Annotated in this window: 46 protein-coding genes and 4 tRNA genes (2 of these 50 cut by a window edge); 26 read left to right on the plus strand and 24 right to left on the minus strand. The window is 65.9% G+C overall.

What is annotated here, in order from left to right; genetic code table 11:
• From C1O66_RS20660 to C1O66_RS20695, 8 genes are all read left to right on the plus strand, one after another.
• Positions 1 to 225, plus strand: the 3' end of a protein-coding gene (locus C1O66_RS20660) for a Maf family protein (RefSeq protein WP_102769919.1). Its footprint begins 387 nt before the window's first position; the window shows 225 of its 612 coding nt (coding positions 388-612); the start codon falls outside the window, past its left edge; its stop codon occupies positions 223 to 225.
• Between the two features lie 139 nt (positions 226 to 364).
• Positions 365 to 1849 (plus strand): ribonuclease G, encoded by a 1485-nt coding sequence (gene rng, locus C1O66_RS20665; RefSeq protein ID WP_102769920.1) that lies wholly within the window; start codon positions 365 to 367, stop codon positions 1847 to 1849.
• A 150-nt stretch (positions 1850 to 1999) separates the two neighbouring features.
• Positions 2000 to 3286: a Tol-Pal system beta propeller repeat protein TolB gene (gene tolB / locus C1O66_RS20670; RefSeq protein ID WP_243392900.1), complete on the plus strand. Its 1287-nt coding sequence runs from the start codon at positions 2000 to 2002 to the stop codon at positions 3284 to 3286.
• A 136-nt stretch (positions 3287 to 3422) separates the two neighbouring features.
• Positions 3423 to 3959 carry a peptidoglycan-associated lipoprotein Pal gene (pal, locus tag C1O66_RS20675; protein ID WP_102769922.1) on the plus strand — a complete coding sequence of 179 codons (537 nt, stop codon included), beginning with the start codon at positions 3423 to 3425 and terminating at the stop codon, positions 3957 to 3959.
• A 1-nt stretch (position 3960) separates the two neighbouring features.
• Positions 3961 to 4743, plus strand: a complete 783-nt coding sequence (gene ybgF / locus C1O66_RS20680) for a tol-pal system protein YbgF (protein WP_102769923.1) — start codon at positions 3961 to 3963, stop codon at positions 4741 to 4743.
• Between the two features lie 160 nt (positions 4744 to 4903).
• The gene (locus C1O66_RS20685) at positions 4904 to 5740 is read left to right on the plus strand and encodes a tRNA threonylcarbamoyladenosine dehydratase (RefSeq protein WP_102769924.1); all 837 of its coding nucleotides are present in this window, start codon (positions 4904 to 4906) and stop codon (positions 5738 to 5740) included.
• Between the two features lie 169 nt (positions 5741 to 5909).
• Positions 5910 to 5985 (plus strand) — tRNA-Lys (locus tag C1O66_RS20690).
• A 183-nt stretch (positions 5986 to 6168) separates the two neighbouring features.
• A tRNA-Lys gene (locus C1O66_RS20695) sits at positions 6169 to 6244 on the plus strand.
• Between the two features lie 214 nt (positions 6245 to 6458).
• Here C1O66_RS20695 and fabR read toward each other — a convergent pair.
• Positions 6459 to 7193 carry an HTH-type transcriptional repressor FabR gene (gene fabR, locus C1O66_RS20700; protein WP_102769925.1) on the minus strand — a complete coding sequence of 245 codons (735 nt, stop codon included), beginning with the start codon at positions 7191 to 7193 and terminating at the stop codon, positions 6459 to 6461.
• 126 nt (positions 7194 to 7319) lie between these two features.
• Between fabR and C1O66_RS20705 the strand changes: the two genes are divergently transcribed.
• Together C1O66_RS20705 and C1O66_RS20710 are read left to right on the plus strand one after the other, a co-directional pair.
• On the plus strand, positions 7320 to 8432 hold the full coding sequence (locus C1O66_RS20705; RefSeq protein WP_207796047.1) for a ferredoxin reductase: 1113 nt from the start codon (positions 7320 to 7322) through the stop codon (positions 8430 to 8432).
• A gap of 8 nt (positions 8433 to 8440) precedes the next feature.
• Positions 8441 to 9550, plus strand: coding sequence for a fatty acid desaturase family protein (locus tag C1O66_RS20710; RefSeq protein WP_102769927.1), 1110 nt, complete (start codon positions 8441 to 8443; stop codon positions 9548 to 9550).
• Positions 9551 to 9646: 96 nt separating this feature from the next.
• Here C1O66_RS20710 and C1O66_RS20715 read toward each other — a convergent pair whose 3' ends face one another.
• The 10 genes from C1O66_RS20715 to C1O66_RS20760 form a co-directional block, all read right to left on the minus strand.
• Positions 9647 to 11695: a M13 family metallopeptidase gene (locus C1O66_RS20715; protein ID WP_243392901.1), complete on the minus strand. Its 2049-nt coding sequence runs from the start codon at positions 11693 to 11695 to the stop codon at positions 9647 to 9649.
• Positions 11696 to 11739: 44 nt separating this feature from the next.
• Positions 11740 to 13791: a M13 family metallopeptidase gene (locus C1O66_RS20720; RefSeq protein ID WP_165794718.1), complete on the minus strand. Its 2052-nt coding sequence runs from the start codon at positions 13789 to 13791 to the stop codon at positions 11740 to 11742.
• A gap of 187 nt (positions 13792 to 13978) precedes the next feature.
• Positions 13979 to 15088 carry an N-acetylglucosamine-6-phosphate deacetylase gene (gene nagA, locus C1O66_RS20725; protein WP_102769929.1) on the minus strand — a complete coding sequence of 370 codons (1110 nt, stop codon included), beginning with the start codon at positions 15086 to 15088 and terminating at the stop codon, positions 13979 to 13981.
• A gap of 35 nt (positions 15089 to 15123) precedes the next feature.
• Positions 15124 to 15900 (minus strand): DeoR family transcriptional regulator, encoded by a 777-nt coding sequence (locus C1O66_RS20730; RefSeq protein ID WP_102769930.1) that lies wholly within the window; start codon positions 15898 to 15900, stop codon positions 15124 to 15126.
• Between the two features lie 155 nt (positions 15901 to 16055).
• Entirely contained in the window at positions 16056 to 17345 is a 1290-nt protein-coding gene (locus C1O66_RS20735; protein ID WP_102769931.1) for a D-tagatose-bisphosphate aldolase, class II, non-catalytic subunit, read from the minus strand.
• Positions 17346 to 17379: 34 nt separating this feature from the next.
• Positions 17380 to 18342: an ROK family protein gene (locus C1O66_RS20740; RefSeq protein WP_243392902.1), complete on the minus strand. Its 963-nt coding sequence runs from the start codon at positions 18340 to 18342 to the stop codon at positions 17380 to 17382.
• Positions 18326 to 19528: an SIS domain-containing protein gene (locus C1O66_RS20745; protein WP_102769933.1), complete on the minus strand. Its 1203-nt coding sequence runs from the start codon at positions 19526 to 19528 to the stop codon at positions 18326 to 18328. Before C1O66_RS20745 ends, C1O66_RS20740 begins: the two co-directional genes overlap by 17 nt.
• A gap of 171 nt (positions 19529 to 19699) precedes the next feature.
• The gene (araH, locus tag C1O66_RS20750) at positions 19700 to 20659 is read right to left on the minus strand and encodes an L-arabinose ABC transporter permease AraH (RefSeq protein WP_243392903.1); all 960 of its coding nucleotides are present in this window, start codon (positions 20657 to 20659) and stop codon (positions 19700 to 19702) included.
• Between the two features lie 89 nt (positions 20660 to 20748).
• Entirely contained in the window at positions 20749 to 22290 is a 1542-nt protein-coding gene (gene araG / locus C1O66_RS20755) for an L-arabinose ABC transporter ATP-binding protein AraG (RefSeq protein WP_102769935.1), read from the minus strand.
• Between the two features lie 4 nt (positions 22291 to 22294).
• Positions 22295 to 23296: an arabinose ABC transporter substrate-binding protein gene (locus C1O66_RS20760; protein ID WP_165794753.1), complete on the minus strand. Its 1002-nt coding sequence runs from the start codon at positions 23294 to 23296 to the stop codon at positions 22295 to 22297.
• Between the two features lie 643 nt (positions 23297 to 23939).
• Here C1O66_RS20760 and C1O66_RS20765 point away from each other — a divergent pair.
• From C1O66_RS20765 to C1O66_RS20785, 5 genes are all read left to right on the plus strand, one after another.
• Positions 23940 to 27410, plus strand: coding sequence for a TIM-barrel domain-containing protein (locus C1O66_RS20765; RefSeq protein ID WP_243392904.1), 3471 nt, complete (start codon positions 23940 to 23942; stop codon positions 27408 to 27410).
• 103 nt (positions 27411 to 27513) lie between these two features.
• On the plus strand, positions 27514 to 30471 hold the full coding sequence (locus C1O66_RS20770; protein WP_102769937.1) for a TonB-dependent receptor domain-containing protein: 2958 nt from the start codon (positions 27514 to 27516) through the stop codon (positions 30469 to 30471).
• An 89-nt stretch (positions 30472 to 30560) separates the two neighbouring features.
• The gene (locus C1O66_RS20775) at positions 30561 to 31874 is read left to right on the plus strand and encodes a DUF3472 domain-containing protein (protein ID WP_102769938.1); all 1314 of its coding nucleotides are present in this window, start codon (positions 30561 to 30563) and stop codon (positions 31872 to 31874) included.
• Between the two features lie 87 nt (positions 31875 to 31961).
• A complete protein-coding gene (locus C1O66_RS20780) occupies positions 31962 to 33341 on the plus strand; it encodes a Gfo/Idh/MocA family protein (protein ID WP_223696835.1) in 1380 nt (459 codons plus the stop codon).
• An 8-nt stretch (positions 33342 to 33349) separates the two neighbouring features.
• Complete coding sequence (locus C1O66_RS20785; protein WP_102769939.1) at positions 33350 to 35197, plus strand: beta-galactosidase; 1848 nt, start codon at positions 33350 to 33352, stop codon at positions 35195 to 35197.
• 52 nt (positions 35198 to 35249) lie between these two features.
• Here C1O66_RS20785 and C1O66_RS20790 read toward each other — a convergent pair whose 3' ends face one another.
• Positions 35250 to 35468: a hypothetical protein gene (locus C1O66_RS20790; protein WP_102769940.1), complete on the minus strand. Its 219-nt coding sequence runs from the start codon at positions 35466 to 35468 to the stop codon at positions 35250 to 35252.
• 468 nt (positions 35469 to 35936) lie between these two features.
• Complete coding sequence (locus C1O66_RS20795) at positions 35937 to 36143, minus strand: cold-shock protein (RefSeq protein WP_058720877.1); 207 nt, start codon at positions 36141 to 36143, stop codon at positions 35937 to 35939.
• A gap of 369 nt (positions 36144 to 36512) precedes the next feature.
• Here C1O66_RS20795 and C1O66_RS20800 point away from each other — a divergent pair, with 369 nt between their 5' ends.
• Positions 36513 to 37730: a serine hydrolase domain-containing protein gene (locus tag C1O66_RS20800; RefSeq protein ID WP_102769941.1), complete on the plus strand. Its 1218-nt coding sequence runs from the start codon at positions 36513 to 36515 to the stop codon at positions 37728 to 37730.
• Positions 37731 to 37866: 136 nt separating this feature from the next.
• Positions 37867 to 38643, plus strand: a complete 777-nt coding sequence (locus C1O66_RS20805) for an alpha/beta fold hydrolase (protein WP_243392905.1) — start codon at positions 37867 to 37869, stop codon at positions 38641 to 38643.
• Between the two features lie 24 nt (positions 38644 to 38667).
• Here the strand turns inward: C1O66_RS20805 and C1O66_RS20810 are convergent, their stop codons facing one another.
• The gene (locus C1O66_RS20810) at positions 38668 to 39051 is read right to left on the minus strand and encodes a PilZ domain-containing protein (RefSeq protein WP_223696834.1); all 384 of its coding nucleotides are present in this window, start codon (positions 39049 to 39051) and stop codon (positions 38668 to 38670) included.
• Positions 39052 to 39179: 128 nt separating this feature from the next.
• Positions 39180 to 39626, minus strand: coding sequence for a hypothetical protein (locus tag C1O66_RS20815; RefSeq protein WP_102769943.1), 447 nt, complete (start codon positions 39624 to 39626; stop codon positions 39180 to 39182).
• Positions 39627 to 39787: 161 nt separating this feature from the next.
• Between C1O66_RS20815 and C1O66_RS20820 the strand changes: the two genes are divergently transcribed.
• Positions 39788 to 40405: a DUF1134 domain-containing protein gene (locus C1O66_RS20820; protein WP_207796048.1), complete on the plus strand. Its 618-nt coding sequence runs from the start codon at positions 39788 to 39790 to the stop codon at positions 40403 to 40405.
• 215 nt (positions 40406 to 40620) lie between these two features.
• Complete coding sequence (locus C1O66_RS20825) at positions 40621 to 41076, plus strand: hypothetical protein (protein WP_133155317.1); 456 nt, start codon at positions 40621 to 40623, stop codon at positions 41074 to 41076.
• Between the two features lie 53 nt (positions 41077 to 41129).
• Here C1O66_RS20825 and C1O66_RS20830 read toward each other — a convergent pair whose 3' ends face one another.
• From C1O66_RS20830 to ppc, 4 genes are all read right to left on the minus strand, one after another.
• Positions 41130 to 41753: a sensor histidine kinase gene (locus C1O66_RS20830; RefSeq protein WP_102769945.1), complete on the minus strand. Its 624-nt coding sequence runs from the start codon at positions 41751 to 41753 to the stop codon at positions 41130 to 41132.
• On the minus strand, positions 41750 to 43441 hold the full coding sequence (locus C1O66_RS20835; protein ID WP_165794720.1) for a response regulator: 1692 nt from the start codon (positions 43439 to 43441) through the stop codon (positions 41750 to 41752). The genes C1O66_RS20830 and C1O66_RS20835 overlap by 4 nt, the downstream gene beginning before the upstream one ends.
• A 186-nt stretch (positions 43442 to 43627) precedes the next feature.
• On the minus strand, positions 43628 to 43831 hold the full coding sequence (locus tag C1O66_RS20840) for a YjfB family protein (protein ID WP_102769947.1): 204 nt from the start codon (positions 43829 to 43831) through the stop codon (positions 43628 to 43630).
• 72 nt (positions 43832 to 43903) lie between these two features.
• Positions 43904 to 46747 (minus strand): phosphoenolpyruvate carboxylase, encoded by a 2844-nt coding sequence (gene ppc / locus C1O66_RS20845; protein WP_102769948.1) that lies wholly within the window; start codon positions 46745 to 46747, stop codon positions 43904 to 43906.
• A gap of 117 nt (positions 46748 to 46864) precedes the next feature.
• Here ppc and hemC point away from each other — a divergent pair, with 117 nt between their 5' ends.
• The 6 genes from hemC (at position 46865) to C1O66_RS20875 (ending at position 51685) form a co-directional block, all read left to right on the plus strand.
• The gene (hemC, locus tag C1O66_RS20850; protein ID WP_243392906.1) at positions 46865 to 47794 is read left to right on the plus strand and encodes a hydroxymethylbilane synthase; all 930 of its coding nucleotides are present in this window, start codon (positions 46865 to 46867) and stop codon (positions 47792 to 47794) included.
• Positions 47795 to 47807: 13 nt separating this feature from the next.
• Positions 47808 to 48620 (plus strand): uroporphyrinogen-III synthase, encoded by an 813-nt coding sequence (locus C1O66_RS20855; protein WP_165794721.1) that lies wholly within the window; start codon positions 47808 to 47810, stop codon positions 48618 to 48620.
• Positions 48621 to 48699: 79 nt separating this feature from the next.
• Positions 48700 to 49809: a uroporphyrinogen-III C-methyltransferase gene (locus C1O66_RS20860; RefSeq protein ID WP_243392907.1), complete on the plus strand. Its 1110-nt coding sequence runs from the start codon at positions 48700 to 48702 to the stop codon at positions 49807 to 49809.
• Between the two features lie 65 nt (positions 49810 to 49874).
• A complete protein-coding gene (locus tag C1O66_RS20865) occupies positions 49875 to 51122 on the plus strand; it encodes a heme biosynthesis HemY N-terminal domain-containing protein (protein ID WP_102769950.1) in 1248 nt (415 codons plus the stop codon).
• A gap of 59 nt (positions 51123 to 51181) precedes the next feature.
• Positions 51182 to 51258: transfer RNA gene (locus C1O66_RS20870), tRNA-Arg, on the plus strand.
• 350 nt (positions 51259 to 51608) lie between these two features.
• Positions 51609 to 51685, plus strand: a tRNA-Arg gene (locus C1O66_RS20875).
• 134 nt (positions 51686 to 51819) lie between these two features.
• Here C1O66_RS20875 and C1O66_RS20880 read toward each other — a convergent pair.
• Positions 51820 to 52992, minus strand: coding sequence for a CaiB/BaiF CoA transferase family protein (locus C1O66_RS20880; RefSeq protein ID WP_102769951.1), 1173 nt, complete (start codon positions 52990 to 52992; stop codon positions 51820 to 51822).
• 48 nt (positions 52993 to 53040) lie between these two features.
• Here C1O66_RS20880 and greB point away from each other — a divergent pair, with 48 nt between their 5' ends.
• Positions 53041 to 53607, plus strand: a complete 567-nt coding sequence (greB, locus tag C1O66_RS20885) for a transcription elongation factor GreB (RefSeq protein WP_102769952.1) — start codon at positions 53041 to 53043, stop codon at positions 53605 to 53607.
• A 3-nt stretch (positions 53608 to 53610) separates the two neighbouring features.
• On the opposite strand, the gene C1O66_RS20890 is transcribed toward greB, so the two are convergent.
• The 4 genes from C1O66_RS20890 to C1O66_RS20905 form a co-directional block, all read right to left on the minus strand.
• Entirely contained in the window at positions 53611 to 55896 is a 2286-nt protein-coding gene (locus C1O66_RS20890) for a RelA/SpoT family protein (protein ID WP_102769953.1), read from the minus strand.
• A 153-nt stretch (positions 55897 to 56049) separates the two neighbouring features.
• Positions 56050 to 56253 (minus strand): DNA-directed RNA polymerase subunit omega, encoded by a 204-nt coding sequence (gene rpoZ, locus C1O66_RS20895; protein WP_102769954.1) that lies wholly within the window; start codon positions 56251 to 56253, stop codon positions 56050 to 56052.
• A 66-nt stretch (positions 56254 to 56319) separates the two neighbouring features.
• Entirely contained in the window at positions 56320 to 56940 is a 621-nt protein-coding gene (gene gmk, locus C1O66_RS20900; protein WP_102769955.1) for a guanylate kinase, read from the minus strand.
• 84 nt (positions 56941 to 57024) lie between these two features.
• Positions 57025 to 57671, minus strand: partial view of a YicC/YloC family endoribonuclease gene (locus C1O66_RS20905; RefSeq protein ID WP_102769956.1) — the 3' portion only. Its footprint extends 301 nt past the window's final position; 647 of the gene's 948 nt are visible here — the last part of the coding sequence; its start codon lies beyond the right edge, outside the window; the stop codon is at positions 57025 to 57027.

Raw genomic sequence — 57671 nt, forward strand, 5'->3', positions numbered from 1 at the left:
GAGGCGGCGCTCAATGTCTCCGAAGTCGAGTTCGCGCAGGTCGGCGAGGAGGCCCTGCGCCGCTATGTGGACAGCCGCGAGCCCTTCGGCAAGGCGGGCGCGTATGCGATACAAAGCCAGGCGGCGGCCTGGATTTCGCGCATCGAGGGCAGCTATTCAGGCATCATGGGTCTGCCCCTGTTTGAGACCGCGCAATTGCTGAGCGCCTGGGGCTGGCGCTTCTGAAGTTCGCTCCCCGCGAGCCGCGGCGCCGACGACCACAAGACGAGTCTTGTTGCATGAAGGCCCCAACGTTTCACGGCCCTCATGCAACAGCACTTGCAACTGCATTTGCGACAGCATTCGAGGATTGAGACGAGACGCCATGGAAGACATCCTGATCAATTGGTCGCCGCAAGAGACGCGCGTGGCCGTGGTGGAAAACGGTTCGGTGCAAGAGCTCCATGTCGAGCGCACGCTGGAGCGGGGCCTGGTGGGCAATGTCTACTCGGGCAAGGTGGCCCGGGTTCTGCCGGGCATGCAATCGGCCTTCATCGACATCGGTCTGGAGCGCGCGGCCTTTTTGCATGTCGCCGATCTTCATCTGACCGGCACCCAGGCCGGGCGCAACCATCACGGCGAGGCCGGCGTGGCCACGCCGATCGAGCGCCTGGTCTTCGAGGGTCAGACCTTGACCGTGCAGGTCATCAAGGACCCGATCGGCACCAAGGGTGCGCGCCTGTCCAGCCAGATCAGCATCGCCGGGCGCATGCTGGTGTTCCTGCCGCAGGACGATCACATCGGCATCTCGCAAAAGATCGGCTCGCACGAGGCGCGCGAGCAATTGCGCGCGCGCATGCAAGCCCTGGTCGGCAAGCCGGAGGAGGGCGGGGGTGGCGGCTTCATCCTGCGTACCAATGCCGAAGACGCCAGCGATGAAGAGCTGGCCTCGGACATTGCCTATCTGCGCAAGGCCTGGGCCGCCATCCGCGAGCGCGCCTTCAATTCCCCGCCGGGCACCTTGCTGCACCAGGATTTGAGCCTGGTCGAGCGTGTGCTGCGCGACCTGACCAGCGAGCGCACCGGCTCCATCCGCATCGACTCCAAGCTGCAGTACGACGTGCTGCATGCCTTTGGCGAGACCTTCATGCCGGCGGCCACGGCCAAGCTCGAGCATTACCGCGGTGAACGCCCCATTTTTGACCTCAACAACATCGATGCCGAGCTGAGCCGCGCGCTGGCCCGTCGCGTCGATCTGAAGTCGGGCGGTTATCTGATCTTTGACCAGACCGAGGCCATGACCACGGTCGATGTGAACACCGGCGGTTTTGTCGGTGCACGCAATTTCGACGACACCATTTTCAAGACCAACCTCGAGGCGGCCGGCGCCATCGCGCGCCAGCTGCGCCTGCGCAATCTGGGCGGCATCATCATCGTCGACTTCATCGACATGACGCGCGAAGAGCACAAGTCGGCCGTGCTGACCGAGTTCCGCAAGCAGCTCAGCCGTGACCGCACCAAGGTCACCCTGGGTGGCTTCACCCAGTTGGGCCTGGTCGAGATGACGCGCAAGCGCACCCGTGAGTCGCTCTCGCGCATGCTCTGCGAACCCTGCCCGACCTGCGAAGGCCGCGGCCAGGTCAAGACCGCGCGCACGGTGTGCTACGACATCATGCGCGAGATCCTGCGCGAGGCGCGCCAGTTCTCGCCCAAGGAGTTCCGCGTCGTGGCCGCTGCCAATGTGGTGGAGATGCTGCTCGATGAGGAAAGCCAGCATCTGGCCGGCCTGTCGGATTTCATCGGCAAGCCGATCTCGCTGACCGCCGAGCCGACCAACCAGACCGAGCATTACGACATCGTGCTGCTCTGAACGCTGCCTGTGGGCGCGCCGCGTGCTACATCGCCCTTGCCGGCCGTCCGGCCGCTTGCCCTCAGGCAAAATCCAGACCGTGTCTGCGACCCTGGGTCCCCCTGAGACGATGTCATGTTTCGAAACGCTAGCTTTTCCATGAGTTCTTCCATGTCCGATTTCCTCTCGCGTCGCAACCTTTTGCAAGCGGCGGCTGCGGCGTCCGCGCTGCTGGCCGGGCCGGCACTGGCCCAGTTCCGGGTGGAAATCTCCGGTGTCGGCGGCTCGCAGCTGCCCATCGCCTTGCCGGATTTCCGTGACGAGTCGGCCAGCGGCCAGGCCGTGGCCGCCATCATCCGCGCCGACCTGGAGCGCAGCGGCCAGTTCAAGATCATCGATGCCGGGCCGGGCCTGTTTGAAGGCAGCGCGCCGAATTGGAGCGAGTGGCGCAGCAAGCAGGCCGATGCCCTGGCCGCCGGCTCGGTCAGCCGCCTGGCCGATGGCCGCTTCGATCTGCGCTACAAGCTCTGGGATGTGGTCAAGGGTGCCGATCTGGGCGGCGAAGCCCATGCCGTCACCGCTGAAGATGTCCGTTTGGCCGCCCACCGCATCGCCGACACCATCTACCAAAAGCTGACCGGCGAGCGCGGCGTGTTCGCCACCCGCATGGCCTACGTCACCCGTGCCGGCGGCCGCTACAGCCTGCGCATCACCGATGCCGACGGTGAAGGCGGTCAGGTCGCCCTGGCCAGCCCCGAGCCCATCATCTCGCCGGCCTGGTCGCCCAATGGCCGCGAGCTGGCGTATGTGTCCTTCGAGACCCGCAAGGCCGTGGTCTGGGTGCAGGATCTGCAGACCGGCCGCCGCCGCAAGCTGGCCGATTTCCGCGGCAGCAACAGTGCACCGGCCTTTTCGCCCGATGGCGAATCGGTGGTGATGACTTTGTCGCGCGAAGGCGGCTCCCAGCTCTTCGTGATGAACCGCGATGGCAGCGGTGTGCGCCGCCTGACACAGAGCTCGGCCATCGACACCGAGCCGGTGTTTGCACCCGATGGCCGCTCGATCTACTTCGTCAGCGACCGGGGCGGCAGCCCGCAGATCTACCGCGTGGCGGTGGGCGGCGGCTCGCCCGAGCGCGTCACCTTCAGCGGCAACTACAACATCAGCCCCTCGGTCAGCCCGGATGGCCGCAGCCTGGCTTTCGTCACTCGCTTGAACGGCAGCCAGTTCCGCATCTGCGTGATGGACCTCGCCTCGGGCGTGGTGCAGCAGATCAGCGATGGCAGCGATGACGAAAGCCCGAGCTTCTCTCCCAATGGCCGCCTGATCGTCTACGCCACCCGTTCGGGCGGCCGTGATGTGCTGATGACCAGCACGCTGGACGGTCGCATCAAGGCGAAACTGATTTCCTCGCTTGCCGATGTGCGAGAGCCGACCTGGGGACCCTTCGGTCGTTGATTTCTTTGCAGTTCTGCAGATCGAAAGATGGCAAAGCTGTATGACAATTCGTGGTTGTCAATCCGCCGTCCAGACGGGTGGCTGGCTTTACTTTGATCCGAGCTTGAACCTCGAAAACGAAACAGGAGTGCTTTTCATGAAGATGACGCGTTTTGCTCTGTCCCTCGTGGCCGCTGCCGCTCTGGCAGGCTGCAGCACTGCAGTGAAGCTGGACGAGCCGGCACCGGTGGAAACCCGTCCGGTCACGCAAGCCGCGACGACCAACCCGGCTGCCAATGCCAAGCCCATGGCCGAGTCCAAGGTCCAGACCGTGGACCTGGGTGCTCAGCTGACGGCCGCTGTGGCCAACCAGCGCGTGGTGTATTTCGACCTGGACAGCTATGTCGTCAAGGACGAGTACCGCGGCCTGGTCGATGCCCACGCCAAGCGTCTGAACAACGACCGCAAGATTGCCCTGAGCCTGGAAGGCCACACCGACGAGCGCGGCGGCCGTGAGTACAACCTGGCCCTGGGCCAAAAGCGTGCCGAAGCCGTGGCCAAGTCCCTGAGCCTGCTGGGCGTGGCTGCCAACCAGGTCGAGGCCGTGAGCTTCGGCAAGGAGCGCCCTGCCGCTCAAGGCAGCGACGAAGCTGCTTGGTCCAAGAACCGTCGCGTCGAGCTGAAGGACAAGTGAGATGAAGCTGCCGCGGCTGCTGCCGTTCTGCCTGTTGCTGGCTCTGGCCTTGAGCCAGCCGGCACGGGCTGGCTTGTTTGAAGACGAGGATGCTCGCAAGGCCATTCTCGACCTGCGCGCCAAGCTGCAGCAAAGCGAGGACGCCCAGCGTCAGCGCGCCGAGCAGCTGAGCGCGCTGGTGCAGGAGCAACTGGGCCCGTTGCGCCGCAGCATGCTTGATCTGAACAGCCAGATCGACGGCCTGCGCTCTGAGATCGCGAAGTTGCGTGGTCAGAACGAGCAACTGGCACGTGATCTGTCCGAGACCCAGCGCAAGCTCAACGACCAGCTGCAGGCTTTTGATTCGCGTCTGAAGCCGATGGAGCCCCAGAAGGTGGCGCTTGATGGGCGCGAGTTTCAGGTCGAGCCTGAGGAGCGCCGGCAGTACGAGGCCGCCATGGGTTTGGTGCGTCGCGGTGATTTCGCCGAGGCCACCAGCGCGCTGAACAATTTTGCGCGCCGTTACCCGGCCAGCGGGTACAGTGATTCGGTGCGCTTCTGGCTGGGCAATGCCCAGTACGGCAAGCGTGACTACAAGGACGCCATCGCCAGCTTCAAGGCCTTCATCTCGGGCAACCCCGAGCATCCGCGCGCCGGTGAGGCACTGCTGGCCCTGGCCAACTGCCAGATCGAGCTCAAGGATGTGAAGGGCGCACGCCGCAGCCTGGAAGACCTGCTCAAGGCCTACCCGGGCACCGAAGCTGCGCAAGCTGGCAAGGAGCGCCTGGCCTCGCTCAAGTCCTGACCGTTCGCGCGGGCTGTCGCTTCTCAGCCTTGGCTGGATGCGTGCCGTGGTGACGATATCCAGAGGCCCTGCTTGCAGGGCCTCTTTTCTTTTGCCGACCTAAAATCCAAAGCCTGCCTTTCACTCTTCACAGGGGCGCCCGCGCGTCTGAACTTTCCCCATGGATGACACGCCGCTGAACCTGGGCACCGCGCCAAACTTCACATCCGATTTCCCGCCCGACAGCGAACGCCGTTTTGGCGGCCTGCGTCGCCTCTACGGTGCGGCCGATTACCAGCGTCTGCGAGGCTTGCATCTGGCCGTGGTCGGGCTGGGCGGGGTGGGCTCCTGGGCCGTGGAGGCGCTGGCTCGCTCGGGCGTGGCCGGCCTCACGCTGATCGATCTGGATCAGGTTTCGGAATCCAATATCAACCGTCAGATCCAGGCCCTGGGTTCGACCGTGGGCATGGTCAAGGCCGAAGCGCTGCGCCAGCGCATCCAGGACATCCATCCGGAGTGCCAGGTTCGGGTGATCGAAGACTTTGTGGAGCCAGGCAACTGGCCGTCCATGCTGGGCGGGCCGGAGCAGGAAGCACAGCTGGACGGCTTGATCGACGCCTGCGATCAGGTGCGCGCCAAAGCCTGTCTGGCTGCTTGGGCGCGAGCACGCCAGCTGCCTTTCGTGACCGTGGGCGCCGCCGGCGGCAAACGCGAGCCGCACCGGCTCAGCATCGAAGATTTGTCCGAGACCACGCACGACCCCTTGCTCGCCTCGCTGCGCCAGCGCTTGCGCAAGGAGCATGGCGCGCCGCGTCAGGGCAAGCTGGGCGTGCGCTGCGTGTTTTCGCGTGAGGCTGTGCACCGCCCCGCGGCTGAAGGCGAGGGCGCCGAGCTCTGTGATGTGGACGGCACGTTGAACTGCCACGGCTACGGCTCCAGCGTGGCCGTCACGGCCAGTTTCGGCATGGCGGCGGCCGCTGATTTGATTCAGGCCACCTTGGCACGCAAAGTCCGCTGAGCGGCGTTGTTGGGCTGTCCGGCAGGGCTCCCGGATTGCCTTCGCCGCGTCAGTCTTTGGCACGCAGTTGAGACATGCCTTCGAAGGTTTTTTGGAGCCTTCAAGAAAGTCGTTCAAAGCTCTTGCGAAGGCCAAAAATTCCTGGCTATAATGATGGGCTTCGCTTGATGGGTCGTTAGCTCAGTTGGTAGAGCAGCGGACTTTTAATCCGTAGGTCGCAGGTTCGAGTCCCGCACGACCCACCATCTTTTGATTTGCGAAGGTTGAAGCGCTCAGGCGCTGACCATCGATTAAAAAGTGCGAAGAAGCTGAAAGCGGAAATTTTTAAGATTTTCATCAAAACAGTGGAAATCGCAAAAATAGATGCTATACTGCAAGGCTTGCAAGGTTGTTAAGAAATTAACGCCAAGCAAGACAAACAAAGCGTAGGGCTCTTAGCTCAGTTGGTAGAGCAGCGGACTCTTAATCCGTAGGTCGAGTGTTCGAGTCACTCAGGGCCCACCAAAATTAAGAATGGAACAAGCACCAGATGCGAAAGCGGCTGGTGCTTTTTTCATTGTCGCATCTGAATTGAAGCGCGCCATGTGACCTGGGTGCATGCGCTCGGATCCGCTTGGCCGAAGCCCAGCCGAGGCGCTCAGCTGGATGAACGCTCAGGCGTGGCGTGGTGGTGTGAGAGGGAGCGGGCGCGCGCTTGCGCGCGGGCCCAAGTGCGGCTTCAGTCGCGCGCAGCAGGCGGTTGGTCGGGCGATCCGACCACGGACATGGTCTGGGTGCCGGTGACGATCATGCGCACCATCACCACCAATTGCTCGGTCAGCTCGGGCAGCTTGTCGCGAGGCAGGTCCATGGCGGTGGAGCCGATGGCGAACACCAGGCGAGTGATCGCCTTGGCCGTCAGGCCGGGCTCGTAGAGGCCTGTGCCATTGGCTTCGGCCAGGCGGATCAGGTCCTGGCGCAACTCTTCTTCGAAAAAGCTCAGCTGTCGGTCGACCGCGTGCTTGAACGCATCCGAGCCCACCGTGCCTTCGCGCAGCAGGATGTGCAGCAGCACATCGTTGGAGCTCAGCTGGTCCATGAAAGCCTGCACCGCGCTGCGAACCACACTGGTGCCGCCGATGGAGCGGCGGCGGGCTTCGCCAATGATGTTGCGCAGAGAGAGGCCGGCCAGCTCGATCAGGGCCACGGCCAGCTCGTCCATGTCACGGAACTGGCGGTAGAAGCTGTTGGGCGCAATGCCGGCTTCGCGTGCCACCTCTCGCAGGCTCAGGGAAGAGACGCTGCGGTGCGGGCCGACCAGTTTGAGGGCGGCCTGGATGATGTCATCGCGGGTGATCAGGGCCTTGCGGCCGGGGCCGCTGACACTCGGCGCCTCGTGCGCGTCCACGGCAAGCACCGAAACCGGGGTTTCGAGGGCGGCAGCGTGGGGCAGGGGCGCGAGCGTGGGGGTCATGGAGGCGATCGGTGCGAGGCACGCATCATACCGACGCTTTAATTAATATACGAGCGTATATAAATTTGTATGCTCATGCATATAATGGCTTCAGTCCAGTGTTTCCCCCTGGACGGAGTGTTGTTCGTGAGCGCATTGACCCCCGCAGTTTCCTCCCCGTCCGCCTCTTCTCCGCGCCAGCAGCCCCCATTGCTGCGCCGCTGGGCGGGCGCTTTTGTCGACCCCGCCGTGTTTGACTACTGGGCCGGGCACCTCAACCGCCTCTGGACCTGGGAACGCCCCCTGGCTCGCGTGGTCGAGCGCCGCGAGGCCGCGCTGGGTGCCGTCACCCTGGTGCTGCAGCCCAACCGCCACTGGCATGGATTCATCCCGGGCCAGCATTTGAACCTCGGGGTCGAGATCGAAGGTCGCCGCGTCACCCGCTCCTACAGCCTGTGCGATGTGCCGCGGGCCGATGGTCGCTTCGCCGTCACGGTACAGCAGGTCGATGGCGGTTTGATGTCCACCCATCTGTGCACGCGCACCCGCGTGGGCGATGTGCTGGACGTCGGCCCGGCTTTTGGTGACCTGGTGCTGCCCAGCGCCCTGCAAGGCCGCTACCTGCTGCTGGCCGCGGGCAGCGGCATCACGCCGCTGATGAGCCTGGTGCGTGAACTGGCGGCGCGCCAGATGCCGGTTCCGGTCACGCTGATGTACTGGGTCAAGACCAGCGCCCATGCCTGTTTTGTGCCCGAGCTGCAGGCTTTGACTCAGCGCTTCCCGAACTTCCAGTTTCAGCTGATCGCCACCCAGCAGGGCGGTCGCCGCATCGACGCCGAGCTGCTCGCGCCGCGCCTGGCTGACGTGGGCGCCGAGACCCATGCCCTGGCCTGCGGCCCGGGCGGCTTTGCGGCCCAGGCACGCGAACTGCTCGCGGGCCAGGCGGCCAGCTTCAAGGCCGAGGCTTTCACGCCCGCCGTGCCCTTGAACACCGACAGCAAGCACCAGGTGCAGGTGGAACTGCGCCGCTCCGGCCGCACGCTGGAGGTGGCCTCGGGCATGTCCCTGCTGGCCGCGCTGGAGGCCCAAGGGGTGCGCCCGGCCTCGGGCTGCCGCATGGGCATCTGCCACAGCTGCGTCTGCACCAAGCACGAAGGCCTGGCCGAAGACATGAACACCGGCGAGCGTTGCAGCGAGCCCAACAGCGCGATTCGCATCTGCGTCAGCCGCGCCTGTACCGACCTCAGTTTGGATCTGTAAACAAGCTCATGAGCAAGTCCCTGACCCGCAATCTCTCGCCTGCCGAACTGGAAAGCTTCGGCGCCGAAATCGAGGCCCTGCGTGCCCGCACCGTGGCCGATCTAGGCGTGCGCGATGCGCGCTACATCCGCAACATCTTCAAGGCCGTGCGCTGGACCGAGGTGATCGGCCGCGCCGCGCTGATGATCGGCGCCTTCCTGCCCATGCCCTGGCTGATCGGTTTCTGGATCGTCGGCGCGCTGAGCCTGGCGCTGTCCAAGATTCTCGACAATATGGAGCTGGGCCATAACGTCATCCATGGACAGTTCGACTGGATGGGTGACCCCAAGTTCCAGGGCAAGAGCTTCGAGTGGGACATCGTCGGCACCAGCGACAACTGGCGCAAGACCCACAACTTCCGCCACCACACCTACACCAACATCCACGGCCTCGACGACGACATCGGCTACGGCCTGCTGCGCCTCTTCCCTGAGCAGAAGTGGCAGCCCCTGGCGCTGATTCAGCCCATCGTGGCGGTCTTTTTTGCGCTGTTTTTCCAGTGGGGCGTGGCCATCCAGAACCTGCCCAAGGGCGGCTATTTCGGCAAGCATGGCCGCGCTGCGCGCCGCGAGCTCAAGCTGGCCGGTCGCAAGATCTCGCACCAGCTGATCAAGGATTACCTGATCTTCCCGGCCCTGGCCGGCCCGGGTTTCCTGGTGGTGCTGACGGGCAATCTGGTCGCCAATATGCTGCGCAATGTCTGGACCTACACCATCATCTTCTGCGGTCACTTCACCACCGAGGTCGAGACCTTCCACCGCAATGTGCTGAAGAACGAGACCCGCGCCCATTGGTACTGGCGCCAGATCCGCGGCTCCAGCAATTTGGCCGGTGGCTTTGTGCTGAACACGCTGTCGGGCAATCTGAGCCACCAGATCGAGCACCATCTCTTCCCCGATGTGCCTGCCAATCGCTATGTCGAGATGGCGCCGGTGGTGCGCGACATCTGCCGCCGCTACGGTGTTCACTACAACACCGGCTCGCTGCCCAAGCAGTTCGGCCAGGTGATCTGGCGTATCCTGCGCCACAGCTTCCCGAGCCGGCCGCGCCGCGCGGCGGTGGCCAGCCTGCAGGGTTGATTCGCAGGCGCGTCATACCAGCGATGGGCGAATGAGAAAAGGGCGGAGCGCCATCGGCGCTCCGCCCTTTGTCGTTTCAGGCCCGGTGGCGGCCGCTCACCAGATGCGCAGGCGCTCGGCGGCCGGCTTGAACAAGGCGTCACCGGCCTTGGTGCCGAAGGCCTCGTGGAAGCCGTCGTGGTTGCTGATCGTGCCGTTGGCGCGGAACTCGCCGGGCGAGTGGCTGTCCGTGGTCAGCTGCTGCAGCAGGCGTTCGTCGCGGTACTTGTTGCGCCAGATCTGCGAGAAGCCGAGGAAGAAGCGCTGGGCGCCCGTCGTGCCGCCGATCACCGGCGCCGGCTTGCCGCCCAGCGAGCGCAGATAGGCCTTGTAGGCGATCTGCAGGCCGGACAGGTCGGCGATGTTCTCGCCCAGGGTCAGGCGGCCGTTGATGCGTTTTCCGGGCAGGGGCTGGTAGCCCTCGTACTGCGCCACCAGCTTGGTAGCGATGGCTTCGAAGGCGGCGCGGTCTTCCTGGGTCCACCAGTCGCGCAGCACGCCGTCGCCGTCGAACTGGCTGCCGCGGTCGTCAAAGCCGTGGCTGATCTCATGACCAATCACAGCACCGATGGCGCCGTAGTTGATGGCGTCGTCCGCTTCCATGCTGAAGAAGGGCGGTTGCAGGATGGCGGCCGGGAAGACGATCTCGTTGGCCGAACCGCTGTAGTAGGCGTTGACGGTCTGCGGCGTCATGCCCCATTCCTTGCGGTTCACCGACTGGCCGGCCTTGGCCACCATGCGATCCCAGGCGAAGCGGGCGGCGCGCTGGCTGTTGCCGAAGGCATCACCGGGCTTGACCTCGAGGCGGCTGTAGTCGCGCCACTGCTCAGGGTAGCCGATCTTGGTCGTGTACTTGGACAGCTTGTCCTGGGCCTGCGCCTTGGTGGCCGGGCTCATCCAGCTCAGGCCATCGATCGAGTCCTTGTAGGCCGCCATCAAATTGGCCACAAGCGTCTGCATGCGGGCCTTGTAGGCGGCTGGGAAGTGGCGCGCCACCCAGAGCTCCCCCACCGCCTCGCCGAGCGCGCTGTTGGTGTCGTTGATGGACTGTTGCCAGCGCGGCAGCTCGGTCTTGGCGCCGGTCAGGGCCTGGCGGAAGGCGAAGTTGGCTTCGCGCACGGCCTTGGGCAGCACATCGGCGCTGCGGCTCAGGGCGTGCAGGCGCAGGTAGAGCTTCCAGTCCTCCAGCGGCTGCTCGGCCAGCAGGCCGGCCAGGGCGCGGATGGCGCTGGGCTGGGCCACATCGATGCTGGTGGTCTTGCCCAGGCCGGCCGATTCCAGATAGGCCGTCCAGTCGAAGCCGGGCGCCTGTTCGCGCAGATCGCCCACGCGGGTCGGGTTGTTGGTCTTGACCGGGTTGCGGTTGTCGACCTTGTCCCAGTGCACGGCGGCGATGCGCTCTTCCAGGGCCAGCACGCGCTGGGCGGCCGCGGCGGGCTCGGCTTCTCCGGCAAAGCCGGCCAGCTGGCTCAGATAGGCGCGGTAGGCCTCGCGAGCCTTGGCCATGCGAGCGTCGTCCTTGAGCAGGTAGTAGTCGCGATCCGGCAGGCCCAGGCCGCTCTGGCCCATGCGCACGCCGTTCATCTTGGGGTTCTTGGCCTCGGCCGTCACCCCCACGCGCACCGGTGAGGCGGCGAAGAGCTGCGAGCGGCCCAGCCACTGCGCCAGCGCCGTCCGGTCCTTGATGGCCGAGATCTCTTTCAGCAGCGGCTGGATGGGCGCCAGACCGGCGCGCTCGATCGCCTCGGTGTCGAGGTGGCTGCGGTAGTAGTCGGCGATCTTCTGGGCATTGCTGCCGGCAGCGTGCTGGCCGCGGGCCAGCTCATCGATCAGGGCGCGCACGCGTGCGTCGGACTGGTCGATCAGCAGATCGAAGCTGCCATAACGCGATTTGTCAGCGGGGATCTCGGTGTTCTTCAGCCATAGGCCGTTGACGGCTCGGAACAGATCGTCCTGCGGCCGCACGCTGGGGTCGAAGCTGCTGCGGTCCAGGCCCTGGATGCTGGGTGCGGCAGTTTCGGCGGCCAGGGCCGGGCCGGCACCGAAGGCCAGCTGGGTCAGCAAGGCCAGGGTGGCGAGCTTGAACGGGGTTTTCATCATCAACATGGGCAGGTTCTTCCTGAAAAAGGAGCGGGGTCGAAGGCGGGCGCTCACCAGATGCGGATGCGCTCGCCCTCGGGCTTGAACAGGCGGTCGCCCTTGCGGGTGCCGAAGGCTTGGTGGAAGGCGTCGTGGTTGACCACGCCGCCGTTGGCGCGGAACTGGCCCGGCGAATGCGGGTCGGCCATCAGCTGTTGCAGCAGCAAGGGCGGGCGCACCTTTTCACGCCAGATCTGCGCGAAACCGAGGAAGAAGCGCTGCTCACCGGTGTAGCCATCCAGCACCGGCGCCGGCTTGCCGCCCAGCGATGCCTGATAGGCCTTGAAGGCGATCTGCAAGCCCGACAGGTCGGCGATGTTCTCTCCCAAGGTCAGCTGGCCGTTGACGCGCTTGCCGGGCAGGGCCTGGTAGGCGCTGAACTGCTGGGCCAGGCGCTGGCCCAGGGCCTCGAAGGCCTTGCGGTCGGCCGGCTGCCACCAGTCGCGCAGCATGCCGTCGCCGTCGTACTGGGCGCCTTGGTCGTCGAAGCCGTGGCTGATCTCGTGGCCGATCACGGCACCGATGCCGCCGTAGTTGACCGCGTCATCGGCCTTCATGTCGAAGAAGGGCGGCTGCAGGATGGCGGCCGGGAAGACGATCTCGTTGAAGGTCTCGTTGTAGTAGGCGTTGACCTGCTGCGGCACCATGCCCCATTCGCTGCGGTCCACCTTCTGGCCCAGCTTGGCGGCCTCGCGGGCCCAGGCGAACTGCGCCGCGCGCTGCTGATTGCCCAGCGCGTCGCCGGCCTTGACCTGCAGGGCGCTGTAGTCGCGCCAGACATCGGGGTAGCCGATCTTGACCAGGTATTTGGACAGCTTGTCCTGCGCCTGCAGCTGGGTCTCGGGCGTCATCCAGCTCAGGCCGTCGACCGAGCTCTTGTAGGCGGCCAGCAGATTGGCCACGAGCTCCTGCATGCGCGCCTTTTGCGCCGGCGGGAAATGCTGGGCCACGTAGAGCTCGCCCACGGCTTCGCCCAGGGCTTCGTTGATCGCATCCACGCCTTGCTTCCAGCGCGGCAGCTCCTGCTGCGTGCCGCTCATGGCGCGGCCGTGGAAGGCAAAGGCGGCGGCGCGGAAGGGCTGGGGCAGCACGGCAGCGTGGGCGTCCAGGGTGTGCAGCTTGGCGTAGAGCTTCCAGTCGGCCAGCGGCGCTTCGGCCAGCAATTGGGCCAGGCCGCGGATGGCGCTGGGCTGGGCCACGGTCAGCTTGTCCACGGCCTTGAGTTGGGCGGCGGCGAAGAAGGCGTTCCAGTCCAGGCCCGGCGCGGCTGCGCTCAGCTCGGCCGGCGTCATCGGGTTGTAGGTCTTTTGCACATCGCGGCTGCTGACCACGTCCCAGTGCGCCTTGGCCATGCGCGTTTCCAGGGCCAGCACGCGGCGTGCGGCTTCGGCCGGCTGGGCTTCGCCGCTCAGGCGGGCCAGCTTGCTCAGGTAGGCCAGATAGGCGCTGCGGGCCTTGGCCAGGCTGGGGTCGCGCTGGTTCAGGTAGTAGTCGCGCTCGGGCAGGCCCAGGCCCGACTGGGCCAGCTGCAGGCGGTTGACCATGGGCTCCTTGGGGTCTGGGCCCAGGCCCAGGCGGAAGGGTTGGCGCAACTGGCCTTGCGCCGAGCCCAGCCAGACCAGCAGCTGCTCGCGGCTGGCCAGTGCAGCAATCTCGTCCAGGCGCGGCTGCAGGGCGCTCAAGCCCTCGCGGTCGATGCGGGCAGTGTCCAGAAAGGCGGCGTAGAACTGGCCGATCTTGGCCTCCTTGCTGCCTTCGGACTGAGGCTGCGCCGCCAGGCCCTCGGCCAGGGCGCGCACGCGCTGGTCGCTGAGCTCGGCCAGTTTCTCGAAGCTGCCCCAGGAGCCCTTGTCGGCCGGGATGGTGGTGGCCTTGATCCAGCCGCCGTTGGTGGCGCGGAACAGGTCGTCCTGCACCCGCACCTTGCGGTCGAAGTAGGGCAGGTCCAGGCCGGAGGCCGGTGCGTCTGCGGCCAGGGCCGCGCCGCTGGCCAGGGCGCTCAGGCCCGAGATGCCGGCGACGTGGAGCAGGGCCACCAGGGTGCAGTGTTGGAAGGCGTTCATGGCGGGAGTTCGCAAATCAAAGATCAGGTTCAGAAATGGGAAATGCCCGGCTTCCTGCGAAACCGGGCATTGGCAATCGGGGCAGACCGCGCATGTGGAGATCGGTTGGCCTGAGCCTACCCGCCATGGCCGGGTGTGCCGAAAGTCAGCGCTCGGGAGTTTCCCGAGTCGAGCTTCAAGGCTGTGTTCAATCCAGCGAGACGCTCTGGCCTTGCACCCAGACCTGTTGCAGCTGCAAGTCCGTATCCAACACCACCACATCGGCCCAGGCGCCGGCCTGCAGGCGGCCGCGCTCGGCCAGGCCCAGGTAGTCGGCCGGGTTGCGCGAGAGGCGCGCCGAAGCGTCTTCCACGCTGAGGCCCACCTCGACCAGATTGCGCAAGGCCTGATCCATGGTCAGGGCGCTGCCGGCCAGGGAGCCGGTGGCCAGGCGCACGCAGCCCAGGCACTTGAGCACGCGCTGCGAGCCCAGGCTGTATTCGCCGTCCGGCATGCCGGTTGCCGCGGTGGCGTCAGTCACGCAGTAGAGCTTGGGGATGGCGCGCAGGGCCGCGCGCATGGCGCCCGGGTGCACATGCTGCAGATCGGGGATCAGCTCCGCGTACTCGGCATGGGCCAGGGCCGCGCCCACCATGCCGGGCTCGTAATGGTTGAGCCCCGGCATGCCGTTGAACAGATGGGTGAAGCCGGCCACGCCGGCCTTGAGCGCGGCCACGCCGTCCTCATAGCTGCCGGCGCTGTGGCCGATCTGCACCCGGATGCCCAGGGCGCTGAGCTCGGGGATCAGGGCCAGATGGCCGGGGATCTCGGGTGCCAGGGTCAGCACCTTGATGGCCGCCAGGGCAGAGAAGGCCTGCACCGCGTCCAGCGTGGCGCGGCTGACGATGTCGGGTTGGGCACCGAGCCGGCGTGAGCTCAGGTAAGGGCCTTCCAGATGCACGCCGAGGATGCGCGCCTCGTCGGCTCGCGGCTCGGCCATCACCGCGCCAATGCCTTGCAGGGCGTGCTCGATATCGCCTTGCGGCGCGGTCATGGTGGTGGCCAGCAGGCTGGTCGTGCCGTGGCGGGCATGGGCGCGCGCGACGGTGCGGGCGCTCTCGCCGCCCTCCATGATGTCCACGCCCTGGCCGCCGTGCACATGGAGGTCGACAAAGCCAGGCAGGATCAGCCGGTGCTCGGGCGCGCAGGCGTCCTCATGCAGGGCGGCGATGCGCCCGTCGGCTAAGAATTCGAGATGGCCGCGAACCCAGCCCTGCGGGCCGAGGATGCGACCCGAGAGGGACTGCTGCGGGTTCATGGAAGTGACAGGTTAGGAAAGTACGTGATTCGAAATCAGTCGACCACGATCAGTTCGATGCCGAGGCGCAGCAGGCCTTCGCGGTACTCCTGGTTGATGCCCGCATCGGTGATGACGGTGTGCACGCGGTCCATCTGGATGATGCGGTGCAGGCTGACCCGGCCGAACTTGGAGGCGTCGCTGACGACAAATACCTTCTTGGCGCGCTCGACCATCTTGCGGTTGATGCTGGCCTCGGCCTCGTGGTGGGTGGTGATGCCGAACTGCAGGTCCAGGCCGTCCACGCCGAGGAAGAGCTTGTCGAAGTTGTAGCCATTCAGGCTGGCTTCGGCCTGCGAGCCCTGGATGGACAGCGACTTCTTGCGCAGCAGGCCGCCGGTCAGCATCAGCTCCACACCCTCGGCGTCGGCCAGCTCCCAGGCGATGTTCAGGCCGTTGGTCATCACCGTCACGCGGGCGTCGGCCGGCAGGTGGCGCAGATGGCGGGCCAGGGGCATGGTGGTGGTGCCCGAGTCGATGATGATGTTGTCGCCCGGCTCGACCAGGGCAGCCGCGCGCGCGCCGATGCGCTCTTTCAGCGTCGAGTTCAGCTCATCCTTCTGGCGGATGTTCTGCTCCTGTGGCGGCATGCGGTTCATGCTGGCGCCGCCGTAGTTGCGGGTGACCAGGCCCTGGTCCTCGAAGACGCTCAGGTCGGTGCGAATGGTCACGGCCGACACGCCCATCATGGGCACCAGCTCGGCCACCTGCACGCTGCCTTGCTCCATCAGCATCTGCAGGATTTGTTCGCGCCGCTCTCGGGTATTCCTCATGGACTCGTGGCTTTCGATTCAAGAAGTTTTTGGGGCTCAAACTCAAGCTGGCTTGTGGCCGACCCGGTTGAAAGCTTTTGTTCGGAATGAATCTTAGTTGAACGAAAGAATCGAGATATTGGTACTTTCGATGTGTCCGTGCCTCGGTTGAGCACTCAGGCGGCGTGGCGGTTGCGGGCACAGGCTCGGGCGTAGCGAGTCAGCTCCAGCCCCACTTTGTGGCGGGCCAGGGCTGCGGGCTCGGCCACGAGTTCACCGGCCAGCACGGCCTCGAACTGCTGCGGCAGATGCTGGCTCAGCAAGGGCAGGGGAATGCCGCTGGCCTTCAGATTGGCAATCAGGCGCTGCAGGGCGGCTTGCACCTCGGGCTCGCCCCAGTAGTAGCGGCAGCGGTCGCTGAAGGCAAAGCGGCGCAGCAGGCGCTGCTCGTCTGGGCTGCCGGCATAGTGCTTGGCCCAATGCTTGGGTTGCTCCAGCATGCAGCGCTCGAGCACGCCGGGCAGATCGGCCTGGTGCTCGGCCGGCAGCAGCTCGCGCTCGATGGCCGAGAGCGCAAACCAGGCCTCGCGCAGCGCAAACGTCACCGCCGGGCCGACCTTGAGGATGGCGTAGTGATCGCGCACCAGGGCGTGCAGCGAGGCCTCGGTCTGGTAGTCGGTCGAGTGCGCCTCGAAGACCAGGCGTGGCTGCGCCTGCACAAAGGCCGACAGCGCCGCGGCGGCGGCCGGCTGGTATTGCTGGACCTGGCTGTGGTCGAAATCGACGCCGGGCTGCACCACCATAGCGATCACGCGCAGCCAGGCAGCATCCAGGCCCTGGGCCGAAAAGGCCTGCTCGTGCACGGCCAAAGTGGCGGCTGCGGCCGCGGGCGCGGTGACCGAGACGCCGCCGCCCAGCGAAGCCTCGCCGCCGGGCACAGGCACCTCGGTGCCGATCACATAGACCGGCGGCGTCAAACCCAGGCGCGTGGCCGTGGCCTCGGCCACCAGGGCCAGATCGGCCGAGCGCGCGGCCACGGTCGCGTCGCTGAGCGGCCGGGCGTCGTCGGCGCAGGCCATGCTGCAGTCGAGGTGGATCTTTTCGAAGCCCGCCGCCACATAGGCCTCGATCAGCACGCGGGCATGGCCCATGGCCTCAGACGCCGGCAGATGCTGCCAGGCATTGGGGCCTAGGTGGTCGCCGCCCAAGGCGATGCGATCAAGCGGGAAGTGAGCCTCCGCCGCCAAGGCCTGCACATAGTCGCGGAACTGCGGCGGCGTCATGCCGGTGTAGCCGCCGAACTGGTCCACCTGGTTGGAGGTCGATTCGATCAGCAGCGGCGTGTCGTAGGCGCGCGCCACCTCCATCGCCGCCTGCAACACAAAAGGGTTGGCCGAGCAGACGCTGTAGAGGCCGATAGGCTGGCCGCTGCGGTGGGCGGTGATGGTGGCGAGCAGGTGGGACATGATCAGAAAGGAAAAGGAGGGGAGGCGGCGGGCTTCAGCTCAGGCGCTGTCGCGCCAGCAGCGCGGCACCGCGCGCGCCGCCGGCATCGCCGAAACGCGGCGGCAGGATGGGCGGCACGCTGACGCCCTGGAAGAGATGCGGGCGTATCGCCTCGGGCAGATCGGTGTACAGGCTTTGCAGCTTGGACAGGCCGCCGCCCAGCACCAGCACATGGGGGTCGTAGGCCATGATCAGACCGGCCAGGGCATGGCCCAGCAGGTCCAGATGCACGGCCAGGGCCTGGCGTGCGTGGGCCTCGCCCGCATCGGCTGCGGCCACGATCTCGGGCACGGACTGGCCAGCAGGGCCGCCGAAATGCTGGAACAGGGCCGCCAGGCCGCTGCCCGAGACATAGCGCTCGACGCAGCTTTGCAGCCCGCAGGCACAGGCCAGCAGGGGCAGGCGGTGGCGCTGTTGCAGCAGCGCCGGCAGGGCCCAGTGGCCCCACTCACCGGCCAGTCCGTTGTAGCCGGCGATCAGCCGGCCCTGGACGCAAAAGCCGCCGCCTGCCCCGGTGCCGAGAATGGCGCCGAACATCGAAGCAAAGCCCTCGGCCGCGCCGCCTTGCGCCTCGGACAGGGCAAAGCACTGGCAGTCATTGCCGATGGCTACCGGCCGGCCCAGGCGCTCGCGCAGGGCTTGCGGCACGGCGCGGCCACTGAGCGCGGGCACGTTCGAGCTGAGCTGCAAGCCGGTCTGCGGGCTGATGATGCCGGGCAGGCCCAGGCCCACGCGGCCGATGCAGCCCAGGGCCCGGTCGGCCTCGGTTACCAACTCGGCAATCGCCTCGACAAAGGCTTCGAAATCCTGGGTCGGCGTGGCCACGCGGCGGCGGTAGAGCTCGGCGAAGCCGGGCGCGCCGCCATCAAAGGCGACCAGCTCGATCTTGGTGCCGCCGATGTCCAGGCCGTAGCAGGGCGCGCCGGCCGGCGGGCTGGACTCAGTCGCAGTGGGCACGGGCGGACTCGACATAGGGATAAATCTCCACACCCTGCACGACCCGGTTGACCGTGCCATCGGGGAAGGGATTGTCCGGCGTCAGGCCCAGGGCCACCGAGCGGTGTAGGGCGTACTGCTGGGCCAGGATCAGCCACAGCGTGGTCAGCCAGCTGTCGCTCAGGCCGCTGGGCTCGGCGCTCAGGGCGCGGCTCAGCAGAGGGTTGTCGCCCTGCAGCGCGCCGGCACCGGCCTCGCCGATCAGCAGCACGCGGCCGGCAATGCCGTCGCGCAGCAGCTCGTTCAGCAGGTCTTGCTCATAACGGCGCGCATGCGCGTCCTGCGACTGGAAGATCACGACCAGGCTTTGGCCATTGAGCATGGATTTGGGGCCGTGGCGGAAGCCCAGCAAGGTGTTCGAGAAGGCCAGCACCCGGCCGCTGGTCAGCTCCAGCACCTTGAGCGCCGACTCTTGCGCCAGTGCCTCCAGCGGGCCGCTGCCCAGGTAGACGATGCGGTCGAAAGGCTGGGCGGCCAGCTCGGCCAGGGTGGCCGCATGCTGGGCCAGCAAGGCCTCGGCGCGGCTCGCCACCAGCTCCAGGCGGGTCAGGCGTTCGGCCCAGGGTGCGCGGCTGAAGGCGGCCAGGGCGGCCAGCTGCATGCTGCTGAAGCTGCTGGTCATGGCAAAGCCGCGGTCGCAGGAGGCGGCCGGCATCAGCAGGTTCAGGGTGTCGGCGCGGGCGGCGTTGTTGCGATAGAGCTCGCCCTCGGCATTGCAGGTGATGTTCAGGAAGCGCGGCGCATCGATCTGCTGACGCAGCAGCTCGACGGCAGCCAGGCTTTCCGGGCTGTTGCCGCTGCGCGCGAAGGACACCAGCAAGGTGGGTTGCTCGCGCTGCAGATAGAGCTCGGGGTGGGTCAGCAGGCTGGTGGTGGCCACGGCGCGCACCTCGGCCGGCCAGTCGCGGTTGATTTCGTCGGCCAGGGTCTGGCCCACATAGGCCGAGCTGCCCGCGCCGGTCAGGATGACCCGGTGGCTGGGCTGGCTCAGCCATGCGTCGAGAAAAGCGCGCAGCTGGGCTTGATGGTCGGCCAGCGAGGCGGCCAGCTCGCGCCAGACGCGGGGCTGCTGCGCGATTTCCTCCGCCGTGGCCAGGCCTTGCACTTGCTGCCAGTCGCTGGCGCTGCGGTTGAGAAGAGTAGTCATTGTTTTTATCGAAAGATTGTCGTGAAATTTATCGTTTAACTTTCGATTCGTCAAGCAAGCTCGCGTAAAGGAAAGAAATATCGATGAAACAAAAGAAATTGACTTTCGGGTGATCGCTTCAAGCCAGGCCGGCTGCGCCGGGCCGGGTGTCCGCTGGCCCATCGGGCTGCTTCAGCTGTCCTTGCGACGCAGTTGGTCCAAGGCCACGGCCAGCAGCAAGATGCCGCCGCGCACCATGTACTGGTAGAAGGCGTCGATATTGAGCAGGTTCATCGCGTTCTGCACCGTGCCCATGATGAGCACGCCCACCACCATGCCCGAGATGCTGGCGCGGCCGCCCATCAGCGAGACACCGCCCAGCACGCAGGCCGAGATCACATTGAGCTCGAAGCCCTGGGCCGCATTGGGCTGGCCGCTGGTGATGCGCGCCGCCAGGATGACGCCGGCCGCCGCCGCCACCACACCCTGGATCAGGAAGATGGTGATGCGCACGCGGGCCACGTGGATGCCGGCCAGGCGGGCGGCTTCGGGGTTGCCGCCGATGGCCAGGGTGTTGCGGCCGTAGACCGTGCGGTTGAGCAGCAGGGCAAACAAGGCCACGCAGGCGATGGTGATCCAGACCGGCACCGGCAGGCCCAGCCAGAAGGCATTGCCGAGCTCAAAGAAGGCATCGGCCGAGATGCCCACGGCCTGGCCGCCCGCGGTGATGAAGGCCAGGCCGCGCACGATCTCCATGGTGGCCAGGGTGGTGATCAGGGCGTTGATCTTCCAGCGCGCGATCACCACGCCATTGACCCAGCCGATCACGGCGCCGGCCGCCAGGGCCGCAGCAATGCCCAGGGCGATGCTCTCGGTCTGGTTGATCACGGTGGCGCAGAGCACGCCGGCCAGGGCCACGGTGGAGCCGATGGACAGGTCGAAATCGCGCGAGGCGATGCAGAAGGTCATGGCGCAGGCCACCATGCCGATCTGCGAGACCGAGAGTGCCAAGCCGATCATGTTCGGCACACTGAAGAAATACTCCACCGTCAGCGAGAGCGCGCCGAAGAGCAGGGCGAAGATCAGCAGCAGGCTGTGCTCGTCCAGCAGGCGCAGCAGGGTCTTTGGGCGGGCGGGGGAGGCGGCTTGCATGGGCTCTGGCATGGGCGTGGAAGACAAAGAGTCGGTGCTCGTGTTCATCGGGGTCGATTCAGGATTCGGTGACAGTCGAGATCAGGGCTTCAGGCCGCTTGCGCTTCTGGGCGGGCGCCGCCATCGGGCAGGGCCAGGGCCAGCACCCGGGCCTCGTTGGCTTCGCCGCGGGCCAGGCTGCCGGCGATGCGGCCCTGGCGCATGACCAGCACCCGGTCGGCCAGGCCCAGCACCTCGGGCAGCTCGCTGGAGACCACGACGATGGCCACGCCGCGCGCGGCCAGCTCATGCAGCACCTCGTAGATTTCGCTCTTGGCGCCGATGTCGATGCCGCGGGTGGGCTCGTCGATGATCAGCACCTTGAGCTCGCGCTCGGCCAGCCAGCGGGCCAGGATGGCTTTTTGCTGGTTGCCGCCCGAGAGCAGGCGGATCTCCTGCGCCGGGCTTGGCGTCTTGATGCGCAGGCGGGCGATGAACTCGGCCGCCACCTCGGCCTCGCGGCGGGCGTTGATCAGCAGGCCGGAGTTGTTGCGCCGGCAGCTGAGGTTGATGTTCTCGGCCACCGAGCGGCAGCCGATGATGCCTTGCTCCTTGCGGTCCTCAGGGCAGAACATGAGGCCGGCGGCGATAGAGCTTGCGACCGAATCGCCGCGCAGTGGCTCGCCGTCCAGCCACACCTTGCCGCTGCGGCGCGGGTCGGCGCCGAAGACCAGGCGCATCAGCTCGCTGCGGCCCGCGCCCATCAGGCCGAAGAAGCCGACGATCTCGCCGGCGGCGACTTCAAAGCTGGCCGGCTCGGGCAGACTGCGGCCGCTCAACTGCTGCACCTGCAGGCGCGGGTTGCGTGCAGGGGTTTCGTGAGCTGCCACGGCTTGCTTTTTCCTGCCGCTGCCGAACACATCCTGGATTTCGCGGCCCACCATGGCCTGCACCAGCTGATCGCGGCTGACGCCTTGCAGGCTGGCGAAGCGGCCGACCGAGCGGCCATCGCGCAGCACGCTGGCGCCGTCGCAGAGGGCGAAGATTTCATCCAGGCGGTGCGACACATAAATCAGCACCTTGCCCTGATCGCGCAGCTCGCGCACCAGGCGGAACAGGGTCTCGGTCTCGCTGTGCGAGAGCGAGCTGGTCGGCTCGTCCAGCGCGATCACACGCGCATCGCGCAGCACCGCCTTGCAGATCTCCACCATCTGGCGCTGGCCGATGGACAGCTCGATCATGCGGGCGTCCAGGTCGAGCGCGATGCCGATGCGGGCCAGCTGGGCACGCATCTGCGCGCGCGCCTCGGCAAAGCGCACAAAGCCCCAGCGCTGCGGCAGACGGCCCAGCCAGAGGTTTTCCAGCACCGTCATCTCGGGGATGTATTGCAGCTCCTGGTGGATGACGGCAATGCCCTGGTTCAGCGCATCGGCCGCACTCTTGAACTGCAGGGTCTGGCCGGCGAGCTGCAGGCTGCCGCCGTCGGGGCGCAGCTCGCCGCCAAGGATTTTCAGCAGCGTGCTCTTGCCCGCGCCGTTCTCGCCCAGCAGGGCATGAACCTGGCCGGCCGGGATGTCGAGGTCCACGCCTCCCAGGGCGCGCACGCCGGGGAAGGATTTGCTGAGCGCGCGGATGTGCAGGTCCTGCTTCATGAGGTCACAGGCCCAGGCTGGTTCGCATCTGCTTGAAATTGGCGCGGTCGGCCAGGGTGCCGCTGGTCAGGGTCAGCTTCGGGGGCTCCTTGCCGTTCTTGATCCACTCGAACATGGCGACCGCCGTGTCATAGCCGTGCTTGCGCGGGCTCAGCATGACGGTGGCGACGAAGCCGGTGGGCTCGGCTTTGGAGAACTCGTTGACGGCCGACTGGCTGCCGCCGATGCCCACGCCGATCACGCTGGCGGCCTTGAAGCCCTTGCCCTCGCTGGCGCGCACGCCGCCGAGCACGGCCTCGTCATTGGGGCCGAAGACCAGCCACTGCTTGAACTTGGGATTCTGGGTCAGGGCCACGGTGGCGGCGTTGAAGGCGTTCTCGGTGTCGGCCTTGGGCATGGGGGCGCTGACGATGTTGGCGGCCGGCAGGCCGGCCTGGGTCAGCACGGCACTGCTGCCATCGGTGCGCTCCTTGGAGGTGCTGAGCTGGTCGTAGGTGACGCGCAGGGCGCCGACCTCGGCCAGCTTCCAGCCGCGCTTTTTCACTTCGGCCAGCAAGGCCTCGCCGACCTGGGCGCCGATGGCGCCGGCCGAGATGCCGACATGGGCAATCGCCTCGATCGGTTTGCTGGCGCCGTTGACCAGGCGATCGTCCACGCTGATCAGCTTGAGATTGGCCTGGCGCGCGCGCGCCTGCAGGGCCGGGCCCAGCTTCACATCGGGGGCGCAGACGATCATGCCCTGGGCGCGCTGCGCGGCCAGGTTGTCGATGGCGGAGAGCAGCTTGTCGCCATCGGGCGCGGCGATCTTGATCAGGGTGAAGCCCTTGTCCTTGGCGGCCTGCTCGGCATGGCGCCACTCGTCCTGGAACCAGGGCTCGTCGACCTGCTTGATGATGAAACCGATCTTGACCGGCGAAGCGGCATCGGCGGCCAGGGCGGCTGTGCTCAGCAGGCCCGCAGAGAGCAGGGCGGCGCTGCCGGCCGCCAGGGCCAGGCGGCGGCAGATGGCGCGGCGGGCTGGGGGCAGAGGCAGCGCAGTGGCGGCGTCAGGGCTCGGTGTGGCGGTCGGTTTCATCGCATGTCTCCTCGGGGTCGGGCCTGCGGGCCCGTGGCGTCTGGATGGTTGGGGCGGGTGCTTCTTGCGCTGTGGCGCCTGCAAGCCGGGGCCGCAGGCGCAGAGGGCTGGCACGCAGGCCGGAGTTTCGTCTCTTTTGCGACCCGCGCCCGGCACTTCACCCGCAATGCTTCTGTTTAGTGCTTGTTTCTTTCGAAACGAAACCTTTAACTTTCGAAATTGCCGGCCAATTGCCGTCCCGTGACAGCAACATCGGCTCAGAACAAAACTTTCGAAGCAAGAATGTATCAATAAAAATCTTTCTTTTCACAAGTCCGGCAAGAATTTCCGCTAGTGGTTTCTACTGAATTTGTCTTTTTCGCAGGGGTATTGCTGGTTTTCTTCGTTGACATCTTGCTTTGTGCTGCATAGAGTCTTTCCATTGCTTTCGATTTGCGCAAACGAGCGAAGGGCTCGCGGCGCAGACGGAAAAGGCCGTTCACCCGGGCGGCCTCACCCACACACCGCAAACCCGGCCGCGCCAGTTCCAAAGGCGGCAGCGAGGATTTGCAGGACGTCGTTGATTCAGAGGGATATGCAGATGGTCAAGAACCGCTTACCGCAGCCGACGCTGCCAAGCCATGCGCCAAGCACCGCGCTGCGCACGCCGGCCTTGGCCCTGGCTGTGCTCCAGGTCTGCGGTGGCCTGCTGCTGGCTGCGGCTGAGGTGGCGGCGGCGCCGCTGGGTGCGCTGCGCGAGATTCAGGCCGTGCCGGCTTCCGCCACGCCGGCGCCGGGCGAAGGCCTGCAGCAGTGGGATCTGCGCACCGACAGCAAGATGCGTCTGCGCATCAGCCTGCTCAAGCCCGATGTGCTGCGCCTCTGGGCCGGGGCCAAGGATCAGCTGCAGTCCGCCGGTGACAAGGCGGCGCCCATCGTCATCGAGACGGTCAGCCAGCCGGTGGCCCACAGCTGGAGCGATCAGGGCGACCACCACCTGCTCAAGACCGAGGCCCTGGCCCTGCGCGTCTACAAAAAGCCCTTGCGCCTGGCGCTGTACAAGGCCGACAACCGCAGCCTGCTCTGGCAGGAAACCCAAAGCCTGGACATCGCCGACAAGCTCAGCGTGCAGACCTTGAGCAGCCAAAAGGACGAACGTTTCTTCGGCGGTGGCCAGCAGAATGGCCGTTATGAGTTCAAGGGCAAGCAGCTTGAGGTTTCGTACTCGGGCGGCTGGGAAGAGGGCGATCGGCCCAGCCCCGCGCCCTTCCTGATGAGCTCGCGCGGCTGGGGCATGCTGCGCAACACCTGGAGCAATGGCAGCTACGACCTGCGTTCGCCCGAGCAGATCTCGCTGCAGCACCAGGAGGGTCGCTTCGACGCCTTCTTCTTCGTTGGCCCCAGTATTCGCGAGGTGCTGGCCCGCTACACCGAGCTGACCGGCCGTGCCCGGCTGCTGCCACGCTGGGCCTACGAATATGGTGACGCCGATTGCTACAACGACGGCGACAACGTCAAGAAGCCCGGCACCGTGCCCAAGGGCTGGAGTGATGGCCCGACCGGCAAGACACCCGATGTGCTGAACTCGGTGGCGCGCAAGTACCGCGAGCACGACATGCCCGGCGGCTGGATCCTGCCCAACGATGGCTACGGCTGCGGCTACACCGACCTGCCCGATGTCGTGACGGGCCTGGCCGATCTGGGCTTCCGCACCGGCTTGTGGACCGAGAACGGCGTGGACAAGATCAAGTGGGAAGTCGGCACCGCCGGCAGCCGTGCGCAGAAGCTGGACGTGGCCTGGACGGGCCAGGGCTACCAGTTCGCCATGGACGCCAACCAGTCGGCTTTCCAGGGCATTCTCGACAACTCCGACGCGCGGCCTTTTTTGTGGACCGTGATGGGTTGGGCCGGCATCCAGCGCTATGCCGTGACCTGGACCGGCGACCAGAGCAGCAGCTGGGACTACATCCGCTGGCACATCCCGACCCTGATCGGCTCTGGCCTTTCGGGCCAGGTCTATGCCACCGGCGACGTGGACGCCATCTTCGGCGGCAGCCCCGAGACCTACACCCGCGACCTGCAGTGGAAGACCTTCACCCCTGTGCTGATGGGCATGAGTGGCTGGGCCGAGGCGGCGCGCAAACACCCCTGGGCCTACGAGGAACCCTACCGCAGCATCAACCGCAAGTACTTGAAGCTCAAGATGCGCTTGACGCCGTACATGTACACCCTGGCCCATGAGGCCGAGGTCAGCGGCGCGCCCCTGGTGCGCGGCCTGATGTGGGACCACCCGCAAGACCCGGCTGCCTTCACCGAGGCGCACAAATACCAGTTCCTGCTCGGCCGTGATCTGCTGGTGGCGCCGGTCTTTCGCAGCCAGGCCGCCTCGGGCGGCTGGCGCAAGAACATCCACCTGCCGCAAGGCCTTTGGTTCGACTATTGGGACGGCCGCAGCGTGCGCGCGCCCGAGGCCGGCCGCACGATCGATCTGCAGGTCGGCCTGGACAAGCTGCCCGTCTTTGTGCGCGGCGGCGCCATCCTGCCGCTCTACCCGGAAAGCCTGTACGACGGCGAAAAGCCCAAGGACGAGCTGGGCCTGGACCTCTATCCCCACGGAGAATCGAGCTTCACTTTGTACGAGGACGATGGCCTGACCCGCCAGTACCGCGAACAGGGCAAGAGCAGCCGACAGCTCATCCGCATGAGCGCGCCGCTGGATGGCGCCGGCGATGTGCGGGTGGAGGTCGGCGCGGTCGAGGGCGAGTACGCCGGCCAGCTGGCGCAGCGCCGCCTGGCCCTGAGCGTGCACACCCGCGTCAAGCCGGCTTCCGTGGAATTGGGCGGTCAGGTTCTGCCTGAGCTGGCCGATGCCCAGGCCTTGCAAGCGGCCAGCCAGGGCTGGTTCTTCGATGCGGCCGACCGCTTCGGCACGGTGCAGATCAAGACCGGCCCGCGCTCCATCCGCCAGTCGGCCAGCTTCCTGTTGAAGATCGCCGCGGGCAGCGTGCTGGCCGGCAGCGAGGATTTCCCGGCCGCCCCGGTGCTGGGCCGCCAGGTGCCGGTGGACAGCCTGACCGTGGTCAACCGCCCGGCCGAAGAGCCGGGCCACCACATCGAGCGTGCGTTTGACGGCAAGCCCGAGACCTGGTTCCGCACCACCCGCAACCAGGCCATGAAGGCCGGGCCGCATGAATGGGTGCTGGGCCTGGGCGAGCGCCGCCTGATCGACGGCATCGAGATCGCGCCGCGCAATGACAAGAACTGGAAGTACGGCCAGGTTCGCGACTTCGAGGTCTACATGGGCGACAACAACGGCGACTGGGGCGCCCCGGTGCTGGCTGGCCGCCTGCCGCTGAAGGAGGGCCTGCAGACCCTCAACTTCCCCAAGCCGGCCGCCGGCCGCCTGCTGCGTTTCCGCGTGCTGAGCACGCACAACAAGGTGGCCGATGCCGCTGCTGACGGGGCCGCGGCCGAAACGGGCGGCGAAGCAGCTGCCAAAGCCTTCAATGCCTTGCTGCCCAGCGAGGTCGAGCCCATCGCCTTGTCGGAGTTCCATGTGCTCGAACATCGTGCTGCCGAAGGCGCCGCCGAGCAGCAGCGTTACCTCTCCGAGCTGCCGGCCGTCGGCGCCGCACGCCGCGACCGACCAGCCAGCGCCGCCGCGCAGATGCGCATGAACGGCCTGCAGTTCCACAAGGGCTTGGGCGTGGGCGCCAGCAGCCGCCTGGACTTCAGCCTCAGCGGCCGCTGGAACCTGTTCCGTGCTGACCTTGGTGTGGACGACAGCTGCCGCAGCTTTGGCGGCCTGCAGTTCCAGGTCTGGGGCGATGGCCGCCTGCTCTACGACAGCGGCCGCATCCAGGCACCGGCCGTGGTCAAACCCGAGCTCGATGTGCGGGGGCTTAAACATCTGAGCCTGCGCACCCTGCGCGCCACCGGCAGCCAGGCCCACAAGGTCTGCGCCAACTGGGCCAATGCTTCCTTGCTGGGCTTGGAAGGCGCCACCGTGAGTTTCGACGCGACGCCCTCAAGGCCGTCGCGAGCGGAAAACGCAGCACCGCGCTGACGACCCAGCCAGCACCGACCCCACCCACCCTTCACTGACCCCTGTTCGTTGGCAAAAACAGGCCAGCCGCGTTGCGGCGTGCCCAAACCTTGGAGATGAGACGATGAGAAAAACGACAAAACTGGTGGCCGTCCTGGCCGCAGCCGGCCTGGCGTCCTGGGCCCAAGCCCAAACCGCGAACCCGAGCAACAAAGAAGCGGGCGAGAAGCTCGACCGCGTCGAGGTGACCGGCTCCAGCATCAAGCGCATCAACGCCGAGACCGCCTCGCCGGTGCAGGTGGTGGACGCCAAGCAGATCGAGAACATGGGCGCCAAGACCCTGCAGCAGGTGCTGGAAAACCTGCCCGCCAATATGCCGGCGCTGCAGGACTTCCGCTCCATGTTCACCGGCACCGATGGCGCCTCGCAGGCCAATCTGCGCGGCCTCGGTGCGCAGGGCACGCTGATGCTGCTGAACGGCCGCCGCCTGTCCTTCTACGGCGCACCGGACGGCTTCCAGACCCAGTTCGTCAACATCGACACGATTCCAGCGGCCGCCATCGAGCGCATGGAAATCCTGACTGACGGCGCCTCGGCTGTTTACGGCTCGGATGCCGTGGCTGGCGTGATCAATGTGATCACCAAGAAGGAGTTCACCGGCCTGCAGCTGAGTGCCAACACCGAAAGCTCGCAGCGCATCAAAGCCTACGGTCAGCATTCGGCCAGCGCGATGTTCGGCTTTGGCGATCTGGCGCGCGACAAGTTCAATGTCTACGGCTCGGTCAATCTCTACAAGCGTGACACCGTGTCGCCCCAGGACACGCTGGACAAGCGCCCGGCCGGCTACTACATCGACAACCCGAACTACATCAAGAACTTCCGCATCAGCGACGGCAGCACGCCGGGCGTGCTGAACCCGGGCACCTTGTTCGTGTTCGACAGCAAGAACACCCGCTCCAGCATGGCGGTGCCGGGCTGCACCAGCATCGTCACCACCGGCAGCAACACCAGCTGCGCGATCAACAACCTGCCTTACCAGCTGGCCGTGGTGGGCGCCTCGGACCGCGCCACCCTGTTCCTGAACGGCACCTATGCCGCCAGCCCCGACATGGAGTTCTTCGGCCAGGCCAACTACACCCACATCCAGCTTCACTCGATCAACCGCCCGGCTTTCTTCAACAGCGGCTCCAGCAGCAACTGGTTCTCGCGTGACACCGGCACCACGCTGAACACCTTCACTCAGCCTTTCCTGGGCCCCAACAACGTCTACAACAAGCTCACGCCTGAGCTCAAGGCCAAGATGGGCGGCGCCGCGGGCCTGACGTATTACCTGCTGGACGATCGGAACCACATTGGCCAGAAGAACGAGGACAACAGCTACCGGGTGCTGGGCGGCGTGCGCGGCAGCTTCGGCAAATGGGACTACGAGTCGGCCTTCAGCCTGGCCGGCAGCCACTCGACCCTGTTCCAGACCATCAACACCAGCAAGAAGGGCTTCGAGAAGGCCTTCGGTCCCTACACCGTCGATCCGGTCACCAAGCGCACCTATATTGCTGACAATCCGGCCTACAAGTTCGGCGAGATCAGCGCATCCAATGCGGCCCTGCTGCGAGAAGCCTTCCCGACCTTCGACATCCATTCCTGGACCCGTCTGGCCACCTGGGACGGCAAGGTCGAGGGCGAGGTTGCACAGCTCAGCGCGGGCGCCGTGCGTGCGGCTTTCGGTGCCCAGCTGATGCGTGAGGAGTTCTACACCCCGGGTAACCCGGCGGCAGCGGCCGGTGACATCACCCAGCAGGGCGGCTCCTGGTTCAAGGGCGAGCGCAATGTGGCGGCGCTGTTCAGCGAAGCCATCGTGCCCCTGAGCAAGAACCTGGAGATGGACGCTGCCGTGCGTCTGGACAAATACCCCAACTTCGCTGCCAATCTGGCGCCCAAGGTGGGCCTGAAGTACCGAGCCATGCCCGAACTGCTGCTGCGCGGCACCTATTCGGAAGGCTTCCGTGCGCCCAATCTGGCCGAGTCCGGCAACGGCGGCGTCTTTGCACAGACGGCGGTGCGAGATGGCCTGCGCTGTCTCGAGACCGATGCAATCGCCAACCTGCTGAAGAAGTCAGCCGTGGCCTCCGAGCGCGAGCGCGGCACCCAGCTCTTCAACAGCAACTGCAACACGGTCGTCGGTGGTATGACCCCGCCGAACAAGGACCTGCAGCCCGAGAAAGCCAAGATCTCGACCCTGGGGATCGTGTTGCAGCCGCACAAGGACTTCAATGTCTCGGCCGACTACTTCTTTGTCTCTCGTCGCAACGAGATCGTGCGCGAGGACTTCGGCCGGCTGTTCAAGGAGGCGGTCGAGAAGTACGGCCCGGGCCTGGAAGGCGCGCCCAATGCCCAGCGTGTGCCGCTGTCCGACAGTGACAAGGCCGTGATGGTGGAAGTGGCCACCATGTGCGCCAACCCGGCCAATGCGGCGGCTTGCGCGGCCGGAGTGCCAAAGTACTCAGCGGGCAATTTGGCCGGCCTGGTCAACAAGTACTTGAACCGCGGTCGCACCCTGGTGGACGGCTTCGACTTCGATGCCCAAGGCCGCTTCAGCCTGGGCGACTTTGGTCGCCTGGGTCTGGGCATCAAGACCACCATCATGAACCGCACCATCTACAACTACGACGATGGTGAGGGCTGGTCGGGCAACTACATCGGTCTGCACAGCAACCCCAAGGTCACGGCCACGCTGAATGCTGACTGGAAGTACCGGGACTTCACGACCAGCGTCTTCGTCAACTACACCGGCACCCGCAAGTGGGCCGACTACCCGGGCGACGAGACCTACACGCCGGAAGCTTGCGCGACCAAGGGTGGCGCCCTGACCGCGGACGATTGCCGCCGCGGCATTCCGTCCTACACCACGGTCAATCTGTCGCTGAACTGGACGCCGATCAAGCACCTGAACCTGGGCCTGAACGTCAAGAACCTGTTCAACCGCCAGCCCTACTACGACCCCAACGGCTGGGAAGGCTATGACCACCGCTACAACATCTACGGCCGCATGTTGAGCCTGTCCGCCAGCTACAAGTTCTGGTGATCTGGTGTGGCCGGGGCAGTGCCCCGGCCCGCCTTCCTGTTTCTCGACGTGCCCGGCTTGTGCCACGGACGTCTGTTGCGAGAACTGCCATGTCAGACTTTCGATCTCTGTTGCCTCGTGCGCTGCTGCTGAGCGCCTGTCTCGGCCTGAGCGCCATGGCCCAGGCGGCGGCCTTGATGCCCGCCCCGGGCTCGGCCACCGTGGCCAAGCTGGCCCCAACACGTGTGGCACTGGCCGGAAATGCCTTCATCACCAGCGCCGCGCCCGATGCGCCTGAGTGGATCTCCTACAACGAGGGGCTGATGGATTGGCGCGATGCCCGCACCGTCATCAGCAGCTGGGTTCGTGTGGCCCAGCCCGGCAAGTTCAAGATCAGCCTCAAGGGCACGGTGCCGGCGGGCAGCGTCAGCCAGGTGCGGGTCTCGGCCCTGGGCAAGTCATTCAATCTGCGCCTGACGCCGACGGCCGGCCCCTTCAACACCCTGGCCACCATCGATGTGCCGCAGGCCGGCTACGTGAGGATCGACGTGCAGGGCATCAGCCGCACCGGGCCTGAGTTTGCGCAGCTTCAGGCCATCGAGCTCAGCGGCACGGCAGCGGCCGGCCTGGTCTATGCCAACCTCGATGCCGACTGGGGCTATTACTGGTCGCGCCGTGGGCCCTCGGTGCACATGAGCTACAGCACGCCGGCCCACACCGAGTACCTCTACAACGAGCTGACCATTCCCGTCGGCGAGGATGCCGTGGGCTCCTACTTCATGGCCAATGGCTTTGGCGAAGGCTACTTCGGCATCCAGGTCAAGGAGGAAGAGCGCTGGGTGCTGTTCTCCGTCTGGGATGCCGACAGCGGCAAGACCACCTTGGTGAAGAAGGGCCCCGAGGTCGTCAGCAATGAGTTCGGCGGCGAGGGCACGGGCGGCCAGAGCTATCTGGTCTACCCCTGGAAGGCCGGCACCACCTATCCCTTCATCACCCGCGTGCGTCCGGACGGCCAGGGCAACACCTTGTACTCGTCCTGGTTCTACGCGGTGGAGCAAGGCCAGTGGCGTTTCATCGCCACCTGGAAGCGCCCGGCCACCAACACCTGGCTGACCGGCGCCCATTCCTTCTGCGAGAACTTCATCGATACCAACGGTTTCGCTGGCCGCAAGATGCTGATGGGCCAGCAATGGGCCGTCAACAAGAGCGGCGCCTGGACCGAGCTGAACAAGGGCTGGTTCACGGTGGACCCGACCGGCGGCAACCGCCAGCGCCTGGACTTTGCCGGGGGTGTCGATGCCAGCGGCCAGTTCTACCTGCGCAACGGCGGCTTCTTCAACGCCACCGTGCCCGCCAATCAATCCTTCACCCGCCCGCTGGGCGGCAAGAAGCCCACGGTGGACCTGAGCTCCTTGCCCGAATGAAGGCCCGCCGAGGCAGGCTGGCGCCACAATGCGCCGGTGCCCTCGGCTGACCGCGCCCACCGACATTTCTCCCTTTTTCTTTTCCTCATGCACGCACGCACCATGCAACGCCGCCACTTTCTTTCCTCCAGTTCCGCCGCCCTGGGCGCCGCCAGCCTGAGCACCCTGATGCCCACCGCCCGCGCCGCCGGCCGGGAACGCCTGCGCCTGGGCCTGATCGGCACCGGCATGCGGGGCCAGGTCTTGCTGACCGAGCTGCTGCGCCGCGACGATGTCGAGGTGGTGGCCCTGTGTGACATCGAGCCCATCATGCTGGGCCGTGCGCTGGCCATGGTGGAGCGCTTCAAGAAAGCCAAGCCGCAGACCTACGGCGAGAGCGGCGACAAGCTTGCCTACCGCAAGCTGCTGGAGCAAAAAGGCTTGGACGGCGTCATCATCGCCACGCCCTGGGAGCTGCATGCCTCCATGGCCATCGATGCGATGAATGCCAAGGTGCCGGTCGGCTGCGAGGTGGTGGCCGGCATCACCCTGCAAGACCATTGGGACGTGCTGCGCACGCAGCAGCGCACTGGCACGCCCTACATGCTGCTAGAAAACGTCTGCTACCGCCGCGATGTGATGGCGGTGCTGCAGATGGTGCGTGCCGGCCTGTTCGGTGAGCTGGTGCATCTGCAGGGCGGCTACCAGCACGATCTGCGCGCCGTGAAGTTCAACAACGGTGACCCGAACAAGCCTTACGGCAGCGGCGTGGAGTTCGGCGCCAAGGGCTGGAGCGAGGCGCGCTGGCGCACCGAGCATTCGGTGCAGCGCAACGGCGAGCTCTACCCCAGCCACGGCATCGGCCCCTGCGCCATGTACGCCAACATCCACCGCGGCAACCGCTTCACCCACATCAATGCCTTTGCCAGCAAGGCCCGGGGCTTGAACGACTACATCAGCAAGAAGATGGGCGCCAAGGACCACCCCAGCGCCAAGGTGAAGTTCAAGCTCGGCGATGTGGTCACCACCACCCTGGCCTGCGAGAACGGCGAGACCATCATCCTGCAGCACGACACCTCGCTGCCGCGCCCTTACTCGCTGGGCTTCCGCGTGCAGGGCACCGATGGCCTGTGGATGGACCTGAACCATTCCATCCACATCGAAGGCATCAGCAAGCCCCACCAGTGGGAGGACTTCAAGGCCTACCAGGACAAGTTCGATCACCCGCTGTGGAAGAAGTACGCGGCCAAGGCCGAAGGCGCCGGCCATGGCGGCATGGACTTCTTTGTCGTCCACGCCTTTGTCGAAGCGCTCAAGGCCAATGCGCCCATGCCTATTGATATCTACGACGCCGTCGCCTGGAGCGCGATCACGCCGCTGTCCGAGCAGTCCATCGCCGAGGGCTTCAAGACCCTGGCTTTCCCAGACTTCACCGAAGGCCTGTGGAAGACGCGCAAGCCCATCTTCGCCTTCGACGACAAATACTGAGCCGCCGCATGAGCAGCACGCCGCGCCGCAGTTCCTGGATTGCCGGCCTGCTGGCGCTGGCCCTGGCCGGGTCGATTTCTGCCCCAGCCTGGAGCGCGCCCGCGCGCTTCGAGCTGGGCCGGGATGAGTTCCTGCTGAATGGCCAGCCCACCCAGCTGATCGGCTGCGAGATGCACCCCGCGCGCATCCCGCCCGAGTACTGGCAGCACCGCCTGCGCATGGCGCGCGCCATGGGTTGCAATGCGGTGCCGATCTATTTGTTCTGGAATCAGCACGAGGCGCGGCCGGGCCAGTTTGATTTCAAGACCGGCAGCCGCGACATCGCCCGCTTCGCCCGCCTGGCCCAGGCCGAGGGCTTGCTGGTGTTGCTGCGACCCGGGCCTTACGTCTGTGGTGAATGGGATCTGGGCGGATTGCCGCCCTATCTGCTGGCCCATGCGGACATCGGCCTGCGTGGCCAGGACCCGCGCTATCTGCAGGCGGTGACGCGTTATGTGCGCGCCGTGTCCCGGGCGCTGGCGCCGCTGCAGATCCAGCGCGGCGGGCCGATCGCCATGCTGCAGATCGAGAACGAGTACGGCAGCTATGCCAATGACCGCGGCTATCTCAAGCGCTTGGCCGCGCTGTGGCGCGCCGAGGGCTGGCAGATCCCGTTCTACACCGCCGACGGCCCGACCGCCCAGATGCTGGGCGCCGGCAGCCTGCCCGGCGTGGCCGTGGGCCTGGATTCGGGCAGCGAGCCGGCCCACTTCGAGCTGGCTCGGCGCATCAACCCCGGCGTGCCGGTGTTCAGCAGCGAAACCTATCCCGGCTGGCTGACCCACTGGGGCGAGGCCTGGGCGCGGCCCGAGCTCGAGCCTTTGTTGAAGGAGGTGGACTTCCTGCTGCGCGCAGGCAAGTCCTTCAGCTTCTACGTCGCCCACGGTGGCAGCAATTTCGGCTTCACCGCCGGCGCCAACTCAGGCGGCAAGGGTTATGAGCCCGATGTCACCAGCTACGACTACGACGCGCCGATCGACGAGCAAGGCCGGCCGCGCGCCAAGTACTTCCAGCTGCGCGAGCGCATCGCGGCCCTGCGCCAGGATCGCAGCCCTTTGCCCGAGCTGCCCGCGCCGATCCCGGTGATGAGTCTGCCGGCCCTGCAGCTGGAGCCGCATGCCTCGCTCTGGCAACACCTGCCCCCAGCACGGCGCAGCTCGCATCCCAAGACCTTCGAAGCCCTGAGCCATGAGCAGGGCTTGATGCTCTACCGCACCCGCCTGGTCGGCGCGCGCAGCGGCAAGCTGGTCCTGCATGGTCTGCACGACCTGGCCAGCGTGTATCTGGACGGCCGCCTGATCGGCCACCTCGACCGCCGCCTGGGTGAGAACAGCCTGGAGCTGCCCGCCAGCGAGGCGGCCGAGCCGCTGCTGGAGATCCTGGTCGAGGCCATGGGCCGCATCAACTTCGGCCCGCTGCTGGTCGACCGCAAAGGCATCACCGAACGGGTAAGCCTCAACGGCATGACCTTGCTGGGCTGGGACCACCACCCGCTGCCTCTGCGCGAGCGCTGGGTGCAGGGGCTGCCGGCCGCGGCGTCTGCGGCGGCGCTGGACCCAAGACCGGGCCGATTCTTCAAAGCCAGTTTCGAGATCGCTGGCACGCCAGCCGACACCTTTCTGGACTTGTCCCAGTTCGGCAAAGGCATGGTCTGGGTCAACGGCCACAACCTCGGCCGCTACTGGGCCATCGGCCCGCAGCAGCGGCTTTACTTGCCCGCGCCCTGGCTGCGGCAGGGTCGCAACGAGCTGATCGTGCTGGACCTGCGCTCGACCGCGGGTGGTTCGGTCAGTGGGTGGGAGGCGATGAATCCCTGAAGCGCAAGCACGAGCGTTCTGCGTCGTGCAGGCTTACCCGTGTGGGCAGGTTTCAGTGGGCCTGAATCCAGGCCAGGCCTTCGGCCGTGGCGTAGCGGATGGCGGCGCGCGGGCTGTGGAAGCTGGGGGTGAATCGCATCACGCGGTCGTGGCTGGCCATGCCTTGGCCCGAGCGGATGGAGACGGAGGCGGCGAAGCTGCCATCCGATTGCGGCTTGATCATGGGTGACACCAGGTACTTGCCGACTTCGATGCTGTGCTTGTTTTGCATATTGTTTTTTTCTTGCGGTGCGGCGGGCTTGGGGCCCGTGCCGCCAGTTTCGGAATGAGAAAGAAAAACTCAGACCAAGGAGTACGGAAAAGCGTTCGAAACAGGGGAGGGGAGCTTGCTACGGCATGTTGGGGCATGCAGTGGATCGAGAGTCCTCAAGGTCTCCATCGATCTCAGGGCTGGGCTTGGGATGCCCGGCTTGGCTTGAGGTGCTCGGCCATGGCGAGGCCGCCTCAGCCTGCCATCATCGGCAGGGCTTGTCGGGTTCAGTGCTTGCGCTTTGACTGAATGAGCAGCAAAGCGCGATGCTGGCCCGACTTGTCTTCTTCGTTTGTTTTTCTACTTCTTGGTGTTGCGTCTTTTGCGAGTCGGGTCAGAAGCCCGGGTGTCGCAAAAAACAATGGGTTGACGCTTGCACGCCAACCCATCAGGTGAGCGGCGCCCGAGGGCACCACTCGCCGGGCTCAATTACAGAGCGCGGATGTTCGAAGCTTGCAGACCCTTGGGGCCTTGCTTGACTTCGAATTCAACCTTTTGGTTTTCGGCCAGGGTGCGGAAGCCGCCGTTGTTGCGGATTTCGCTGTGGTGGGCGAACAGGTCCTTGGAGCCGTCTTCAGGCGTGATGAAGCCGAAGCCCTTGCCGTCGTCGAACCATTTCACGGTGCCGGTTTGCAGTGTTGTCATGATGTGTTCCTTTTGAACAAATTAAAAATACTCCTTGGCTCGCGACAACGCAAAGCCTGCGGAGACAGAAACACTCAAGAACAGTCAAACGGGGAGTTGAAACTGAAGCGAGCCTGGCGCGACGAATGAAGCGAACGTACGGCGGGGCTGCAGATTGAAGACCTTGAAGAAACGGTCTTGTGCGTATCTATGCAGCTAATGTAGCACAGTTTGTCTGTCCCGCCCCGCGCTTTTTCTACCGAGGCCATATCCCGCTTGTTCTGCGCATGCGTAACTGGCAAGCTGCGCGGCTCCATGAAAACTGCTGTCTTTTTCTCATTTGGCAAGTGTCGCTTGCTGAGTCTCTTTCTTGCCCTTGCGATGGTGGGTCTGGACACGGCCGTGTCGGCTGCGCCGGACGAGGAGCGCTTGGGCCGCAGCCTGGGCTACCCGGTGGGGCAGGCCAGCAACTGGTTCACCTCCGAGCTGGTGCGTGTGGGCTCGTTCACCCATCAGGCCGAGATCCCTGGGTTGATGAATGGCAGCGTGCATGAGCTGGCTCCCAGCTCCCAGGTGATGCCGCTGATGCGAAGCGCACGTGAGCCGACGATCCGTTGGCATGTCGATGCGCTGCGCAATCTCAGTGTCGATGACTATCTGGCACGCCAACGCGTCATGGGGCTCTTGGTGATCAAGGACGGTGCTGTTCAGATTGAGCGTTATCAGTACCGCCGCAGTGCGCAGGACCGATTTCTCTCGAACTCCGTGGCCAAGTCCTTGGTGTCTCTTGCGATTGGCCTGGCTTTGCAAGATGGCAGTATCAAATCGATCGAAGATCCAGCCGAGCGATACGTCAGCAGTCTGGCGCACAGCCAATTCGGACGTGTGAGCTTGAGGGACCTCTTGCGCATGGCCTCGGGCGCTCGTTTCAGTGAGCGCTATGACGGCAGCGATGATCTGGAGTACTTCGGGCGCGTGGCGGCCCGCGAAGGACTGGAGCTCGCGGCGCAGCAGATCAGCGAGCGCGCGGCTGAGCCCGGCCAGCGTTTCAACTATGCCAGCGCCGACACCATCGTCCTGACTCTGGTCCTGCGTGCGGCCACCGGAAGCAGCCTGAGTGATTATCTGCAGCGTCGACTCTGGCAGCCCATGGGCGCTGAGAGCTCCGCCTTGTGGCGCACCGACCGTCAGGGTGTCGAGATTGGCAGCGGCAACTTCAACGCCACGCTACGCGACTACGGCCGTCTGGGCTGGCTTTTGGCCCATGACGGCCTGCGCCCGGATACCGGCCAGCAGGTGCTGCCACGCGAGTATGTGCAGGAGGCCACCGATGCCAGCCGCCATCCACCCCAGTTCGCGCCGGGCCAGGCCACGCCGTACTTCGGTTATGGCTATCAGTTCTGGACCTTCCCCGGGCGGGCACGACGCTTCGCCTTGCTGGGCGTGTATGGGCAGATGATTTTTGTCGATCCGGCGCTCAAGTTGGTGATGGTTCAAACCAGTGCGAACGCCAAGCCACGCGCGGGAGACACCAGCCTGGGGCGCGAGGCGGATGCCTTCTGGCGCGGCCTGGTCGCCCATTACGGTGGCAGTTGGTAAACCGAGGTTCGCTGTGCCGGCCTGCGGCTAGGATGCGCGCCAGGAGTGAAGTCTCATCATGCGAATTGAAATCGAAGCCGGAGTTCGGCTGTTTGTCGACGTGCAAGGCCCTGGCCTCCTACCTGATGGGCCGCGCATGCGCGAGCTGCCTACGCTGATCTGCATGCACGGTGGCCCGGGCTTTGACCACGCGGCTTTCAAGCCTGGCTTTGCCGCCTTGGCCGATGTGGCTCAAGTGATCTTCTATGACCACCGTGGCCATGGTCGCAGCGACCCGCGCCCGCCCGAGGAGTGGAACCTGGATACCTGGGCCGACGATGTGGTGCGGCTTTGTGACGCGCTGGGTTTGGTCAAGCCCATCGTGCTGGGGCAGAGCTTTGGCGGCTTTGTGGCACAACGTTATCTGGCTCGCCACCCAGCACATGCCGGCAAGGTCATCTTGTCCAGCACTTCGCATCACATGGGGCTGGAGCGCAAGCTGGCGGCGTTTGAGCGCCGCGGTGGCGCACACGCGAGGGCCTTGGCCGAGGACTTCTGGCTTCGGCCTTCGATGCAGACCTGGCATGCCTACTGGGATGGTGTGCGCAGCCTCTACAACACCCGTCCGCCGCTGGACCCTGACGCCGGCGCGAGAACCCTGATCAAGCCCGAGATTCTTTTGCACTTCGTGGCGGGTGAAAAGCAGCAGATGCAACTGCTGCCCGGCCTGGCCTCGGCGCAATGCCCGGTGCTGGTGATGTGCGGTGATCAGGATCCTGTGTGTCCGCCCGAAGATGCGCAGGAGATTGCAGACGCCTTGCCTGCGGGCTTGGGTGAGCTGGTGACTTTTGCTGGCGTCGGTCATGGTGCCTGGCGTGACGACCCGGACGCAGCATATGCTGTCTTGCGTCGATTCATCACGCAGCCACTGTGACTTGGGGCCGATGCCCCCGTTCGATCAGGCGCTGAACAGCGCGGCCAGTTCCCGTTCCACCAAACTCGCGTCGCCGAGGTTCATCTCGATCAGGCGGCGCAGATGGGTGATGCTCTCAATATCGATGCTGCGGCAGAGCATGCCGGCGCGGTCGTCATGCATATGGGCCAACTCGCCGGCCATGGAGATGGTGGTTTCGCCGTCGGCCAAGGTGATCTTGAGCAGGCAGGGCGTGCCCACATTCGCGCCGCTTCCTGATGGCAAGAGCAGCAGCGCACCTTTGAGGGAGAGGTCCAGCACCTGAGCTTGCAGGGCGGTCTGCGTGGTGATGAGTTCGGCTTTGACGTCGAAAGCGACGCGGGCGAACTGGCGGCGTTCGGTGTTGATGGCAGTCTCCCAAAGTCGCAAAGCGTGGACGCTCGAGGCGCTCAATGGATGCTAGCAGAGGGGGCAGCCCGCAGGCGCATGGAAAAAGGCCTCGAAACAGCCGCCTGATTCTCTCGGGGCGATGCTGCACTTGAGGCGTGCAGAGGCCCTCAGCCGCTCCAGGGTTCGCAGATGGTGCTGAGCTCCACAGCCTTGCGCAGGCGCGCAGGCACCACCGATTCCAAGCCCATGGATTCCAGCGTGTACCAGGCTGCGCGCAAATAGGCAGCAGTGGATTGCCGAGCTTCACCCATCGGCAGGCCACGCGGCTCCGCGTGATCCAGCGCCCGGCCCTCGGACTGGCGGCTTTGCATATGGCTGCGCGGTTCGATCACCGGCGCCCGGTAGCGCAGGGCGATGCGTGCCAGCAAGGTCTGCACCTCGTCGCTGTGCGCATGGGGCCCCAGCAATTTGGCCAGATCGCCCAGCACTTCCTCCGCAGCGGCTGCCAACAGGCGCGCTGCATGGTCGCTGCCCCCTGCCAGATAGAGGGCGGCGGCCAGGTCGGCGTATTCCAGGGCCAGCGCCAGCTTGGGCAGGTCGGGGTTCGAACTCATGGTGTAAGAAGATGCAGCAGCGCAGGCTGTTTCAGCGCCGCACAGTGTAGGCTGCGTGCGAGTGGCTACGAAGACAGTTTCACGTGCAGGCCTTCACGCAGCGCACGTGTGTGCTGATCAATCCTGCTGCAGATGGGTTTGAACTTGCAAGGAGGTGCCCCATGGGCGAACACATGATGGACCCGGATCGGCGCTCGCAACTGCGCCGCTTGGGCGGCTGGCTTGGAGCCGCCGCCTCGCTGAGCACGCTGGCTGCGCACAACGCACTCGCGGCACCGGCGACCGAGGATGAATCCAACAGCTACGACGAGGATTCCATTCTCAAGGCTGCGACCGATTTCTTTGGCAGCACCACCGAAGGTCTGGCCCGCGTGATCGAAAAGGCCTTCAAGGAGCAGGGCCGACCCAACGCATACGTCAAGGGCGAGGAAGTCAGTGCCGCGCTCAGCATTGGTCTTCGCTACGGTGAGGGACGTTTGCAGATGAAAACAGGCGCCAGTGCCCCGGTGTTCTGGGCCGGGCCTTCGATCGGTTTTGACGCCGGCGCGAATGCCTCCAAGGTATTCACCCTGGTCTACCACCTGCCCAAGGCCTCGGCCATCTACCAGCGCTTTCCAGGTGTGGATGGCAGTCTGTACTACGTGGGCGGCGCCGGCATCAATTACCAGCGCTTGAAGGGCATCACCTTGGCGCCCATCCGTCTTGGCGTGGGCATGCGGGCCGGCGCCAGCGTTGGCTATGTCCATTACCGGCGCGAGAAGAGCATCAATCCCTTCTGAGTTCCGGTCCATGCCCTGGCGGTTTGCAGATCCAGGCGCGGTGCCGAACCATTTTCATGCCGGGTTTTGGGGTTTTGATCCTTGTTTTCCTGGCCGTCGTCCCACAGCGCTTGGCGGCTGCTGACGCGACTTCTACGCTGACTCCCAGATCACGAGTTCGGGCCTGTGCCGGCCTCAAGGACTTGTGACACCTCAGACCTCAGAACGGAGTCCTCATGAAGAAGTCCACATCTCTTTCGGCAGCGCTCATGGCCGCGGTGACCTTGAGTCTGAATTTGGGTATTGCGCATGCTCAATCACAGTTGCAGCGCGTGGCTGTCATCGGCCCGGCTGCCGGTGATTTGAGCTTGCCGCCCCTGGGGGATGCCTGCCCCGGCTTTGCGCAAGTCTTGGATGATCAGCTCAGCTGGGTGGCTGAGCAAGAGGGTCGTGAATCGGTGGTGACCGTGGCTTTCAAGCTGGAAGGCGCGGAACCGATCGACCTGCGTGTGCAGGGCGGGGGGCTCAAGTACCGCCAAGCGGTTCGACGTGCCATGAATTTCATCAACTGTGTGCCTGGCGTGGCTCAAGGTGGTGCTTACAAGTTGCTGGTGAGTTTCAATGCCCGAACTGCCCAGCCTCACGCCGCCTTGCCGGCCCATGTGCTGGCTGCTCACGGGTCAGGGCGCTGAAAAGGTGGGCGCCGGAGCTTGCGCCTGCTCGCTTGAAACTCAGGCCTGAGGCCTCAGGGCAGCCAGATCTCGAACCGGGTTCCACGCTGGCGTTGCGCCGCGTCGCGTGGCTTCAACACGACTCGGCCCTGGCGTTCGCCGAGCTGATGAGCTCGGGCAACGGCCGCGCAGAGCTCCAAGCCCAGGCCCGTGGATGAGCGGGCGGCAGGGTCTTTGGCGTCCAGACCCAAACCGTCATCCTCGACGGCCAGCACCAGGAAGCCATCCTCAAGCTGGGCGCTCAGGCGCACTTCGCTGCGCGCGAATCGCCAGGCGTTGTGCAGGGCCGCTTCCAGGGCCAGGCGCACCAAGCGTGGGTCGAAGTACCAGAAGGCAGGCGCAGCTGTGCAGTCATCCAGGCTCAGCGGAGCGCCGTCAGGGCGTGAGTCCACGCGCAGCATCTGCTGGAGGAATTCCCGCGGCGACTCATCCTCCATTTGCGCCGTGAGCCTGGCATGAGGGGTGGCGTAAACCGTCAGATACGCTATCAGGCGTTGGCGCAGCTGGGCGCAGTGCAAATGGGCGCGGTGGGCAGCCTCGGCCTCAGGCGCTTCAACCAGCAGGCTCAATTCAGCCTCCAGCACGCCAAGCTGGTTCTTGAGGTCATGGACCAGCAAGGCCAGCAGCTCGCGATTCATGCGCCAGCGCGGCCAGCCGGTGCCGCAGTCGCGCTGATGCTGAAGGGCGAATTGCCCTGCAAGGCGGCCAAAGTCTCCCGCAGGTAGCGGCGCATCTGGGCCACGCGATCGTTGCCGGGCATCAGCTTTTCCAGCCGGGCCAGATAGTCGCGCACCTGGTTGAGACGGCTGTCGTCGAGCTTCTTTTTCAAGCGCAGCGCCATGCAGTTCATCTGCGCGCATTCCAGCAGCACGGTGGTGTTCTCGGGGTACTCGGCCAGCTCAGCCTCGATGGCCTGCAGCGCTTCATCGAGCTGCCCGGCGCGCAGCAGCATCTTGGCCTCGTGCAAACGGGTCTTGAGGCCCTTGCTGGCGGCATGGACCACGCCCTCGATCTGGTCCTTGTGGCCGGTGTCATTCAAGGCCTTGCAGGCCAGCTGCTGGATGCGGCTGTTTTCATGGTCGGCGCTGACCGCCTGGTTGATCAGCTTCAGCCCCGTTTCGATCTGGCCCGTCAGCAAGGCGGCGCGTGCCAGGGTGACGGTGGCGAAATCGGCCTTGCCGGTCATGGGCGCTTGGGCCAGAGCCTGCTCGGCTTCGCGGGCGGCTTTCTCGCTCTCGCCTTGCAGGGCATGGGCTTGCGCGCGCAGGGCCAGGGCCACGGCTTCGAATTCGGGCTCCTGAGCGCCGCGGGTGGCTCGGGTGGCGCTGTCGGCGATCAATTCCAGCGCTTCCTTGGTTTCGCCCAGGTCGATCTGGGTCTGGGCCAGGGACAGCAGATCCTGTGCCTGCGCCGTGATCGCGCCCTGGCTGAACTTGACGGCTTTTTGCAGGCTGGCCTTGGCGGTGGCGAGATCACCGTTGCGGTAGGCGCTCTCGGCCAGTTGGCGCTGGCGCCGTGCCGAAGGCACGACCTGGGCGCTCTTTTTCATCATCTGCATGGCGGCACCGTGGTCGCCCAGGGCTTCCAGGGCTTGGGCGGCGATGTCGTAAGCGGCCAGGTTCTTGTCGCCCTCGGGTGAGCTGAGGATGGCCTGGGCCAAGCGTTTGGCCTCCTCGAACTTGCCGGCCGCTTTCTGTGCCCGGGCCAGGCCGATCTGGGCCCACATCAGGCCGGCACGCAGGTCCAGCGCACCCTGGTAGACCTGGCGCGCTTCATCGGCATTGCCGAGGTCCAGCAAGGTCTGGCCCTTGATCTGCAGGGCATGCATGAACCAGCGGTCTTTCTTGGCCAGCAAGGCGTCGCAGGCGAGCAGGGCGGCGGGCAGATCGTTCTTGCTCAGGGCTTTGTTGATGTCGAGCAGGGCGTGGCGCTTGTCGAGCTGGCTTTTGAGCCGGTCTTCGATGTCCCCGGCGGTGATGGGCTTGAGTAGGTAGGCGTCGGGCATGTGCTCGCTCGCTGACGCCACCGAGTTGTAGTTGCTCTCGGCCGTGATCATGAAGAACAAGGTGTCTTGCGCCAGCAGCCGACCTTCACGCAGGAACTCGAACAGCTGCTGGCCGTCGGTCTTGTGGTTGAGGTTGTAGTCGCACAGGATCAGGCCGTAGTGCTTGGCGCGCACCATGCGCAGTGCGTCTTCGGCCGAGCCTGCGGCATCGATCTTGCCGATGCCCAGCATGCCCAGCTGGCCGCGCAGCGTGGTCTGCTGGGTGGCCATATCGTCCACGACCAGGGCTTCAATCTTGGAGTACGGGGTATCGACGCGCATAAGCTCCCTTGTGCACATGGCAACGCGGTCGCTGGGCTGGTGTCGCTCGGCTTGCGTTGCAAGCCTGAGCGATCAGCGCCCAGTGTTTGATGGCAAGCTTACAGGAGCTCGGCGGCGCTGAGGCGCGGAGTTGAGGTGGGATCTAGGGCCGAAACGCCGCCCAGCAATCACCGGGCGGCGGCGGCCTCAGGCGTAGACGTTGAGCCGGGTGCCCAGCGAGCCCGAGCTGGCCAGGGCCGGCTGGGCCGGCAGTGCGTCCAGCAGTTGCAGGGCGCCCTGCGCTTGCTGGTCGATGGCTTTTTTCAGCACCAGCATCTGCGCGCTCGATTGCACGCTGCCAGGCGCGGCGGAGCCGGCCTTGTGGACCAGGGCGGTGTTGGCGAGTTCCATGCGGGGCTCCTTGGTGCGGCTGCTGCTTCTTCCGCAGTTGTCGGCCGCCCCGGCCTGGAACTTGAGCCCGGATCAGCCGGTGTTGCGCAAACCCGCGGCGATGCCGTTGATCGACAGATGGATGCCGCGCTGGACGCGTTCCATGCTGGGGTCGCTGGCGCGGCTCTCCAGCGGCACCGCGCGGTAGCGGCGCAGCAGCTCGACCTGCAGGTGGTTGAGCGGGTCGATGTAGGGGAAGCGGTGGCTGATCGATCGCGCCAGGGCCGGGTTGCCGGCCAGGCGCTCGCGCTCGCCCGTGATCAGGCTCAGCGCCAGGCTGGTGCGCTCGAACTCGGCCTTGACCGCGGCGCATATCTTCTTGCCCAGGCGCTTGTCTTCGACCAGGTCGACATAGCGCTCGGCAATCGCCAGATCGGTCTTGGCCAGCACCATGTCCAGGTTGGACAGCAGGGTGCGGAAGAAAGGCCATTGCTTGAACATGCGCTTGAGCAAGCCCAGGTTCTTGGCATGCTGCTCGCTCCCCTCGGGGCCGAGGAACTCAAGCACGGCCGAGCCGAAGCCGCACCAGCCGGGCAGGGCGACCCGGCTCTGGCCCCAGCTGAAGCCCCAGGGGATGGCGCGCAGGTCTTCGATGGCCCGGGTGGGCTTGCGCGAGGCTGGGCGCGAGCCGATATTGAGCTCGGCAATCTCGCGGATGGGCGTGGCGGCGAAGAAATACTCGGCAAAGCCGGGCGTGTCGTAGACCAGGCCGCGGTAGGCGCCGAAGCTCAGGTCCGACAGCGCTTGCGCGGCCTCCAGGAAGCTCTTGGGCGCACTCTTGGTCGGGTGCAGCAGGGTGGCTTCCAGCGTGGCGGCCACCAGGGTTTCCAGATTGCGCCGGCCGATCTCGGGGTTGGCGTATTTGGAGGCGATCACCTCGCCCTGCTCGGTCAGGCGGATCTGGCCATTCACCGTGCCCGGTGGCTGGGCCAGGATGGCCTGGTAGCTCGGGCCGCCGCCGCGGCCCACCGTGCCGCCGCGGCCGTGGAACAGGCGCAGGGTGATGCCGCGGGCCTCGGGCAGGGTGGCGAACATCTCGACCAGGGCGATTTCGGCGCGGTAAAGCTCCCAGCTGCTGGTGAACACGCCGCCATCCTTGTTGGAGTCGGAATAGCCCAGCATGATGTCCTGCTCACCGCCGCTGCGCTTGAGCAGGGCTGAGATGCCGGGCAGGGCGTAGAACTCGGCCATGATGAGCGGCGCCTCGCGCAGGTCACCGATGGTCTCGAACAGCGGCGAGACGATCAGGTCGCTGACCGCTTCGCCGTCCAGCGTGCCGCGCAGCAGGCCGACTTCCTTGAGCAGCAGCAGCACCTCCAGCAGGTCGCTGACCGACTCGGTGTGGCTGATGATGTAGTGGCGCAGCGCCTCGCGGCCGAAGCGCTGCAGGCTTTCCAGCGCCGCCTCGAAGATGGCCAGCTCGCCCACCGTCTTCTCGCTGTACTGGGCGCCGTGCACGCGCAGTGGCCGGGCGTCTTGCAGCAGGCGCAGCAGCAGGGCGCGGCGGCCGGCTTCGTCCAGGGCGCTGTAATCGGCCTCGACGCGGGCGGTGCTCAGCAGCTCGGCGATCACCGCCTCATGCTGGTCCGAGCTCTGGCGCAGGTCCAGCGTGGCCAGGTGGAAGCCGAACACGCGTACGGCGCGCATCAGGGGCTTCAGGCGCGGCGCGATCAGGGCGCCGGCATGGTGGCTGCGCAGCGAGCGCTCGATCACCTGCAGATCGGCCAGCAATTCGTCCGGGCTGGCGTAGGGCGCTTGCGGGGCCACGGCGTGGCGCAGGGCCTCGGTGCCGGTCAGCTGCTGCAAGCTGGCGGCGGCGCGTGCGTACATGCCGGTCAGGGCGCGGCGGTAGGGCTCGTCCATGCGGTGCTCGTTGCGGTCCGGGCTGCGCTCGGCCAAGGCCTGCATCTCGGGCGTGACTTGTGCCAACCGAGCCGAGATGGACAGCTCCGCGCCCAGCTCATGCAGCTCGGTCAGGTAGTGGCGCAGCGCCACCTCGCTCTGGCGCGAGAGCGCATGGCGCAAGGTGGTGGCGGTGACATTGGGGTTGCCGTCGCGGTCGCCGCCGATCCAGTGGCCCATGCGCAGAAAGCTGTTGAACTCATGGCCGGGCAGAGCCTCTTCCAGCTCGGCGTAGAGCTTGGGGATCTGGCGCAGGAAAGTGGCCTGGTAGTAGGACAGGGCGTTCTCGATCTCGTCGGCCACGGTCAGCTTGCTGTAGCGCAGCATGCGGGTCTGCCAGAGCTGGGTCACGCGGGCGCGGATCAAGGCCTCGTTGTCGCGGCGTTCGCGCTCGCTGTGCAGGCTGTCGCGCTGCTCCACCAGCTGGGCCACGGCACGCTCGGCATCGAGGATGCTCTTGCGCTGCACCTCGGTCGGGTGGGCGGTCAGCACCGGTGAGATGAAACCGTGCTGCAAGGTCTTGGCGATCTCGGCCGGGCGCACGCCGGCCTCGTGCAGGCGCTCCAGGGCAAAGGCCAGCGAGCCCTCGGCCAGGCTGCCGGCGCGCTCGTGCACCTCGCGGCGGCGCACATGGTGGCGGTCCTCGGCGATATTGGCCAGGTGCGAGAAATAGCTGAAGGCACGGATCACGCTGACCGTCTGCTCGCCCGACAGGCTCTTGAGCAGCTTGTCAAAGCTCTTGCCCGCGGCGGCATCGTGCTTGTGGCGGAAAGCCACCGAAAGCTGGCGGATGCGCTCGACCAACTCGTAGGCCTCACGGCCTTCCTGCTCGCGGATCACCTCGCCCAGAATCCGCCCCAGCAGGCGGATGTCGTCCATCAGCGGCTGGTTTTTGTCGGCGGCCTGGCGGCTGCTGGTGGGGGCCGGAGGGGCGGACTTGGCGCGACGCGGGGTGGCTTTCGAGGAGGCGGGCATGGCGGGGCTCGGCTGGACAGGGGTGATGTAACAAGGTTACGTTAATCCAACTCTAGCAGTTTCTTCGGCTCGCCAATTTCGGCTGAGTTACAACAGCCGCCTGCTAGCATGCCGGCCATGAAAGAAACCATCGTCATCGCCACGCGCGAAAGCCGTCTGGCCCTCTGGCAGGCCGAGCATGTCAAGGCGCTGCTGGAGCACAGCCTGCATCTCAACGTCGAGCTGCTGGGCATGACCACTCGCGGCGACCAGATCCTCGACCGCACCCTGTCCAAGGTCGGCGGCAAGGGCTTGTTCGTGAAAGAGCTTGAAACCGCGCTGGAAGAGGGCCGTGCCCATCTGGCCGTGCATTCACTCAAGGACGTGCCCATGGAGCTGCCCGAGGGCTTCGCCCTGGCTGCCATCCTGGAGCGCGAAGACCCGCGCGATGCTCTGGTGTCCAACCGTTATGCCTCTCTGACCGAGTTGCCGCAGGGTGCCTTGGTCGGTACCTCCAGCCTGCGCCGCATGGCCCAGCTCAAGGCCTTGCGTCCCGATCTGCGCATCGAACCGCTGCGCGGCAATCTCGACACCCGCTTGCGCAAGCTCGATGAAGGTGGCTACGACGCCATCGTCCTGGCCGCGGCCGGCCTCAAGCGCCTGGGCCTGGCGGATCGCATCCGCAGCCATTTCAGCGTCGAGGAGATGATTCCTTGCGCCGGCCAAGGCGCCCTCGGCATCGAGCTGCGCGCCGATGCGGCAGAACTCAACGCTCAGCTGGCCACCTTGATCGACCGCCCGACCTGGCTGGCCACGCAGACCGAACGCGCCGTTTCGCGCAGCCTTGGCGGCAGCTGCAGCATGCCGCTTGCAGCCCATGCGCGCTGGCAGGGCGAGCAGTTGCTGGTGGCCGTGGCCCTGGGCCATGCCGAGTCGCCCGAGCGGCCTTTGCTGAAGACGCAGCTGCAGGCCGTGGTGCGCAGCGATGCCGAAGCCGTGGCCTTGGGCGAGCAGGCGGCCCAAGCCCTGCGTGATCTGGGTGCGGCGGACTATCTGCCCGCAGCCTGACTCGCTCGCCGCCATGGCGTCGCCCGAAACGGCCGCTTTGCAATTGATCCTGACCCGGCCGCAGCAGCAGGCCGGCGACTGGCTGCAGCGCTTGCAAGCGCAGGGCGTGCCGGCGCGCAGCTTTCCGCTGCTGGCCATCAGCCCCGCGGCGCCCGAGCAGGCTCAAGCGGCCTGGGCGGCCTTGCCACGGGCGCGTCTGGCCTTCTTCGTCAGCCCCAATGCGGTCGAGGGCTTTTTTGCGCAAGCACCGGCGGGCTTTGAATGGCCCGCGGCCTGTCTGGCCGCCTGTGTCGGGCCCGGCAGCGCGCGCGCCTTGCAGGCGGCCGGCGTGCCGGCTTCCCGCATCATCCAGCCGCCGGCCGACGCGCCCAGCCTCGACTCCGAGCACTTGTGGCCCCAGCTCAGCGGCATGGGTTGGCAAGGCCAGGCGGTGCTGATGCTGCGTGGTGAGGGCGGCCGCGACTGGCTGGCCGAGCGCTTGCGCGAGCGCGGTGCGGCGCCGGTTGAGTTCTTCAGCGTCTACCGGCGCGGCTGCCCGCAGCTGGATGCGGCGCAGCAGCAGGAGCTGGCCGATCTGCTCGCGCAGCCACAGCGCATGCTCTGGCTGTTCAGCAGCGGCGAGGCGGTTGGACACCTGCACAGCCTGGCGCCGGCCGGCGTGGACTGGTCTCGTCAGCGCTGCCTGGCCACCCACGTCCGCATCGCCGAGCGCGCGCGCGCCGAGGGCTGGGGGCATGTGGTTTTGACGCGACCCGACGCGGCCGCCGTGGCCCAAGCCTTCGGTGCGGTGCAGGCCGACGCCTACAATCATTTTCACTGTGAGTGATGCCCAAACCCCCCCTCTCGACGCCACGACGGGCGCTGCTGCGCCCGCCAGCGATGCGCCCGGCGCGAGCCTGAATTCCGTGACTTCCGTTCCCGCTGCCGCGCTGCCCGCCGCCGCCTTGCCGAGCTGGGTGCCGGTGACCCTGCTGTTGCTTGGCGTCGCCTCGCTGGCCGGTGTCGGCCTGGCATGGCAAGGCCTGAGTCGCCAGCAAGCGCTGGAGCAAGAGCTGGTGCGCCGCCAGGAGCTGGTGCAGGCCGAGGCCAGCGAGGCCCGTGCCGCTTCGCGCCAGTCGCAAGACCTGACCCGTGACACGGCCGCCAAGGTGGCGCTGCTCGATGCCCGCCTGGCCGAGGTGGCCTTGCAGCGCGGGCAGCTGGAAGAGTTGATCCAGTCCATGTCCCGCTCGCGCGATGAGAATGTGATCGGCGACATCGAAGCCTCCATCCGCGTGGCCCTGCAGCAGGCTGCCGTGACCGGCAGCGTCGAGCCCTTGGTGGCCACGCTCAAGCAGGCCGACGAGCGCCTGCTGCGCTACAAGCAACCACGTATGGAAGGCGTGCGCCGCGCCGTGGCGCGCGATCTGGACCGCGTCAAGGCCATCAGCGTGGTCGATGTGTCCACCCTGACCATCAAGCTCGACGAGGTGGTGCGCCTGCTCGACGAACTGCCCCTGCTGGCGGTGGCCGAGCGTGGCGGCGAGCCGGCGACGGCGCCGGGCCGTGCTGGCAAGCCGAGCGGAGCCAGCGCCAAGGCGCAAGACGGCAAGGCCGATGCGGCACCGGGCGAGGACGACGGCGCGCTGTCGGTCTGGTGGTGGCGTGCCAAGACCCGACTGGCCGAGATGGCGGGCCTGGTCTGGGGTGAGACCCGCACCCTGGTTCGCGTCACCCGCATCGACCATCCCGAGGCGGTGCTGCTGGCGCCCGAGCAGGCGTTTTTCCTGCGCGAGAACCTCAAGCTGCGCCTGCTCAATGCCCGCCTGGCCTTGCTCAGTCGCCAGTTCGACACCGCGCAGGCCGATCTGCGTGACAGCCAGGACGTGCTGAACCATTACTTCGACGCCCGCTCCCGCAAGGTCAGCTCGGCCATCGATCTGGTGCGCCAGGTCGCCGGTCAGGCGCGCCAGGTCAGCGTGCCGCGCCCCGATGACACCCTGGCTGCTTTGGCGGCCGCTGCGGCGGGCCGCTGATTGCCCGGAGCAGGCCCGCGGTCGACTCCCAACTTCAAAAAAGAACGAAAGCAAAGGTTCGGTTCATGCGTACCGTGGTGTGGTTGGTCCTTTTGTTCACCGTGGCGGTGGTGGCCGCGCTGGCCTTGGGCCAGAACGATGGGCTGGCCAGCTTCTACTGGAATGGCTGGCGCCTGGATGTGTCCTTGAACCTGTTCCTGCTGGCCTTGGTCGGCACCTGCTTTGCCTTGGTCACCGCCATCCAGACCATCGGCGCCTTGACCAGCCTGCCGCGCCGTGCGCACGAGTGGCGTCTGGCCCAGCGCGAGCGCGGCGCCCAACTGGCCTTGCGCGATGCCTTGGCCGAGTTCTTCGGCGCCCGTTACGGACGCGCCCAGAAGGCCGCCCAGCGTGCGCTCAGCATCCATGCCCAGACGCCCGCGTTGCAGCAGGACGAGGGCTTTCTGGCCCTGGGCCATCTGCTCTCGGCCAGCAGCGCCCATCGCCTGCAGGACAAGCGCCGCCGTGATGAGCAGCTGCAGCTGGCGCTGGATGCCGCCAAGCGCTCGCCGCAAGGCCGTGCGCAGGAGGAGGGCGCCCGTTTGCTGGCTGCCGAGTGGGCGCTGGACGACCGTGATGCGCCGCGTGCGTTGAGCCTGCTGGCTGAGCTCTCCCCGGGCGTGGCGCGCCGTACCCAGGCCCTGCGACTGAAGCTGCAGGCCAGCCGTTTGGCCAAGCAGCCGCTGGAGGCGCTGCGCACCGCGCGCCTGCTGGCCAAGCACCAGGGCTTCTCCAAGGTCGCCGCCCAGGGCCTGCTGCGCTCACTGGCCTTCGAGGCGCTGGATGCCGCCCGAGATGCCGACCAGCTTCGCTCTGTCTGGCAGCAACTGGACAGCGCCGACCGCCGTGATGTGTTTGTGGCCGCGCGCGCGGCACAGCGGGCGGGTGCGCTTGGCGTGCCAGACGATGGCCGCGGCTGGCTGCGGCCTTTCTGGGACGATGTTGCCGAGCTGGGTGCGGACGAACGGGCGACGCTGGCCGAAGCCTTGGTGCTGGTCTTGCCCGGCCTGGGCCCTGAATGGTTGCAGCGTCTGGAGACGGCGGTGCAGCGCTTCCCGCGCGACCGGGCCTTCAGCTATGCCCTGGGCCATGCGCTGGCCGAGCGCCAGCTTTGGGGCAAGGCACGCTTGATCCTGGAGCAGGTGGCCGATGATTCCAGTCTGGGCACGGCCGCGCGCCGCCGCAGCTGGTTGGTGCTGGCCCATCTGGCCGAGCAGGACGGCGATCTGGACCGCCGCGCCCGCTGCCACGAGGCGGCCGCCACGCTGGTTTGAGTCAAAAAATTGAAAAGTCTTCCCAAGCCTAAACAAAGCATGCTATAGTGCAAGGCTTCGCGGCTGTAGCTCAGTTGGATAGAGTACTTGGCTACGAACCAAGGGGTCGTGGGTTCGAATCCTGCCAGCCGCACCAACAATAAGAAAAGAAAAGGTCAGCGAGTAATTGCTGACCTTTTTAATTTAGGTTTGATCTCGGATTGAGTTTCAAATGCCTTGAATGTTCCTCGGACGAGGTGTTTGGAGTTTGAAAAGAGGCGCCGCCGAGTTTGGCTTGTCAGCTCAACTGGCGTGGCGTGAAGTACATCTGTGGTGACGCGGATGAGGGTATTGAGAGTTGAGGCGAAGTTTTGAAGCGACGCCTTGGCTTTGAAGTTTGACCCCTCGTTTTGCTGGCGTTTGAAAATCAGCTTCGGCGATGTTTTCAAAAAGTTTGCAAAAGTATTGTTCGGTACAAAAATACCGTGCTATAGTAGAGGGCTTGGAGCGGCTGTAGCTCAGTTGGATAGAGTACTTGGCTACGAACCAAGGGGTCGTGGGTTCGAATCCTGCCAGCCGCACCAAACTAACAAAATGTCGCACGAAGCGTCCGAAAGGAAATTCGATGCCGACGCAAACAAGCCTCAGTGAGAAATCGCTGGGGCTTTTTTTGTTTTGGACTCGGCTGGACGCGTCAGGCGCCTCGCATGAGCGGCACTCAAGTCTTGTGCGATTTCCGCGCGGCGTGAAGCTCGGTCAATATCTCTTCCGTGTGCTGGCCCACATGTGGCCCGGCCTCGGGTGTCCGCAAGCGGCTGCGTGAAAAGCGCGGGGCCGGGGAGGGTTGCCAATGGCCGTCGATGCGCACATGGTTGCTCCGAGCCTGCGCGTGCGCATGCGCGGCCGCCTCGTCCAGGCTGAGCACGGGCGCCACGCAGCAATCCAGATCGGCCAGGTCCTGCTCCCACAGGGCCCGGCTGCGCGTCTTGATCCGCTCGGCCACGCGGGCGCGCAGGGCGGGCCAGTGTTCGGTGTTCATGTGCTGGGCCGGGTCGACGTCGTGAAGGCCCAAACCCTGGAGCAAGCGCGCATAGAACTGCGGCTCGATGGCGCCCAGGCTCAGGTGACCGCCGTCGGCGCATTCAAAACAGTCGTAAAAGGGCGAGCTGTGCAGAAAGAAGTTGTCGGCGGGCCGCTCGCTCCACTGACCCTCGCTGCGCAGGGCTGAAACCAGGCCGCCGAGCAGGCCCAGGCCATCGAGAATGGCCGCGTCGATCACCTGCCCGTGGCCTGAGCGCTGGGCCTCCAGCAAGGCGCTCAGCAGGCCAAGGGCCAGCAGCATCGCCCCGCCGCCCATATCGCCGAGCAAGCTGGCTGGCGCACTCGGCGCCTGCCCCGGCCTGGAGGCGATGGAGAGCGCGCCACTCAATGCCAGGTAATTGATGTCGTGACCGGCGCACTGGGCCAGCGGCCCGGTCTGGCCCCAGCCGGTCACCCGGCCGTAGACCAGGCGCGGATGTGTGGCCTCAAACACCTCCGGCCCCAGGCCGAGGCGCTCCATCACCCCGGGGCGGAAGCCTTCGATCGCAGCATCCGCGCTGTGGATCAGTTCCAGCGCCGTGCGCTGCCCGGCATCGCTTTTCAAGTCGAGCACGATGGACCGCTTGCCGCGATTCAGTGCGCGCGCGTTGCCGATGCTGCGTGAGCCTGCGCTGATGGGGCGATCGATCACGATCACGTCGGCGCCCAGGTCGGCCAGCACCATGCCGCACATTGGTGCTGGGCCGAGCCCGGCCAGTTCGATCACGCGAATGCCCTGCAAAGGGCCGGAGGCTGAAGGGTCCTGTGGGGTCCTGCGGTTGTTGTCGTGTTCGCTGCTGCGTTCGCTCATCTGCGGACCTTCTCTTCGGTTGGCAAAGCTTGCAGAGACAATACACGCATGAGCAAGGCATTCACCAAGGAAAGTGACGCGGATGACGACGAGGACCTGGCGCTGCCAGCCTTGCCGCAGGGGGCGCGCAACTACATGACGCCGCAGGGCTATGCCCGCATGCGGGCGGAGTTCATGGCGCTGCTCGATGTCGAGCGGCCCAAGATCGTCGAGATCGTGTCCTGGGCGGCCAAGAACGGCGATCGCAGCGAGAACGGCGACTACCTCTACGGCAAGAAACGATTGCGCGAGATCGATCGGCGCCTGCGTTTCCTCAACAAGCGCCTGGATCTGGCCGAGGTGGCCGACCCCAGCCTGCACCACGGCAACGAGCAGATCTTTTTCGGCGCCACCGTCACCTACGCCACCGCCAAAGGCGAGGAGCGCACCATCACCATCAAGGGCATCGATGAATCCGACAGCCTGGCTGGCGAGGTCTCCTGGGTGTCGCCGATTGCCCGTGTGCTCTTGAAGGCGCGGGTCGGCGATGAGCTGCAGCTGATGACGCCGGGTGGCGTCGAGCAGATCGAGGTGCTGGAGGTCAGCTACCCGAAGCCGGAGTCGTCAAAGGCTTGATGCCTAGGGCTTGACGCGCCAGACCCGCAGCACGGCGGGCGAGCGCTTGAGGGTGCGCAGCACATCGGCCAGGTGCAGGCGGTCGCGAACCGAGAGGATGAGGTTCATCTCGGCGGTTTCGCGCTGCTGCATCTCGTCGCTCATCATGATGTGGGTGATGTCGGCCTCCGCCGCGCTGACGGCCGAGGCCACTTGCGCCAGCACGCCCTTGCCATTCTTCAGCAGCAGGGACACGGCGGCTTCGAAAGGACGGGTCAGCTCTTCGGCCCAGTTGACGGCGATCCAATGCTCGGCATCGCGCTGGAACAGCTTGCGGCCGACCTGGCATTCGGCCGTGTGCACCAGCAGGCCTTCACCGCGGCCCAGATAACCCTTGATTTCATCGCCGGGGATGGGGCGGCAGCAGGCTGCCAGACGCACCGAGGCGCCTTCGCTGCCGTCCAGCGTGACCTGGCCTTGCGAGGGGCCATCGTCCGCCGTGAAGCGGCCGATGCTGAGCATGACGGCATCGGGCCGCTGGCCTTGCTCGGCCAGCATGCGGGCCAGCTTCTTGGCCACGATGGTGGCGATCTTTCGGCCCAGACCGATCTCGACGAGCAGCTCGTCGGCATGGCGGTTGCCGGCCCAACGGGCCAGTTGCTGCCAGAGTTGAGCGGCATCGTCGTCTTCGTCGTTCAGGCTGGGCAGGCTCAGGCCTTCGGCACGCAGGGCCTGGGCCAGCATCTTCTCGCCCAGATCGCGGCTTTCTTCCTGCTCCAGGTTCTTCAGGAAGTGGCGGATCTTGGAGCGCGCGCGGCCGGTGCGAACAAAGCTGAGCCAGGCCGGATTGGGGCGGGCGCCGGCGGCGGTGACAATCTCCACCACATCGCCGCTGCGCAGCTCGGCCCGCAGGGGCACGGGTTCGCCGTTGATCTGTGCGGCCACGCAATGGTCGCCCACATCGGAGTGGATGGCGTAGGCAAAGTCCACCGGTGTGGCGCCCTTGGGCAGGGCCATGATGCGGCTCTTGGGGGTGAAGACGTAGACCGCATCGGGGAACAGGTCGATCTTGACGTGTTCCAGGAACTCGTTGGCGTCGCGGGTCTCGTCCTGGATGTCGATCAGGGACTGCAGCCAGCGCGAGCCCAGCTGTTGCGCGCTCTCGGCGCTGGTGCCACTGGGGTTGCCGCCTTTTTTGTAGAGCCAGTGCGCGGCCACGCCTTTTTCCGCCACCATGTGCATGGCCTCGGTGCGGATCTGGAACTCCACCGGTGTGCCCAGCGGGCTGACCAAGGTGGTGTGCAGGCTCTGGTAGCCGTTGGGCTTGGGGATGGCGATGTAGTCCTTGAAACGGCCTGGCTGCGGTTTGTAGAGCTGGTGCAGCACGCCCAGGGACAAATAGCACTGCGGCAGCTCGTCCACCACGACACGGAAGCCGAAGATGTCGCTGACCTGGGCAAAGCTCAGGTGCTTTTCGCGCATCTTCTTGTAGATGGAGTAGATGGCTTTCTCGCGGCCGTGGATCTGCACCGGGTGGGCGCCATCGGCAAAGGCCTTGACGACATCGCGCTCGATGCGCGACACCAGATCGCGGCGGTTGCCGCGGGCCTTTGTGATGGCCTTGGACAGGGCGGCATGCCGCCAGGGATGGATGTGCTGGAAGGACAGGTCCTGCAGCTCGCGGTAGATCTCGTTCAGGCCCAGGCGGTGGGCGATGGGCGCGTAGATGTCCAGGGTTTCGCGCGCGATGCGGCGGCGCTTGGGCGCGGCCATGGCCTCCATGGTGCGCATATTGTGCAGACGGTCGGCCAGCTTGATCAGGATGACGCGCACATCGCGCGCCATGGCCAGGAGCATCTTGCGGAAGGATTCGGCCTGGGATTCTTCCTTGGTCGAGAACTGCAGCTTGTCCAACTTGGTCAGGCCGTCCACCAGCTCGGCGGTGGGGGCCTCAAAGCGCTCGATCAGCTCGGTCTTAGTGACGCCGCAGTCTTCCATGGCGTCGTGCATCAGGGCGGCCATGATGGCCTGGGCGTCGAGGCGCCACTCGGCACAGATGCCGGCCACCGCAATCGGATGGGTGATGTAGGGCTCGCCGCTGGCCCGGAACTGGCCCAGATGCGCCTCATCGGCGAATTTGTAGGCTTCGCGGATGCGCTTGATGTCGCCCTTGGGCAGATAGCCCAGGTGCTGAACCAGGGCGTCAAACGACGCCGCCTCGGCAGCCGTTGGCTCGGGGGCGGGGCGCAGGCCCGACAGACCGCTCAGGGCAGCAGGCAGGCGGGAGACGGCAAATGATCGAAAACCCATGGCCCGAATTTAACCGATGAATTTGCGTGCCATCTGCGCCAGCGCACAAGACCGTGCCATTCGGCATCCTTGAGCGCTCGCGCAGGCGTCAGAAACGACAACGGGCGCCCGAAGGCGCCCGTGTGTGCAATCAAATGCAGCGAGAAGCTGGAATCAGACCGGCACCTTGCGCAGCATTTCGATGCCGACTTCGCCGGCGGCGATTTCGCGCAGGGCGGTGATGCCGGGCTTGTTCTTGCTGTCGACCTTGGGGGTGTGGCCTTGGCTCAGCATGCGGGCGCGGTAGGTTGCGGCGAGCACCAGCTGGAAGCGGTTGGGGATCTTGGTCAGGCAGTCTTCGACGGTGATGCGGGCCATGTGTGGATTCCAGTTCAGGTGTTCAGGAGGATCGGTTTCTGAGGCGTGGTGCCGTGCACCGGGGCTTCAGGGCAGATCGAGCGCTTTGAAAACGGCAGAGCGATTTCGGCGCTGAGCTGCGTATTTTAACCGCTGCGCGTGGACGATGGACTTCAGATCGAAAACGGCCGTGTCAAACACCGCGTTCACGACCACGAAATCGAAGTTCTGCGCCTGCGCCACCTCGACACGGGCATTGGCCATGCGCTTGGCAATGACCTCGGGCGCGGTGTCGCCGCGGCGGTTCAGGCGCTGCTGCAGCTCGTCCCAGCTCGGGGGCAGGATGAAGATCAGCACGGCGTAGGGAAACAGCTGCTTGATCTGCAGCGCGCCCTGGAAATCAATCTCGAGCACCACGTCGTCGCCATGCGCCATGCGCGCCTCGATGGCGGCCCGTGAGGTGCCGTAGAGGTTGCCATGCACCTCGGCCCATTCGAAGAAATCGCCACGCGCCGCCATGGCACGGAATTCTTCTTCGCTGGTGAACCAGTATTCGCGGCCGTGCTGTTCCTGGCCGCGCGGGGCGCGCGAGGTGTGGGAGATGGAGACGTCGAGCTTGGCGTCGAGCTCCAGCAAGGCCTTGACCAGGCTGGATTTGCCGGCGCCGCTGGGGGCGGCGACGACGAAGAGGTTGCCGGGGTATTCCATGGATCGGATGCGGTCGTGTGAGGTGGGGCAGCGGCGCTGCGGGGCTGTGGGGCCGTGGGGCCGTGGGGCAGAAGGAGGGCCGGCTTATTCGATGTTCTGCACCTGCTCGCGCAGTTGCTCGACGGCGACCTTCATCTCCACCGAGATATTGGTCAGCTCCAGGGCGGCCGCCTTGGAGCCTAGGGTGTTGGCCTCACGGTGCAGCTCCTGGATCAGGAAGTCCAGGCGCTTGCCGATTTCGCCCCCCTTTTTGAGCAGGCGGGCGATTTCTTCCAGGTGGGCGCGCAGGCGGGCCAGTTCTTCGGCCACATCGATGCGGATGGCGTAGGCGGCCGCTTCGTTGAGGGCGCGCTCGCGCAGGTTTTCCTCGGGGATGGTCTGGGCCGCGCCGGTGCTGGCCAGGGCCTCTTGCCAGCGCTCGAGGAAGCGCTGCTGCTGGCGCTGCACGATGGCCGGCAGCATGGGCTCGGCGGCATCGGCCAGCGTGCGCAGATGCTCAATGCGCTCCATCAGGATGGCGACCAGCTTTTCGCCTTCGCGTTCACGCGCTTCGAGCAGGCCGCTCACGCATTGGCGTGCGGCTTCGAGCGCGGCTTCGTCCAATTTTTCGGGGGCGGAGCCGCCGCCCTTGCACCAGATCAGGGCCTCGTGGACGGTCAAGGGCTGGGCCTTGGGCAGCCAGTTCTGCACCGTGCCCTCCAGGCGGGCCAGCTTGTTGAGCTGGTCGGACT

It is taken from the genome of Paucibacter aquatile (assembly GCF_002885975.1).
Taxonomy (GTDB): domain Bacteria; phylum Pseudomonadota; class Gammaproteobacteria; order Burkholderiales; family Burkholderiaceae_C; genus Paucibacter_A; species Paucibacter_A aquatilis.

Coding starts and splice junctions, on each gene's coding strand:
- C1O66_RS20770 (WP_102769937.1), top strand. CDS start 27,514: ATGAGAAAAACGACAAAACTGGTGGCCGTCCTGGCCGCAGCCGGCCTG.
- pal (WP_102769922.1), top strand. CDS start 3,423: ATGAAGATGACGCGTTTTGCTCTGTCCCTCGTGGCCGCTGCCGCTCTG.
- C1O66_RS20735 (WP_102769931.1), bottom strand. CDS start 17,345: ATGTCCCACCTGCTCGCCACCATCACCGCCCACCGCAGCGGCCAGCCT.
- C1O66_RS20880 (WP_102769951.1), bottom strand. CDS start 52,992: ATGAGCGAACGCAGCAGCGAACACGACAACAACCGCAGGACCCCACAG.
- C1O66_RS20890 (WP_102769953.1), bottom strand. CDS start 55,896: ATGGGTTTTCGATCATTTGCCGTCTCCCGCCTGCCTGCTGCCCTGAGC.
- C1O66_RS20830 (WP_102769945.1), bottom strand. CDS start 41,753: ATGAATCGCGAGCTGCTGGCCTTGCTGGTCCATGACCTCAAGAACCAG.
- C1O66_RS20780 (WP_223696835.1), top strand. CDS start 31,962: ATGCACGCACGCACCATGCAACGCCGCCACTTTCTTTCCTCCAGTTCC.
- C1O66_RS20715 (WP_243392901.1), bottom strand. CDS start 11,695: ATGTTGATGATGAAAACCCCGTTCAAGCTCGCCACCCTGGCCTTGCTG.
- C1O66_RS20800 (WP_102769941.1), top strand. CDS start 36,513: ATGGTGGGTCTGGACACGGCCGTGTCGGCTGCGCCGGACGAGGAGCGC.
- fabR (WP_102769925.1), bottom strand. CDS start 7,193: ATGACCCCCACGCTCGCGCCCCTGCCCCACGCTGCCGCCCTCGAAACC.
- ybgF (WP_102769923.1), top strand. CDS start 3,961: ATGAAGCTGCCGCGGCTGCTGCCGTTCTGCCTGTTGCTGGCTCTGGCC.
- greB (WP_102769952.1), top strand. CDS start 53,041: ATGAGCAAGGCATTCACCAAGGAAAGTGACGCGGATGACGACGAGGAC.
- C1O66_RS20765 (WP_243392904.1), top strand. CDS start 23,940: ATGCAGATGGTCAAGAACCGCTTACCGCAGCCGACGCTGCCAAGCCAT.
- C1O66_RS20805 (WP_243392905.1), top strand. CDS start 37,867: ATGCGCGAGCTGCCTACGCTGATCTGCATGCACGGTGGCCCGGGCTTT.
- C1O66_RS20685 (WP_102769924.1), top strand. CDS start 4,904: ATGGATGACACGCCGCTGAACCTGGGCACCGCGCCAAACTTCACATCC.
- rng (WP_102769920.1), top strand. CDS start 365: ATGGAAGACATCCTGATCAATTGGTCGCCGCAAGAGACGCGCGTGGCC.
- C1O66_RS20865 (WP_102769950.1), top strand. CDS start 49,875: ATGCGTACCGTGGTGTGGTTGGTCCTTTTGTTCACCGTGGCGGTGGTG.
- araG (WP_102769935.1), bottom strand. CDS start 22,290: ATGAAGCAGGACCTGCACATCCGCGCGCTCAGCAAATCCTTCCCCGGC.
- nagA (WP_102769929.1), bottom strand. CDS start 15,088: ATGAACCCGCAGCAGTCCCTCTCGGGTCGCATCCTCGGCCCGCAGGGC.
- C1O66_RS20840 (WP_102769947.1), bottom strand. CDS start 43,831: ATGGAACTCGCCAACACCGCCCTGGTCCACAAGGCCGGCTCCGCCGCG.
- C1O66_RS20775 (WP_102769938.1), top strand. CDS start 30,561: ATGTCAGACTTTCGATCTCTGTTGCCTCGTGCGCTGCTGCTGAGCGCC.
- C1O66_RS20815 (WP_102769943.1), bottom strand. CDS start 39,626: ATGAGTTCGAACCCCGACCTGCCCAAGCTGGCGCTGGCCCTGGAATAC.
- tolB (WP_243392900.1), top strand. CDS start 2,000: ATGTCCGATTTCCTCTCGCGTCGCAACCTTTTGCAAGCGGCGGCTGCG.
- C1O66_RS20720 (WP_165794718.1), bottom strand. CDS start 13,791: ATGAACGCCTTCCAACACTGCACCCTGGTGGCCCTGCTCCACGTCGCC.
- hemC (WP_243392906.1), top strand. CDS start 46,865: ATGAAAGAAACCATCGTCATCGCCACGCGCGAAAGCCGTCTGGCCCTC.
- C1O66_RS20745 (WP_102769933.1), bottom strand. CDS start 19,528: ATGACTACTCTTCTCAACCGCAGCGCCAGCGACTGGCAGCAAGTGCAA.
- C1O66_RS20835 (WP_165794720.1), bottom strand. CDS start 43,441: ATGCGCGTCGATACCCCGTACTCCAAGATTGAAGCCCTGGTCGTGGAC.
- rpoZ (WP_102769954.1), bottom strand. CDS start 56,253: ATGGCCCGCATCACCGTCGAAGACTGCCTGACCAAGATCCCCAACCGC.
- C1O66_RS20820 (WP_207796048.1), top strand. CDS start 39,788: ATGGGCGAACACATGATGGACCCGGATCGGCGCTCGCAACTGCGCCGC.
- C1O66_RS20855 (WP_165794721.1), top strand. CDS start 47,808: ATGGCGTCGCCCGAAACGGCCGCTTTGCAATTGATCCTGACCCGGCCG.
- C1O66_RS20710 (WP_102769927.1), top strand. CDS start 8,441: ATGAGCAAGTCCCTGACCCGCAATCTCTCGCCTGCCGAACTGGAAAGC.
- C1O66_RS20790 (WP_102769940.1), bottom strand. CDS start 35,468: ATGCAAAACAAGCACAGCATCGAAGTCGGCAAGTACCTGGTGTCACCC.
- C1O66_RS20785 (WP_102769939.1), top strand. CDS start 33,350: ATGAGCAGCACGCCGCGCCGCAGTTCCTGGATTGCCGGCCTGCTGGCG.
- C1O66_RS20825 (WP_133155317.1), top strand. CDS start 40,621: ATGAAGAAGTCCACATCTCTTTCGGCAGCGCTCATGGCCGCGGTGACC.
- ppc (WP_102769948.1), bottom strand. CDS start 46,747: ATGCCCGCCTCCTCGAAAGCCACCCCGCGTCGCGCCAAGTCCGCCCCT.
- C1O66_RS20730 (WP_102769930.1), bottom strand. CDS start 15,900: ATGAGGAATACCCGAGAGCGGCGCGAACAAATCCTGCAGATGCTGATG.
- gmk (WP_102769955.1), bottom strand. CDS start 56,940: ATGGAATACCCCGGCAACCTCTTCGTCGTCGCCGCCCCCAGCGGCGCC.
- araH (WP_243392903.1), bottom strand. CDS start 20,659: ATGCAAGCCGCCTCCCCCGCCCGCCCAAAGACCCTGCTGCGCCTGCTG.